General features: G+C 60.9%; 45 protein-coding genes. 26 read left to right on the forward strand and 19 right to left on the reverse strand.

Annotation, left to right across the window (positions count from 1 at the left end):
* The first annotated feature begins 242 nt into the window (after nucleotides 1–242).
* Nucleotides 243–2,417, forward strand: a complete 2,175-nt coding sequence (locus VGY55_15985; protein HEV2971476.1) for an alpha-amylase/4-alpha-glucanotransferase domain-containing protein — start codon at nucleotides 243–245, stop codon at nucleotides 2,415–2,417.
* Between the two features lie 662 nt (nucleotides 2,418–3,079).
* On the opposite strand, the gene VGY55_15990 is transcribed toward VGY55_15985, so the two are convergent.
* The 10 genes from VGY55_15990 to tssB all read right to left on the reverse strand — a co-directional run bounded on the left by VGY55_15990 (nucleotide 3,080) and on the right by tssB (nucleotide 12,148).
* On the reverse strand, nucleotides 3,080–3,334 hold the full coding sequence (locus VGY55_15990) for a hypothetical protein (protein HEV2971477.1): 255 nt from the start codon (nucleotides 3,332–3,334) through the stop codon (nucleotides 3,080–3,082).
* A gap of 30 nt (nucleotides 3,335–3,364) precedes the next feature.
* Nucleotides 3,365–4,630 carry a type VI secretion system baseplate subunit TssG gene (tssG, locus tag VGY55_15995; GenBank protein HEV2971478.1) on the reverse strand — a complete coding sequence of 422 codons (1,266 nt, stop codon included), beginning with the start codon at nucleotides 4,628–4,630 and terminating at the stop codon, nucleotides 3,365–3,367.
* Entirely contained in the window at nucleotides 4,594–6,453 is a 1,860-nt protein-coding gene (tssF, locus tag VGY55_16000; GenBank protein HEV2971479.1) for a type VI secretion system baseplate subunit TssF, read from the reverse strand. Before tssF ends, tssG begins: the two co-directional genes overlap by 37 nt.
* A gap of 28 nt (nucleotides 6,454–6,481) precedes the next feature.
* Nucleotides 6,482–6,967 carry a type VI secretion system baseplate subunit TssE gene (gene tssE / locus VGY55_16005; GenBank protein ID HEV2971480.1) on the reverse strand — a complete coding sequence of 162 codons (486 nt, stop codon included), beginning with the start codon at nucleotides 6,965–6,967 and terminating at the stop codon, nucleotides 6,482–6,484.
* Between the two features lie 203 nt (nucleotides 6,968–7,170).
* Nucleotides 7,171–8,001: a type VI secretion system accessory protein TagJ gene (locus VGY55_16010; GenBank protein HEV2971481.1), complete on the reverse strand. Its 831-nt coding sequence runs from the start codon at nucleotides 7,999–8,001 to the stop codon at nucleotides 7,171–7,173.
* 8 nt (nucleotides 8,002–8,009) lie between these two features.
* Nucleotides 8,010–8,654: a type VI secretion system tube protein Hcp gene (locus tag VGY55_16015; protein HEV2971482.1), complete on the reverse strand. Its 645-nt coding sequence runs from the start codon at nucleotides 8,652–8,654 to the stop codon at nucleotides 8,010–8,012.
* 97 nt (nucleotides 8,655–8,751) lie between these two features.
* On the reverse strand, nucleotides 8,752–9,420 hold the full coding sequence (locus tag VGY55_16020) for a type VI secretion system tube protein Hcp (GenBank protein ID HEV2971483.1): 669 nt from the start codon (nucleotides 9,418–9,420) through the stop codon (nucleotides 8,752–8,754).
* A 7-nt stretch (nucleotides 9,421–9,427) separates the two neighbouring features.
* A complete protein-coding gene (locus VGY55_16025; GenBank protein ID HEV2971484.1) occupies nucleotides 9,428–9,958 on the reverse strand; it encodes a type VI secretion system tube protein Hcp in 531 nt (176 codons plus the stop codon).
* Nucleotides 9,959–10,066: 108 nt separating this feature from the next.
* The gene (gene tssC, locus VGY55_16030) at nucleotides 10,067–11,542 is read right to left on the reverse strand and encodes a type VI secretion system contractile sheath large subunit (GenBank protein HEV2971485.1); all 1,476 of its coding nucleotides are present in this window, start codon (nucleotides 11,540–11,542) and stop codon (nucleotides 10,067–10,069) included.
* A 96-nt stretch (nucleotides 11,543–11,638) separates the two neighbouring features.
* A complete protein-coding gene (gene tssB / locus VGY55_16035; GenBank protein HEV2971486.1) occupies nucleotides 11,639–12,148 on the reverse strand; it encodes a type VI secretion system contractile sheath small subunit in 510 nt (169 codons plus the stop codon).
* A gap of 398 nt (nucleotides 12,149–12,546) precedes the next feature.
* Between tssB and VGY55_16040 the strand changes: the two genes are divergently transcribed.
* The 16 genes from VGY55_16040 to VGY55_16115 all read left to right on the forward strand — a co-directional run bounded on the left by VGY55_16040 (nucleotide 12,547) and on the right by VGY55_16115 (nucleotide 32,055).
* Nucleotides 12,547–13,509: a J domain-containing protein gene (locus tag VGY55_16040; GenBank protein ID HEV2971487.1), complete on the forward strand. Its 963-nt coding sequence runs from the start codon at nucleotides 12,547–12,549 to the stop codon at nucleotides 13,507–13,509.
* Nucleotides 13,503–13,796, forward strand: a complete 294-nt coding sequence (locus tag VGY55_16045) for a hypothetical protein (protein HEV2971488.1) — start codon at nucleotides 13,503–13,505, stop codon at nucleotides 13,794–13,796. The genes VGY55_16040 and VGY55_16045 overlap by 7 nt, the downstream gene beginning before the upstream one ends.
* Before the next feature lie 40 nt (nucleotides 13,797–13,836).
* Nucleotides 13,837–14,199: a ribonuclease P protein component gene (gene rnpA, locus VGY55_16050; protein ID HEV2971489.1), complete on the forward strand. Its 363-nt coding sequence runs from the start codon at nucleotides 13,837–13,839 to the stop codon at nucleotides 14,197–14,199.
* Nucleotides 14,196–14,444, forward strand: a complete 249-nt coding sequence (yidD, locus tag VGY55_16055; protein ID HEV2971490.1) for a membrane protein insertion efficiency factor YidD — start codon at nucleotides 14,196–14,198, stop codon at nucleotides 14,442–14,444. The genes rnpA and yidD overlap by 4 nt, the downstream gene beginning before the upstream one ends.
* A gap of 121 nt (nucleotides 14,445–14,565) precedes the next feature.
* On the forward strand, nucleotides 14,566–17,031 hold the full coding sequence (locus VGY55_16060) for a tetratricopeptide repeat protein (protein ID HEV2971491.1): 2,466 nt from the start codon (nucleotides 14,566–14,568) through the stop codon (nucleotides 17,029–17,031).
* Between the two features lie 149 nt (nucleotides 17,032–17,180).
* On the forward strand, nucleotides 17,181–18,911 hold the full coding sequence (locus VGY55_16065; protein HEV2971492.1) for a flagellar basal body P-ring protein FlgI: 1,731 nt from the start codon (nucleotides 17,181–17,183) through the stop codon (nucleotides 18,909–18,911).
* Nucleotides 18,912–19,092: 181 nt separating this feature from the next.
* On the forward strand, nucleotides 19,093–22,734 hold the full coding sequence (gene smc, locus VGY55_16070) for a chromosome segregation protein SMC (protein HEV2971493.1): 3,642 nt from the start codon (nucleotides 19,093–19,095) through the stop codon (nucleotides 22,732–22,734).
* An 881-nt stretch (nucleotides 22,735–23,615) separates the two neighbouring features.
* Nucleotides 23,616–24,188 (forward strand): helix-turn-helix domain-containing protein, encoded by a 573-nt coding sequence (locus VGY55_16075; GenBank protein HEV2971494.1) that lies wholly within the window; start codon nucleotides 23,616–23,618, stop codon nucleotides 24,186–24,188.
* Nucleotides 24,189–24,393: 205 nt separating this feature from the next.
* On the forward strand, nucleotides 24,394–24,867 hold the full coding sequence (moaC, locus tag VGY55_16080) for a cyclic pyranopterin monophosphate synthase MoaC (GenBank protein HEV2971495.1): 474 nt from the start codon (nucleotides 24,394–24,396) through the stop codon (nucleotides 24,865–24,867).
* A 5-nt stretch (nucleotides 24,868–24,872) separates the two neighbouring features.
* Nucleotides 24,873–25,754, forward strand: a complete 882-nt coding sequence (locus VGY55_16085) for a YihY/virulence factor BrkB family protein (GenBank protein HEV2971496.1) — start codon at nucleotides 24,873–24,875, stop codon at nucleotides 25,752–25,754.
* Nucleotides 25,755–26,077: 323 nt separating this feature from the next.
* Complete coding sequence (locus tag VGY55_16090) at nucleotides 26,078–26,890, forward strand: hypothetical protein (protein ID HEV2971497.1); 813 nt, start codon at nucleotides 26,078–26,080, stop codon at nucleotides 26,888–26,890.
* A gap of 3 nt (nucleotides 26,891–26,893) precedes the next feature.
* Nucleotides 26,894–27,112: a hypothetical protein gene (locus tag VGY55_16095; protein ID HEV2971498.1), complete on the forward strand. Its 219-nt coding sequence runs from the start codon at nucleotides 26,894–26,896 to the stop codon at nucleotides 27,110–27,112.
* Nucleotides 27,113–27,127: 15 nt separating this feature from the next.
* On the forward strand, nucleotides 27,128–27,352 hold the full coding sequence (locus VGY55_16100; GenBank protein ID HEV2971499.1) for a YhjD/YihY/BrkB family envelope integrity protein: 225 nt from the start codon (nucleotides 27,128–27,130) through the stop codon (nucleotides 27,350–27,352).
* A gap of 62 nt (nucleotides 27,353–27,414) precedes the next feature.
* A complete protein-coding gene (locus VGY55_16105) occupies nucleotides 27,415–27,654 on the forward strand; it encodes a hypothetical protein (GenBank protein HEV2971500.1) in 240 nt (79 codons plus the stop codon).
* 534 nt (nucleotides 27,655–28,188) lie between these two features.
* Nucleotides 28,189–29,187 (forward strand): SUMF1/EgtB/PvdO family nonheme iron enzyme, encoded by a 999-nt coding sequence (locus VGY55_16110; GenBank protein ID HEV2971501.1) that lies wholly within the window; start codon nucleotides 28,189–28,191, stop codon nucleotides 29,185–29,187.
* A gap of 462 nt (nucleotides 29,188–29,649) precedes the next feature.
* Entirely contained in the window at nucleotides 29,650–32,055 is a 2,406-nt protein-coding gene (locus tag VGY55_16115) for an ABC transporter permease (protein ID HEV2971502.1), read from the forward strand.
* Nucleotides 32,056–32,145: 90 nt separating this feature from the next.
* Here the strand turns inward: VGY55_16115 and VGY55_16120 are convergent, their stop codons facing one another.
* The 4 genes from VGY55_16120 to VGY55_16135 all read right to left on the reverse strand — a co-directional run bounded on the left by VGY55_16120 (nucleotide 32,146) and on the right by VGY55_16135 (nucleotide 35,832).
* Nucleotides 32,146–32,778, reverse strand: a complete 633-nt coding sequence (locus VGY55_16120; protein ID HEV2971503.1) for a response regulator transcription factor — start codon at nucleotides 32,776–32,778, stop codon at nucleotides 32,146–32,148.
* A 319-nt stretch (nucleotides 32,779–33,097) separates the two neighbouring features.
* Nucleotides 33,098–34,027, reverse strand: coding sequence for a hydroxymethylbilane synthase (gene hemC, locus VGY55_16125; GenBank protein ID HEV2971504.1), 930 nt, complete (start codon nucleotides 34,025–34,027; stop codon nucleotides 33,098–33,100).
* A gap of 24 nt (nucleotides 34,028–34,051) precedes the next feature.
* Entirely contained in the window at nucleotides 34,052–34,966 is a 915-nt protein-coding gene (locus VGY55_16130; GenBank protein HEV2971505.1) for a DUF502 domain-containing protein, read from the reverse strand.
* A gap of 41 nt (nucleotides 34,967–35,007) precedes the next feature.
* Nucleotides 35,008–35,832 carry a ComF family protein gene (locus VGY55_16135; GenBank protein HEV2971506.1) on the reverse strand — a complete coding sequence of 275 codons (825 nt, stop codon included), beginning with the start codon at nucleotides 35,830–35,832 and terminating at the stop codon, nucleotides 35,008–35,010.
* A gap of 212 nt (nucleotides 35,833–36,044) precedes the next feature.
* On the opposite strand from VGY55_16135, the gene VGY55_16140 reads away from it, so the two are divergent.
* The 4 genes from VGY55_16140 to VGY55_16155 all read left to right on the forward strand — a co-directional run bounded on the left by VGY55_16140 (nucleotide 36,045) and on the right by VGY55_16155 (nucleotide 38,151).
* A complete protein-coding gene (locus VGY55_16140; protein HEV2971507.1) occupies nucleotides 36,045–36,719 on the forward strand; it encodes a peptidylprolyl isomerase in 675 nt (224 codons plus the stop codon).
* A 426-nt stretch (nucleotides 36,720–37,145) separates the two neighbouring features.
* Nucleotides 37,146–37,376 (forward strand): hypothetical protein, encoded by a 231-nt coding sequence (locus VGY55_16145; protein HEV2971508.1) that lies wholly within the window; start codon nucleotides 37,146–37,148, stop codon nucleotides 37,374–37,376.
* 7 nt (nucleotides 37,377–37,383) lie between these two features.
* Nucleotides 37,384–37,626 carry a hypothetical protein gene (locus VGY55_16150; protein ID HEV2971509.1) on the forward strand — a complete coding sequence of 81 codons (243 nt, stop codon included), beginning with the start codon at nucleotides 37,384–37,386 and terminating at the stop codon, nucleotides 37,624–37,626.
* Between the two features lie 273 nt (nucleotides 37,627–37,899).
* A complete protein-coding gene (locus VGY55_16155) occupies nucleotides 37,900–38,151 on the forward strand; it encodes a hypothetical protein (protein HEV2971510.1) in 252 nt (83 codons plus the stop codon).
* A gap of 13 nt (nucleotides 38,152–38,164) precedes the next feature.
* On the opposite strand, the gene VGY55_16160 is transcribed toward VGY55_16155, so the two are convergent.
* Nucleotides 38,165–39,265 carry a GNAT family N-acetyltransferase gene (locus VGY55_16160; protein HEV2971511.1) on the reverse strand — a complete coding sequence of 367 codons (1,101 nt, stop codon included), beginning with the start codon at nucleotides 39,263–39,265 and terminating at the stop codon, nucleotides 38,165–38,167.
* Between the two features lie 555 nt (nucleotides 39,266–39,820).
* On the opposite strand from VGY55_16160, the gene VGY55_16165 reads away from it, so the two are divergent.
* Both VGY55_16165 and VGY55_16170 read left to right on the forward strand, forming a co-directional pair.
* Nucleotides 39,821–41,527: a DUF1549 domain-containing protein gene (locus VGY55_16165; GenBank protein HEV2971512.1), complete on the forward strand. Its 1,707-nt coding sequence runs from the start codon at nucleotides 39,821–39,823 to the stop codon at nucleotides 41,525–41,527.
* 74 nt (nucleotides 41,528–41,601) lie between these two features.
* Nucleotides 41,602–42,948: a DUF1501 domain-containing protein gene (locus VGY55_16170; protein HEV2971513.1), complete on the forward strand. Its 1,347-nt coding sequence runs from the start codon at nucleotides 41,602–41,604 to the stop codon at nucleotides 42,946–42,948.
* A gap of 138 nt (nucleotides 42,949–43,086) precedes the next feature.
* Here the strand turns inward: VGY55_16170 and VGY55_16175 are convergent, their stop codons facing one another.
* Entirely contained in the window at nucleotides 43,087–43,284 is a 198-nt protein-coding gene (locus VGY55_16175; GenBank protein ID HEV2971514.1) for a hypothetical protein, read from the reverse strand.
* Complete coding sequence (locus VGY55_16180) at nucleotides 43,281–43,541, reverse strand: hypothetical protein (protein HEV2971515.1); 261 nt, start codon at nucleotides 43,539–43,541, stop codon at nucleotides 43,281–43,283. Before VGY55_16180 ends, VGY55_16175 begins: the two co-directional genes overlap by 4 nt.
* Before the next feature lie 812 nt (nucleotides 43,542–44,353).
* Between VGY55_16180 and VGY55_16185 the strand changes: the two genes are divergently transcribed.
* Nucleotides 44,354–47,320, forward strand: coding sequence for a hypothetical protein (locus VGY55_16185; protein ID HEV2971516.1), 2,967 nt, complete (start codon nucleotides 44,354–44,356; stop codon nucleotides 47,318–47,320).
* A 6-nt stretch (nucleotides 47,321–47,326) separates the two neighbouring features.
* On the opposite strand, the gene VGY55_16190 is transcribed toward VGY55_16185, so the two are convergent.
* Nucleotides 47,327–47,575: a hypothetical protein gene (locus VGY55_16190; GenBank protein HEV2971517.1), complete on the reverse strand. Its 249-nt coding sequence runs from the start codon at nucleotides 47,573–47,575 to the stop codon at nucleotides 47,327–47,329.
* Nucleotides 47,576–47,749: 174 nt separating this feature from the next.
* Entirely contained in the window at nucleotides 47,750–50,800 is a 3,051-nt protein-coding gene (locus tag VGY55_16195) for a tetratricopeptide repeat protein (GenBank protein HEV2971518.1), read from the reverse strand.
* A gap of 447 nt (nucleotides 50,801–51,247) precedes the next feature.
* On the opposite strand from VGY55_16195, the gene VGY55_16200 reads away from it, so the two are divergent.
* Nucleotides 51,248–51,487: a hypothetical protein gene (locus VGY55_16200; GenBank protein HEV2971519.1), complete on the forward strand. Its 240-nt coding sequence runs from the start codon at nucleotides 51,248–51,250 to the stop codon at nucleotides 51,485–51,487.
* A 490-nt stretch (nucleotides 51,488–51,977) separates the two neighbouring features.
* On the forward strand, nucleotides 51,978–52,379 hold the full coding sequence (locus VGY55_16205; protein HEV2971520.1) for a GlsB/YeaQ/YmgE family stress response membrane protein: 402 nt from the start codon (nucleotides 51,978–51,980) through the stop codon (nucleotides 52,377–52,379).
* Nucleotides 52,380–52,405: the final 26 nt, after the last annotated feature.

The following is a 52,405-nucleotide window of genomic DNA, read 5'->3' on the forward strand; positions in this document are numbered from 1 at the left end:
GCCGTCCTCTTTGCGTGGTTTTGGGTGACGGTCTTGGTCATCGGCTGTTCGCGCGGCCGGCGGTTTGTTGAAAAGTTGCAACAGAGTCGGCAGATCCGAGACCAGCGTCAAGAGCAAGAAGCGACACGGGCGCTATTGGAACTGGCTGGCGCCTCGATTGATGATGAGCATTCGGAGCAGCGCCGGCTGAATCCCCAATCTCCAAATCTACAAGTCTCCAAATCTCCAAATCAATTTGCATGATGCAACCGATTCGTTTCATCTTCGCGCTGCACGACCATCAGCCGATCGGCAATTTCGACGGCGTCTTCGAGCAGGCCTATCAAGATAGCTACCGGCTGTTCCTCGATCTATTCGAGCAGTATCCGACGATGCGGATCGCGCTGCACACGAGCGGCCCGCTCATCGAGTGGCTCGATGGGCATCACCCCGAATACGTCGATCGGCTGGCTGGTCATGTCGCCACGGGACGGATCGAAATCATCGGCGGGGCGTTTTACGAGCCGATTCTCTCGATGATCCCGTCGCGCGATCGCGTCGGCCAGATTCGCTCATACACCGAATGGCTACAAAATCGCCTGGGCGCCGACGTTCGCGGCATGTGGATCCCGGAACGGGTCTGGGAGCAGGGTTTTACTAGCGATCTCGTCGCCGCCGGAATCGAATACACGATCCTCGACGATTCGCATTTCAAGAGCGCCGGCTTGAATGCCGATCAGCTCCATGGTTATTACCTTACCGAGGACGACGGCCGCTTGCTCCGCGTTTTTCCCGGCAGCGAGCGGTTGCGGTATGTCATCCCCTTCGCCGGGCAACAGGAAACGATCGACTATCTGGCCCACGTCGAGCAACAGCATCCGAACGCGGTGGCGGTGTTCGCCGACGACGGGGAGAAATTCGGCGTCTGGCCGGAAACGAAGCTGAATGTGTTCGATCGCGGCTGGCTGCGGCAATTGTTCGACATGCTCGCGGCCAATGAGAGTTGGATCAAGATGGTCACTCCCGCGGAAGTGATCGACTCGATCGCGCCGATTGGCAAAGTCTATTTGCCCGAGGGAAGCTACCGCGAGATGACCGAGTGGGTGCTGCCCCCGGACCAACTTGCCGAGTACGAGCAGGCCCGCCGCGAACTGGAGCCGGACCCGCGCTGGCCGCGGATCGCGCGGTTCGTCCGCGGCGGCTTCTGGCGGAATTTCAAGGTCCGTTATCCCGAGACGAACGAGATGTATTCGCGGATGATGATGGTCAGTCGGCGATTGCAGAATCTCGTCGAGGCGGGCATGGACAGCGACATGCTCCGATCGGCCCGCACCGAGCTATACCGCGGGCAGTGCAATTGCGCGTATTGGCACGGAGCATTCGGCGGCACCTATTTGCCACATCTGCGAAACGCCATCTACAATCACCTCATCGCTGCCGACGGTTTGCTCGACCGCGCTGTTGGCCGGCCGACTCCTTGGGTCGAGGCAACCTCCGACGATCTGAATCTCGACGGCCGCCCGGAGGTGCAATTGGCCAACGACAAGCTGATCGCACTGATCGCTCCTGGCCGCGGCGGCCAGATTTACGAACTCGACGTGCGGTCGATCTGCCACAACCTGCTAGCCACGCTCAGCCGCCGCCCCGAGGCCTATCATCGCCGCGTGCTGGCCGGGCCGAACGGCGCCGGCGGGAGCGTGATCGATTCCAGCGCGCCGGCGAAGTTCAAGCAAGACGGGCTGGAACACAGAGTTCAATACGACTCTTATTTGCGCAAGAGCCTACTCGATCATTGGTACGACGACGACGTTTCGCTGGACGCCTTGGCTCGTGGCGAAGCCCTGGAGCGTGGCGATTTTCTCGCGCTCCCCTTCGAGGCTAAGCTCCGCCGCAATCCGAATCGAATTCAAGTGCAATTGATCCGGCAAGGGAATGCTTGGGGAGTGCCGCTCAAGATCACCAAGGGAGTGACGCTGGGCGCCAGCTCCGAAATGTTGGAGGTCGCTTATCTCATCGAGGGCTTGCCGCGCGATCGGTCGATGCACTTTGGCGTCGAATTCAATTTCGCCGGTTTGCCGGCCGGGGCCGAAGACCGGTTCTTCCATTTGGGCGCCAACCGCAACGGCCGCCGCCTCGGCCGCATGGAAACGCGGCTCGACTTGACCGACATCGAGGATTTGGGGCTTACGGACGAATGGCTCGGGATCGACGTCGGCCTGGCGTTCTCACAGCCCACGAGTCTCTGGACCTATCCGATCGAAACGGTGAGCCAGTCCGAAGGAGGCTTCGAGCTAGTGCATCAATCGGTCTGCGTCACGCCCCACTGGCACGTCCGCGGCGACGCCGACGGCCGCTGGAGCGTCAAGATTCTCCTCGGCATCGACACCCGGCTGGCCGAAAGCCGGATGGAAAAACCCGCAATCGCCGTTCACGGCTGAGCGACTTATCTCCCTCTCCCTCTGGGAGAGGGCCGGGGTGAGGGGCGAGAACCTAGTGCTTTGTCACAGATTGATTTTAGAGTTGAGTGTTTTTCGTAGCGGCGGCTTCCAGCCGCCGTTCGCTGGAGCAAGGCGAAAGGTTCTTTCGGCCGCGGCAAGAAATCGGGAGGATGCCGCCGCGCCATCGCTAGCGACGCGCGCCGCGATCTCCAGCGGGTCGGCTCGCGCCCGTGGGCGGCAAAACACATGACGGCGCACGGCGGGTCACCGCCTCTTGCGAAGTGAACCGCGCTTTGGAACTGCACTGCGAATTTCGGCCCAATCCCGAGCGGTCATTTTCTCGGGCGGCCGGCTGGCCAATCCTCGCAGCAGTTCCGACTCCAACGCATCCCGTGCCGATTGGCGTTGATCCAAGCGAATCAGTTCCCGCACATACTCGCTCGCGCTGCTATATCCTCCCGAGTGGACGCGGACTTGGACAAACTCCTTGAGCCCTTCCGGAATGGCAATGTTCATTGTGTCCATTTTGCACATGACTTCTCGGCTTCCATCCTGGCCCGCATGACAAGAATTGGCAATATCTGCCACCCGGACAACTGGCTTGCGCGGAGGCGTGTGACAGCGGTCGAAGGCGACTTCCGCCGCGTCGCGAGGCCATGTGGTCAGGCGCCGAGATTGGCGCTGAGCGTCGCGATGAGTGCGCTTCGTTCGCCGCGCGTATTCACCGGCAAGCGACGCCAATTCGAGCCGTCCTTGAAGTGGGCGTACAATCCGGTCGGGTCTTCGTGGAAATGGATGAACGCGGACGACTTTAGATAGAATACGCCGCGCTTTCTTTCCGTGAGACCGTCCAACTCACGTAGCTTCGCGAGCAGCGGCTCAAGCTGATCCAGCGTTGCTGTGCCTGCATGCTTCATTGATGCACGGCGCGGAGTTGTTGAAAGCCGTCAGTTCCTTCCCGCCGCATCCAGCCGGAAGACTTCTTGCCCGTCGAACACCGCATCTTCAACGCAACCGTCGCGATTGCGGGCGCGGAGCCAGGTGTTCCAGCCTAGGCGGCTGCCGGGGCCGGAGTCGTCGGCTAGGATGCAGTCGGGGACGGCGTTCGCTTCGAGCAAGAGTTGCACGTCGAAGTCGAGCGTCGGGCCGATGAAGAGCCGCGTCAGATGCGAAAGCAGGAAGAAGGCTTTCGATTTTTTCACCGCCGCGCGATAGGGCAAGAACTCGGCGAACTGGTCATAGTCGAGCGGGCCGAGGCGGATGCGGATTCGCCCCTCGACGTCCCAAATCCGCTCGCCGATCACCATGTCGATCCCGAGGGCGCAATGCCCGGTCTCCAAACCCAATTGGGATTGATCCGACGGCTCCAGTTGCAGCCATTGGCCGTGGAATTGCCGCACTTCCACCGTCGCCTGGAAGTAATCGGCCAGGATCGCGGCCAGCCCGGCGGCGGTCCGCGGCCGACGGGCGAAGAGACCGGCGTAGTGCAGGATCGCCGTGTCTTCCACGCGGGCGACGACTTGGTCCTTTGAGTCGATCGGCGGGGCAAGGGGGACAGTCACCTTTTGCTGCCGACCATCTGGTGATTGTGCCCGCTCCGCAAAAGGGGACGGTCCCCAGCCGGAAACGCGGATACGATTCCGCAGGCTCGCCATACCCAGCCCCGAAAGGCTCAGCAGGCAATGCGTGAACGGGTCTGGCGGATGCTCGGCGTGTTGCCCTCGCTCGTACGGAAGATAAAAGCGATATTTCTCCCACGCGCGGAAGAAATGCGAGAGCATGCGGTGCGTGAAGATGTCTAGCCAATCGCGCAAGGCGTGCTTCTCGGAATGCTTTGCATCGCGCTGAATCCGCATCAAGAGATCGGTGTAGTGCCGCGGCAGCACGCCGCTCGGCCCGGTGAGGCCGAAGAATGCCACGCTCATCGCCGGCGGCAGGCGGCCCGTTCGGTCTGGCCGAAGCTCGTAGATTTGGCTCGGCGGGAAATTGTGCGACAGATGGGCCGCGAACCGCGCGACTTCGCGCCCGGCAGGGCCGTCGAAGCCGACCGGATGCCGGTCCGGATTGAGCTTTTCGAGCAGCCGCACGGCCTGAAAGAAATTGAACGTCGGTCCCTGCGCGAAGAGCCGTTGCTCGACGGTCATCTCCGCGAGATCGACGTCCGCCGTGGCAGACGCTACAGCAATTGTTGGTCGCCCGCTCGCAGTGGCCATTTCTTGATGATCCCTCCGGTTTGCGTCGTCTTCGCCACGAGTTGAGTGAACGAATTGATCCCGGCATACAGGCCGAGGAACCGCTCCAAAATGCAGGCGAACAGAAACGCGCCGGTGCCGATGTATTTTTCCTCGTCGAACTCGATCGACACTTCGAGGCCGCGGCAGAAGCCGCTTCCCGAATGACTTCCGGTGCGGCCGATGATCCGTCGCGTGCCGAGTCGGGCGATCCCTTCGATCAACTGCCGCGTGACGTCGGCCAATTGCTGCTGGCCGGCTTGCGGATCGCTGAAATCATAGAGCCGGAGGATTTCGCGCAGGGCGTCGCGCCCCTCGGTCGGATCGTCGAGCGAGAGATAGTTGAGCGTAAGATGCGAGACCAAGGCCCAATAGCGGCCGCGGCGCGGCGGCGCCCGCAGCGGCGCCGTCGGCGTCTTGAGACAGCGAATGCCGGACAGCGGCGCAGCCCCCTCCAACTCGAAATAAAGCCGCTCTCCGGCGTGCTGGAGCTGGTTCGGTAGGTCGCGGTTGGTGCAGATGGTGCGCACGACCATCGTGTCGTCCGCCGGCAGACGCGCGTGGAAATCGAGATCAACGAGATTGAGAAACAGCTCGGTGCCGCGGTCCCCTTCGAGCGTCGAATTGCGGCGCGAGGCATGCCAAAAAGTCTGCCCCTCGTCGCCATCGCGATTGTGATGAAACGAGTAAAACGGCCGATAGGTCGTTGTGACCGAGGTTTCGGGGTCGGTGCTCGTCACCTCGTCGATCGAGTAGATCTCCATCCCGCGCGGCTGGGCCACGTCGGGAACGATCCGATATTCGTAGCGGCTCTGGTCGAGGACGATCGGCTCGGCGACCTGTTCGAAAAGGTTGACCACCGGCGTGCAGCCAAGGCGAAATGTCGATTGATCGACCCATTCCTGCACGCGCGGGATCGTGTGGTTCAAGTACAGGACGACCTCGAGCTTTTGCCCGAATCCGGCGTGCTTCGCGCGCTGCCAGCCGCCGATATCGACGAACAGGAATTTCTCGCGCATCGCGAAGAATTCGCTCAGCAGCCGATAGCCCATGAAGCTCCGCGACGGATAGGGGAGCAGCCCTTCGTCGGAGGTGAAGCCGACTTGCGCGAGGCACTCTTGCGGCGCGAGCACGATCGGCTGCACCTTGGATTCGGGATCGAGCGAGCGGAAGACCACTTGCGTCGTGTGGTTGAAGATCAGCTCGTACAACAATCCGACGACGTGCCCTTCGCCGAAAAGATAGAGTCGCAAGTCTTCGAGCGAAAGCTGCGAGAATCTCAAACCCGATTGGCACTCGAACTGCAACCGCAGCGCCGCGGCCGTCCGCCGCGGCGGCTCATATTCCCGCGGGAACGGCGGCGATTGCAGCGCCGCGCTCGTCAATTCGATCGGCCACAAGGTCACGGGATAGCCCGTGCGGAAGCGGCAGGCGAGATTGCCGATCTTGGCCGTTTGCAAGCGGCTGCCGCGCGCGATCGGGAAGCCGTCGGGAAGCGGCCCGCGGCTGGCGTCCAAGTCGAACTGGACGATCGCCATCGACGGCACGGGCGCGAGATAATGCGGATAGAGCACGCTCAGGAGCGCTTCGGTCAGCTCGGGGAATTCGTCGTCCAGTTTGTGGTGAATTCGCCCGGCCAAGAGCGCGAACGATTCGATGAGCCGCTCGACGTGCGGGTCGCCGCTGCGGTTCGGCTCGAGGAGCAGCCGCCCCGCCGCCGCCGGATAGCGCTCGGCGAACTCCTCGGCAAACTGCCGAATGAAGACCAGCTCGCGTTCGTAATAGGGAAAGAGCGATTCGCTCATCGCAATCTCAATTCTCAATACTCAGATTTCAAACTTTCATCGTGCGGATTTGCGTGCAACCGGTTGTGAGTTCCATCACCGTCTCGAACGAGATGTCGGGATAGGGCTCGATCCGCAGCCGGGCCTCAATCTGAAATCGCACGCTGAGATGATGAGCGCCGCGGCTGTCGTCCTTCACGTGCACCGTCACCTCGCGCAACCGCGGCTCGAAGCGGCTGATGATTTCCTCGACCATTTGACCGATCGAATTGCGCTGCTGCGGTGTCGATGTCGACAAGGAACCGAAATCGGGAATGCCATAGCCCACCGGCGACTGCAGGATCTCCGGATACTCCTCGGGCAAATGGATGATCGATCGATGCGTATTGAGCAGATCTTCCAAATCGCGGCGCACGGCCAGGATCACCTGCTCGATTCCGTAGCCGGCCCGAGCCGCTGTACCCGCGGAATCCGGATCGATCAGCCGATCCAGAATCGACGGAGTAAGAGCTTGATTGAGATCCACGCGAGCCATTGCGACGGCCTTCGCAAACGTAAACGGCGAAACGAACGTGAGTTATATCACAGATTCGCCGATGGCTCGACAGGGATTTATGGCGAATTGCAGCGGAGCATCGGAAACGATGCTCCGCGCGGTCTAACTACATCCCTGATACCGGAAGCGCCCCGGAAACGCGCCGACGCTGGCAGCGTCGGCCACGATCAAACTCAACTTCGCTACGATTGCGGCGGCTCGGTTTCGCCGCCATCGCTCGGCGGTGCGTCGATTTGCAATTGGCGCCATTCGAGCAGGGTCGAAGCGTCTTCGCCGGCCAGAAACATCCGCAAGCCACGACCGAAAACGGGACCGTCGTCGTCCCCGAGCCAATCGGTCATCCGGCCGAGCTTGACCTGCTCGTCGGCGTGGGTGTGCGAATCGGGATAGAGGGCCGGGAGAAAAATCTGTCCCGCTTCGCCGACGTGCGTTTCCAGCCGCGCCCCCGCCCAGAGCAGATCGCGGGGAAATCGGGGCGGATTGATCGCGATCAACTCAATGTCTTCCAGCGGCACCCAGAAATAACTTCCCTGAGCAAAAACCTCGATCACGCCGCCGAACAGATCATCGCAATCGCGCAGTCCGTCGAAGGGCCGATCGTTGAGTTGGCCTTTCACCAGCGGCGCGGCCTCGGCCGCTTGGGCCAAGGACTCGGCGGCCTCGGCGCGACGGTTTTCACGCAGGTGGCCGAGCGCCTCCAGCCGCAGTCGAACATGCTCGGCATGCGAATCGGTCAGAAACTTCGGCTGCGCCCCTTCGTGAAACACGCGGCGGCGGGCCTCCTCGGATTCCAGCAGGCGTCGATACTCCGAAACCGCCGCTTGCAGCTCGAGTTCGTCGTAGTTCAGCGCGTCGATCTGCTTCCGGGCTCGATCGAGTTCGCCGGCGAAGGCGAACAACTCGAACAAGAATAGCCGCTTTCCCTGGTCGGCCGGATTAGCCTTCACCTGGGCAATCTGGAAGTCGATCGCTTCTTGCAACTTGCCGGCTTGAAACAGCTCGTGGCCATCCATCGTATTTCCTATCTGCGCGACATTTCCCTTTGCGCAACGAAGTTCCAGCCCTTGACGTTGGCCGTCCCGAGGGTGCCCTCGGCGCTTTGCGATTTGTACGACATCTCGCAAGTTTGAAAGCAGAAATCGATGGTTTCCTCCGGCGGGTCCGGACCTTGCGTCTGCAAATCGTAACCGACGATGTACACTCCGCGGAATGTGACCGTGAAATAGGCCTTGGGGTGCTTGGCGTGTGCGCCGAGCTTGCGGATGGTGATCTTCGCCTCGTCGAAACTGTTGTATTCGTGCCGCTTCGGCTTGAACGAATTGCTGAAATAGGCCTGAGCCAAAATGGGAGTCGCCTTTTCGATCTGCTTGGTGATCTGGAAGCGGTAGTCCTCCTCGATATTGCCGGTGCGCTTCGCGGTGCCGACGACGGGGAGCGCGGCGTCATCGTCGTCGTCGTCCCCTTCCTGTTTGGCGGCCTTCTTGTCGGCTGCCTTGGCCTTGGCCAGTGATTTCGCATCGCCGAAGCGGAACGACATGATCTCGAGCAGGGCCTTTGCTCGGGCGCTCTCGTTTTGCTTGGAGTCGAGCGCTTCGCCGGCAATCTCGGCCGTCATCTTGCGGCTCGGGGTCAACTCCAAGAATGCGTCGAGTGATTGTTTAGCCATTCGTCGTTCCGTACAAGCGTGCCACCAGCCGCCGTGGCGCGCTCCTCACGCTCCGCCGTGAGACTGCTTCCTCACGGCGGAAGACAAGAAGTACACCCTACCATGCGCCGCGCTCAATCATATCCCATCCCCCTTTGATTGCTGCCGGCTCCAGGCCGCCGGGCTCTTGCTGGGGCTTGTATTCCACGCGGCACTTGGCGAACACAAGATTGATCGTTTCCTTGGGGATCGCATCGCCGCCGATGTCGAGCGTGTACCCGGTCACGACCACGTCGCTGAAGACAAACGTAAGGAAAACCTTGCGGTTGCCTCCCGTCGCCTTTTTTACGTAGAGGGTCGCCGATTCGAACACATCGCGATTGTTCAAATCTTGCGTGCTGCAATAGGCGCGAAACAGGTCGGGCGACGAAAGATCGAGTTCCTTCGTAATCGTGATCTTGCAGGCATCGACCTCCGCCAGATCGGTCCCCTCCAAATCCTTCAGCTCGCCTTCGTCGAATTCCTGCGGAGCGGAGGGCTCATCGCCGAAGAGGGAGGCGATTCCCGCCGCCCCATCGTCGTTGAAACGACCCCGGGCAACGCCGTGCCTGAGATTCGCGTCTTGCGCAGCGTACAACCCTTCCTTGTCCGGGAATCCCTGCGAACTGCCGAACTGGAACGACACGATCTCGATCAAGCCGGGAAACTTGTCGTCGGTCGATTCCCCTTCGATCGGCTCACCGTCTTTGACGAGCTTCAGAAAACCGTCGCACCATTCGGAAGGCATATATCAGCTAGCCGTCGAAGCTCGTGCTGTTGGTCACCTTGTTCCAGGCCCGTTCGACGAGCTTGCCGAGCACGCCGTCCTTGCCCTGCGGCTTATAGCCGATCTTGAGCGCGCCGTATTCGAAGACCACCGTCTCTTCCGGCACGTCGTCGCCCGAGGAGCCGGACCATTCGACGCTCTTGATCGCCACGAGCTTGAAGTCGTACGAGAGGTAAACGTCACCTGACGTCGTGCCCCCTTTGGCGCCCGACTTCCGCAGGCGAAGTTCGACCTTTTCGTAGTGCCCGCCCTTGCCGCAGGTGGAAGCCAGGATCGGCGACGCACAATCGGTCTGCTTCTTGATCGTAAACTCCTTGAAATCGGCCTTACCCGCGCCGGCGCCGCTGGAAGCGGAGGTGATGTTCAGGGTGTTTTCGATGCCGAAGGAAAACTCCTTGATCTCGAACCAACCCTTGAACATGCTATCCGTGCTCTCTCCCTGAATCGGCTCCGAAGCGCCCGCCGCGGGATAGAACTTGACAAATGCGTCGAATGCCATGATCGAACTCCTTGGACTCCTTGAAAATCAATGAACCAACCGTGAGTGAGCCTGTCCGCCGTGAACTAAGACTGCGTGAACAAGGCTGCCAGCCTTGAACGACCGCGTCTAGCCCTTCTTGGGAACTTCCGCCACCAAACGCATCGAAGTCGTCAATGCTTCCAACTGGTAGTGCGGGCGCAAATAGGCCACCGCTTCGTACCAGCCCGGCCGGCCTTCGACTTCGCGAACTTCGACCTTCGCGTCGGCCAGTGGGAATTTCGCTTTCGTTTCGTCGCTGGCCCCGTTTGGATCGCAGACGAAATTCTGAATCCAATCGTTGAGCCACTGGGCGCAATCCTTGACCTCCATGAACGAGCCAATCTTATCGCGCGCCATGACCTTTAGGTAGTGGGCGAACCGCGAGGTGCAAAGGATCAAGTTGAATTTCGCCGACAGCTCGGCATTCGCATTCGCGGCCGGATCGAAATAAGTCTTAGGCTTCTGGCACGATTGCGCGCCCATGAACACGGCATAGTCGGTCCCCTTGGCGTGGATCAAAGGTAGGAAGCCGAGATTCGACAGCTCGAACTCGCGGCGGTCGGTGATCGCGATTTCGGTCGGGCATTTCATCGCGACGTCGCCATCGTCGGTCGGGAAGGTATGCACGGGAAGCCCTTCGACTCGGCCACCCCCTTCGACGCCGCGGGTGCGGGCGAACCAACCCCATTTGGAGAACGAGTCGGTGATTCGCGCGGCATACGTCCAGGCGGCGCTCATCCAGAGATACTTGTCGTGGTCCTTGCCGTCGACGAATTCCTCGAAGTTGAATTCCTCTACGCGCTTGAATTCCGCTCCGTACGGCAAGCGGCCAAGCGTCTTGGGAAGCGTCAGGCCGACGAACCGCGAATCCTCCGATTCCCGGAACGACTTCCAAGAGGCGTATTCCACGCTGTCGAAGATCTTGGCCAGATCGCGCGGGTTGGCTAGTTCCGTGTAACTGTCGAAATTGAACATCTTCGGGCTGGTGGCCGCGATGAACGGGGCGTGCGAGGCAGCGGCCACGTTCGAGATCATCTTCAGCAAGCTGATGTCTTCCGGTCCGCGGCCAAAGTCATAGTCGCCGACCAACATCCCATAGGGCTGGCCGCCGAGCTGGCCGTATTCCTCTTCGTAGATCTTCTTGAATAGGGCGCTCTGATCGAATTCCGCGGCCTTTTCGAGGTCTTTGAAGAGATCGCGCTTGCTCACGTTGAGCACCCGGATCTTGAGGTTCTCGCCCGTCTCCGATTGATGCACTAGATAGTGCAATCCGCGCCAACTCGATTCCAGCTTTTGGAAATCGGGATTGTGCAGGATTTCGTTCAACTGATGCGTCAACACTCCGTCGATCTGGGCGATCCAGTGCTTGACGTTGGTTTCGACATCCTTCGAGATGACCTCTCCGGGCTTGACCACCTGATTGAGAAACTGCCGGAAATAGTCCTTGGCCCGAGCCGCCTCTTGGTCCGTCTGCGGCCGGGTGGCCGTGATGACCTGATCGAGTAGGTCGAGCGTTTCGGCTTCTTGCCCGGCGGCACTGGCGGTTTGTTCGGCACTGCTCATGCGATTAACACCTGAGTAAAGTCGTGAAGTTGATTTCGTTGCGAGCCACGAGAATTCGGCCCGGCGCGCCGCAAACGGCGGAGCGGACCGAAGGGATCATTCCTTGGGAGCTTCGACGCCCAGTTGTTCGGCGAGCTTCTTCGCGGCGTCGGTGTTGTTCAACACCTGACCGAGGAGTTCTTCGAGCTTATCGTTTCCTTCCATCTTGCTCATCAATTGAGTGAGCCGCTTGCGCATTTCGAGCAGCTCGCGGAGCGGGCCGACTTGCTCGGCCACGCGGGCGGGCTCGAAATCGTCGATATGCTTGAAGTTCAGCTCGACGCCCAGCTTGCCGTCGCCAGTGATCTTGTTGTCCACTTTGATCGCAACGCGCGGGGCGGCCTTTTCCAGCACGCTATTGAAATTGTCGCGGTCGATGCTGACCACTTTCCGCTGCTTGAGCGGCGGCAGTTTCTCTTTGGGCTGGCCGGAAAGATCCGCCAGCGCGCCAACCACGAACGGCAATTCGGTCTTGACCATCGCGCCGTTGGTCTCGACGTCGTAAGTGATCTGAACGCGCGGCCGGCGGACGCGGTCCAATTTATGTTGCGTGCTCTCTTTCGACATGACGCTTCTCCGGAACAACAGGGTAGTATCGGTCGTCAGCGAACTCGGCCAAACCGGATTCAAGCCTGAGGCCGCCGATTCGGTATCCGCCCGCCAATCGTTTTACAAGTGTAGCACCGGCTACGCAGAATTCGGCCTTGGCCCGGCAACCGGTAAACCGCATTGCAACTGATTAGCACACGGTAGTTTCGAGCAATCGCCCGAACTTGTCAAGCGGTTCGCAAAGGCTCTTCGCGAAAGCTTGGCGAAACCATTTTTTCGGAATGAGCCCCTCGCTTGCTGTCGTGCGGCCGCCAGCCCTAGAATGCCTTTGTCGGAACCGCTGCTGCAAGACGCTTTGTCCTTCGTCGTTTGGCCTTCGTACTTCGTCCTTCGTACTTTGCACTTACCTGATCCCCGTGGCCGACGACTTTTACAAGACGCTGGGAATCAAGCGCGACGCCTCGCAGGCGGATATTCAAAAGGCGTATCGCGACCTGGCACGCAAATACCATCCGGATCTAAACCCGAACGACAAGACGGCCAAGGAGAAGTTCCAAAAACTACAGGCCGCCTTCGAGGTGCTCAATGATCCGAGCAAGCGCGAGTTGTACGACCGCTACGGCAGTTCGTTCGAATCGTTTGCTCACGGGGGCGGTCCGCGACCACAGGGGCGCGGCGCCTGGCAAGCCGGCCCGGCCGCCGGCGCCCCAGACATCGATTTCAGCGAGTTCTTTGGCGAGCGGTATGCCGGCGATCCGAGCGCCGCGTTTGGCGATATGTTTGGCCAGTTTCGCCGCGCCGGTGGCGGCCGCCGCGCGAAAAAAGGCCGCGCGCCGGCGGGCGCCGATGTCGAAAGCCAGATCGAAATCCCGTTTCAAACGGCGGTCACAGGGGGCAAGGTGGATCTGACGTTGCAACGCCCCTCCGGACAGACCGAAACGATCAGCGTGAAGATCCCGCCGGGTGTCGATGAGGGAAAAAAGATTCGACTCCGCGGGCAAGGGGACTCGATCGGAGGCTCACCGGCTGGAGATTTATTGCTGACGATCCACGTTGCCCCGCACCCGTTCTTCCATCGACGCGGAACAGACCTCGAAGTGCGATTGCCGGTGACGCTCGCCGAAGCGGCGCTGGGAGCGAAAGTCGATGTGCCGACGCCGGGCGGAACCATCTCGCTCCGCATCCCGCCGCGCACCTCGAGCGGAAAAAAACTGCGCGTTAAAGGGCACGGCGTCAAAACAGCCGATGGCCCACCCGGTGATTTGTTCGCGGAGGTATTGATCGTGCTCCCGGAGCGAATCGACGAGGCGGGCCTGGAAGCGATCAAGCGACTTGATGCCGAACAAAAGCAATCCCCAAGAGCCGATCTGCGATGGTGAGTGAACTCGTGGCAATCGCGACGGATGTTGGCCGGCTGCCCTGGTTGTTCGCCGAGAATGAGGGCGTGCCGCTGCTCGAACGGCTCGATCCGACGCAGCGGGCGGCGGTGTTGGCGGCGCTGTTCGGATTGGTGCTCGTCGGACTGGCGCTAGTCGCGTTCATCTGGCTAGGCGGCCGCTTCGTCCGCCGCCAGAATAGCCGCAACCCACCCCACCGCCCACCACTCCAAAGCGATTGGGACCGCAAACAGCCGCTGGAGGAAAAGAAGCCGCCGAGGGACGTGTGACGCGTCGCTTGCTTTCGACTTTTCATACCTGTCCAGCCGCATGACCAGCCAGCGCTTCTTGCCTCAGTTTCGGTTGCGGCGGCCGGGGGATTTTGAGCGGGTGTATGCGCGGCGACGGTCGGCGTCCGACGGTAGAATGACCGTTTGTTGCTGCGAGAATGGGTTGCCGTATTGTCGGATCGGATTGTCGGTCTCGTCGCGCGTCGGCGGCGCGGTCGCGCGGAATCGCTGGAAGCGGCTGTTGCGCGAAGCATTTCGCCTGCGGCGGACGGAATTCTCGGTTGGGGTGGATTTCGTGGCGATACCGCGCGGGAGAGCCAAACCGGATTTCGAATGGCTGAGCGAGGCATTGGTGCGGCTGGCGAAGCAGGCCGCCGCGCGATTGGCGAAGGACGTGCGATGACGTGGCTCGCGAAAAGTCGGTCGTGCCTGAAGGCCGCGCCGGGATGGCTGCTGATCGCAATGGTCCGGGTTTATCAATGGACGCTCAGCCCGCTTGTGGGACGGCAATGCCGCTTCCAGCCGACGTGCAGCAACTACTTCATCGGCGCGGTGCAAAAATACGGGGCGATTCGCGGCACGCTCAAGGGCCTGGCTCGGATTCTCCGCTGCCATCCGTTCCATCGCGGCGGGTATGATCCACCGTGAGGGAGCCGATTTTGGATTTCCGATTTTGGATTTTGGAGTGGGAGTGGAACATCCGGCGGTCGCTGTGGCGACATATTGCAGATCGGTTTTCCCCTCGCCGCGACGGTGCTACGCTTAAGCAATGTCACGTCGCAAGAGAGGCAATTCGACCGAGCTCAGAGCGGCACCAGCTTCGCGGCGGAGTGGCGGCGATGTCGGCGGCGCGGCCTTCATTGCCAGTGCGGACGCTCGGCTGCCTCAAGCCGCGGCTTCATCGAGCCGGTTGTCAACGCTGGTTTGCGTTGTCCTGATCGCGGGGGCGACAGTAGCGGCGTATCACAACAGCCTTCGCGGCCCATTTGTTTTTGACGACAGCTATTGGATCGTCGAGAATCCCTCGATTCGGCATCTTTGGCCGATTTGGGATGTGCTCTTTTCGGAGCGTGCCATTTCGTACGGCGGTCGCCCGGTCGTGGCCCTGAGCCTGGCTGTCAACTACGCTTGCGGCGCCAACGTCTGGGGCTATCATGCGATGAATGTCGCCATTCATTTCTTGGCGGCGTTGACATTGTTCGGCGTGATTCGTCGCACGCTGTCTCTGCCTCGCCTCCGAGATCGCTTTGGCCCCGCGGCAACTCCGCTGGCGCTCATCGCAACGTTGCTTTGGACGGTCCATCCTCTGCAAACTTCAGCGGTCACGTACGTCATTCAGCGTGCTGAAACGCTCGTCAGCCTGTTCTATCTGCTCATTATCTACTGCGTGATCCGTGGGGCGAACGCGAGCGAGAGTAGTTCAAAGCGCAGCAAGGCTAGGTACATTGGCGCCGTGGCGGCAGCGGTGCTCGGCGCGGCGACCAAGGAAGTGGTCGTGACCGCTCCGGCCGTATTGCTGCTCTACGATCGAGCATTCTTGAGCGGATCGTTCCGCAACTCGCTTGCTCAACGCTGGGGCCTGTACTTAGCGCTGGTAGCGAGCTGGGGCGTGACCGTCTGGGGATTAGTTTCAACGCGGCTTCATGCCGGCTCAGTCGGTTTTGCCGTGTCGGAGTTCACTTGGTGGTCGTATTTGCTGACTCAGCCCGGTGTTTTGCTGCATTATCTGCGGATGGCGGTTTGGCCGTCTGGACTCGCATTGGATTACGGCTGGCCACGAGCGCAAACTTTCGGGGAGATCGTGCCGGCAGCGGCGTTGATCGTAGGAATGTTGGGCTTCACTTTCTGGGCGGTCGTGAAACGTCCGGTGCTCGGGTTCTTGCCGGCGGCATTCTTTTTGATCCTGGCGCCGACTTCCAGCTTTGTTCCCATCTTGGATGCGGCCTTCGATCATCGCATGTATTTGGCACTGGCGCCGGTGGTTGTCCTCGCCGTGTCGGTCGGATATGTGTTCTTGGACCGACGCCTATCGCGGCCAACGGCAACCGGCGCGCAATTCGTGGTGCGACGCTGGGCGGCGCCTCTGGCGGCGCTAACAGCGATTTTGATCGCACTCTGCTCAGCGACTATAAAGCGCAACGACGACTTTCGCTCGGACGTGGCGATCTGGCAGGACACAGTCGACAAACGCCCGCAAAACGCGCGCGCCCACAATGGACTTGGCGACGCATTTAAGGACCAGGGAAACACCGAACAGGCGCTTGCTCAATATGAGCAAGCGCTCGAGATCAAGCCGGAACTCAGCGAGTCTTTCTTGAGCCTCCTCCACATTCTTTCGGCACAAGACCGTCTCGATCGGGGAATCGAACATGCTCGCCAGGTTTTGAAGTCTCAGCCCCGGAATCCGCAAGCCCATAACAATCTGGCCGGGTTTCTCGCGGCGGCAGACCGGCCGGACGAGGCTCTGGTTCAATTCAAACAGGCCCTGGCCATTGACTCCGACAACCTCGACACTCATATCAGACTCGCCGACTTTTTCTTTCATCAAGGAAAGTTGGACGACGCCATTGCTCAATACCAGCTCATTTTGCGAGCGCAGCCCGACGCCGCGGACACACGAAACAATTGGGCTCGCGCGCTGGCCGCTCAAGGTCACGACGCTGCCGCTCTCGCCGAAGCCCGGCGGGCATTGGAAATCAAGCCCGATCTTGCCCCCGCCCATCTGACCCTTGCCGATGTTTTCGCGCACCAAGGCAAAGCTGACGAGGCAACCGTCGAATTGAAAAAGGCACTGGAAATCAACCCGGATTTCGCTGAGGCGCACCACAATTTGGGCTTCCTGCTAGCGAATCGAGGCAAAACGGATGAGGCGATCGCGCATTTCCAGAGGGCCTTGGAAATCAAGCCCGATCTTGCCGAAGCTCACAACAATCTGGCCGTCACTTTGGAGAGATCGGGCAAGGACGACGCGGCCATCGAGCATTTCCGCAAGGCGATCGAGATCTACCCGCGATACCCCGAGGCTCATAACAACCTAGGAGCGCTCTTGAGCAATCGCGGCAACTTCGACGACGCGATTACCCATTTGCGCAAGGCCATTGAATTGCGACCGGATTACGACGAAGCCCGCAAAAATCTCGACCTCGCTCTCCAGCGGCGGGATGCTAGCGTTCTCCGTTCCAGCAAATTGCTTCCTGGGCTGCCCACTTCCGCGGGAAAATCGAAGTCGCCTTGACCCTCGGCGGCCAACTTACTATCCTCCCGCGGTTCGATTGCCCGTCTTTCCACGCATTCGCGATCAATTCGTCCGGCACCATTCCAGTCGGCGCATGGATGCGCCTCAAGCGGAGCGGTGCGCAGGCAGTTTCAACGGAGCGCAGAGGCATGAAGCCTTTTGACGCGGACTTATTATCTCACCTCGGCCGCCGCGAATTCCTCGTCTGCGGGAGCTTGTTATTTCTGGCGGGCTGCGTGGCTCCTGCGGTCCGATCGCAGAGCCCGGAAGACGCGGAAATGGCGTCGATCGAAAAGCAAGTCCGCTTGATTGAGGCGGTTGCCGTGCCGTTCGGGATGAATTACGTGAGCGCGGAAGGTCCGGCGTTGATTGTCGGCCTGAAGAACACCGGCAGCGATCCGCCGCCGGATCCGAAACGGGCCGAACTCCTGGCCGACATGAAGGCCCGCGGCGTTGTGAACCCAAATACCGTGCTGGCCTCACCGAGTACGTCTCTGGTTTGGGTCAAGGTGTTCTTGCCGCCAGGCGCCCAGAAGGGAGACCCGCTCGACATCACCGTGCGCGTGCCCCCTCAAAGCGAAACGACGAGTCTCTGGGGTGGCTGGCTGATGGAGGCGCGGCTCAAGGAAAAGGCCTTGTTGATGGACAATCAGGTTCACGATGGTCACGTGCTGGCGATCGGCGAGGGACCGCTGTTGGTCGATCCGCCCGGTTCGGCCGACGACAAGGCCTCGCAACTTCGGGCCCTCGTGCTCGGCGGTGCGCGAGTGCTCAGGGACCGCAATCTCGGGCTATCGATCAAGGATGCGGACAAGTCGGTCTTTCTGAGCAAGCAGATCGGCGATGCGCTCAATCGGCGCTTTCATACATTCGCACATGGAACTCAACAGGGCGTCGCCACGCCGAAGACCGACACGTTCATCGAGCTGCAAATGCACCCGCGGTACAAGCACAACTTGCCGCGCTACATTCGCGTGGTCCGATCGGTCGCGATTCACGAAACTCCTACGGAACAAATCGGCCGGCTGAAGTTGCTCGAGAAGCAATTGCTCGACGCCGTCACATGCGAAACCGCCGCGCTGCGGCTGGAAGCGCTCGGCAAAGATGGCATGCCGGTGCTCAAAATCGGCATGAAATCGAGCGACCCCGAGGTGCGGTTTTACTCGGCCGAAGCGCTGGCGTATCTCGACGACGCCTCGTCGGCCAAGCCGTTGGCCGACGCGGCCCGCAACATCCCAGCCTTTCGGGCGTATGCGCTCACTGCCCTCAGCTCGCTCAACGACGTTGAATCGAGCGACGAACTCAGGGCCTTGCTCGACGTGCCGAGCGCCGAAACTCGCTATGGGGCCTTCCGCGCGCTGTGGGGCATGAACGAGCGCGATCCGCTGGTGAGGGGAGAGAACCTCGGCGGCAAGTTCAACTACTGCGTGCTCAACACGGCCGGGCCGCCGATGATCCACGTCACTCGCAGCTTCCGGGCAGAGGTCGTGATGTTCGGGCCGGGGCAGGTGCTGGCGCTGCCCGTGTCGCTCGAGGCGGGCAAGTCGATCGTGATCAACGGCCGCGATGCCGATCAGGTCACCGTGAGTCGATTCGCCGTCGGCGAGGCCGACCAAAAACGGGTCGTCTCGAACCAAGTGGACGACGTGATCCGGGCGATTGTCGAACTGGGAGGCGACTATCCCGACGTGGTGCAATTCCTCCAACAAGCGAAGGCCAACCGCGCCCTGTCCTGTCGACTGGAAGTCGACGCGCTGCCCAACCCCGATCGCCATTTCGATCGGGAACGCGGCGAGGCGGCGACCGCCGGCAGCGACGATCCGAACTATCAAGTGACCACGCCACTCCCGAACCTGTTCTCGAATTCCGCTCCGAAATAGGGGGCCGCCGACTTCGATTCGCAAGCGAACCGGCTAACGAATGCCCTGCGGCTCCCGGCCCATTGTTGGAGTTCAGGCTTTAGCCTGCTGTTGGCGGCCTGAAGGCTGGACTCCAACAATCTGACCTCCGACCTCCGACTTCCGACTTCCGATCTCTGACCTCCGGCCCGCCGTCTCGCCCATGCTGAAGGCCCTGGAACTTGTCGGATTCAAGAGCTTCGCCGACAAAACTCGGTTTGAGTTTCCCCAGGGGATCACGGTCGTAGTCGGTCCCAACGGCTCGGGGAAATCAAACGTCGTCGACGCCATCAAGTGGGTGCTCGGCGAACAAAGCGTCAAGAGCCTGCGCGGCAAGGAGATGGCCGACGTCATCTTCAACGGCTCCGCCACGCGCAAGCCGCTGAATACCGCCGAGACGACGCTCGTCTTCGACAATTCGGACGGCCGGCTGCCGATCGATGCCCCTGAAGTCCATATTTCGCGGCGAGTTTATCGCAGCGGCGAAGGGGAGTATCTCATCAATCGCCAGCCGAGCCGGCTTCGCGACATTCGCGATCTGTTCGCGGGCACCGGCGCGGCGACCGAGGCCTATAGCGTCATCGAGCAGGGAAAGGTCGACGTGCTGCTGCAAGCCTCGCCGCGCGATCGGCGCGTGATCTTCGAGGAGGCGGCCGGCATCAGCCGTTTCAAGGCGAAGAAAATCGAAGCCCTGCGACGGTTGGACCGTGTCGAGCAGAATTTGCTCCGGTTGTCTGACATCGTCGACGAAGTGGAAGGCCGGTTGCGCACAGTTCGCCAACAAGCCAGCAAAGCGCGGCGGTACAAGGAGCTTGCCGATCGCCTTCAAGAGCTGCGGATCCAAGTCGGTTGGGCCGACTGGCGACAGTTGACCGAGAGACTTACCGCTGCGGAGGCCGAAATCGCCTCGCTTCGCGACGAGGCGCAATCCGCGAACTCACAGGCCGAAACGATTGAAGCCCGGGCGCTCGAGCTGGAAACGGAGATGGCCGAACTCGATCGGCTGATCCGCACGAGCGAGGCGCGAATTACCGAGAATCGCGAGCGGTTGGCCGCGCTCGAATCGACCATCGAGCATGAGCGGTCGTATACCCGTGATCTGGACGAGCAGTCCGCGCGGCATCGACAGCATTTGGCCTCGCTCAACGTCCGCGTCGGCGACGTGGAAGGTCAGATGCAGGCCGCCGTGGAAGCCGCCGCGGACGCCCAAGAGCGGCAGCGGCAGGCTAGTAGTCGACTGGCCGACCACGAACGAGCGCTCACCGCGCTCACCGCCCAACTCGACCAAGTCCGCAATGAGAACGAGCAGCGCCGCGTCTCCTTTCTCGCCGAGACCCGAGCGGCCGCGACGCTGACGACGGAGATCGGCTCGCTCGAATCGCAACTGGCTCGCGCGGAATCGGCGCGTGAGACCTGCCGAGCCCAACAGGCCGGACTCGAGAATCGACGGCGTCTCCTCCAGACCGAATTGGCCGATCTCGAGGCGCGCCAGCGTCAATTGGCGGACCAATTTGGCTCACGAGCCGCGGCACTAACGGCGGCGCAAAACCAGCTCATCGAAGGCCGCCGCCGCCAGACGCAGCGGCAGAAGGAATTGGCGAAATGGCGCGAGCGCCGCGCCGCGGCCGCCGAGCGGTCCCGAGTGCTTACCGAGCTGGAAAATCGCCTCGAAGGCGTCGGCGCCGGAGTTAGGGAAGTGCTGGCGCTGGCCAAGACCGACGCGACGGGGCCGTTTGCACGGGTTCGCGGAATGTTGGCCGATCTGCTCAATGTCGATGTTCAATTCGCGCGGTTCATTGAACTCGCGCTTGGCGAAAAGGCCCAGCATCTCGTGGTCTCACCGGCCGAGCCCTTGCTGGCGTTCCTGGCCGCCGAGACGCGAAGCTTTCAGGGCCGCGTTGGTTTCTTGATGCTCGGCAAGGGGCAACACGAACCCGGGGATTCCGCATTCGAAGGACGCGAAGGTGTGATCGGGCGGGCCGAACGCTTTGTCCAAGTCGCGCCAGAATATCGGCCGCTGATCGGCCGGCTTCTCGATCGGACTTGGATCGTCGCCAGCCTGGCACAGGCCTTGCGGCTCGCTCCCTTGGCACAATCGGGAACGCAATTTGTATCGCTCGGGGGCGAAATGCTCCTGGCCGACGGCACACTCACGGTCGGCCCCTTGCAAGCCGCCAGCGGCCTCATCTCGCGGCGAAGCGAACTGCGGGCACTCGCGCAGCAGATCGCTGAATTCGACAAATGCATTCGAGAAGTCGAAGGCGTTCTCGCCAGCCTGGAAAACCAATTGGCCCGGCAAGATGTCGCCGTCGTCGACCTGACGAGCGAACACCAGCGGGCTGCTGAAGCGTTCGCCGAGGGCCGGATGCAGCTCAGCGCCGCCGCACAGCAGCACACGCAATTGGAACAGCAGATCGCGGCTCTCGTCACGTCTCGCGCCGCGGCCGAGCGCGAATGGGAAACGATCTCGGCATCGCTCGCCGCGGCCCGTGCCCGGCTTGACGAACGGCAGGCGTCGTTGGCTCAAGCGGAATCGCGGATCAGCGATAATGTCCGGCGAATCGCCGAACTCGACGAGGGACGCGAGATTCGTAATCGAGAGACGATGGCAGCCAAAGTGGAATTGGCCCGCAGCGAGCAACAACTCGAGCATCTCCGCGCCCAATTGCGGCAGTTCGAACAGGATCGCCGCGAGCGGCATGGAGCCATAGCCGACGGCCAGGAGCAACTGGCGCATTGCGTCGGCCGTATTCGCGAATCGGAAGAGCGGATTCTCACTGCGGAATGCCAATTGGCCGAGCTATATCTCCGCAAAGAAGCGATGAGCGGCGAGACCGTCGCCCTGAACAATCGCCGCGAGTCCTTGCGGCAGGAGCGGACGACCGCCGCGGATGAAGCCCAGCGGCACCGCGCGCGAGTTCGAAAACTTGACGAAAAACTGCACAAGAGAGAATTGATCGCCGGCGAATTGAACCATGAGCGGGGCGTCCTCGTCGATCGCCTTCGCGAGGATTACGGCATCGAACTCAATAATCTGAGTGAGCCGACGGCGGAAGAATCGCGCGAGCGAGCGGTCGTCGAAGAGGAAATTGCCGATCTGCGCCGGAAACTGGCCAATATCGGCAACGTGAATCTCGATTCGCTGCACGAGGCCGACGAGCTGGAAGCCCGCTTCGCCTCGCTTTCGACGCAGTTTCAAGACCTGACCAAGGCCAAATCGTCTTTGCAGCAGATCGTCGGCAAGATCAACGCCGACAGCCGCCGCCTCTTCGCCGAGACGCTCGAGACTGTGAAAGGCCATTTTCAAGAGTTGTTCCGCAAGCTGTTCGGGGGGGGCCAGGCCGATATCGTGCTTGAAGAAGGGACTGACATCCTGGACACCGGGATCGAGATCGTCGCCCGACCGCCCGGCAAGGAGCCGCGGAACATTTCGCTCTTAAGTGGCGGCGAAAAGACGCTTACCTGCGTGGCGCTGCTGTTGGCGATCTTCCGCAGCCGGCCCAGCCCGTTCTGCGTGCTCGATGAAGTCGACGCGGCGCTCGACGAAGCGAATACCGAGCGGTTCGTTGGCGTGCTGACGGAATTCCTCGCCTGGACACGTTTCATCGTGGTGACGCACTCGAAGAAGACGATGACCGCGGCCAATACGCTCTACGGCATCACGATGCAGGAATCAGGCGTCTCGAAGCGCGTCTCGGTGCGGTTCGAGGACGTCCGTGAAAACGGCGAGATTCGCGAGGACGTCGTCGCCGCGCCGGATCGCCCCGCTGCGAATGACGATTCTGACCAGCGGCGCGCGGCTTAGCCCATCCGGACGACTGGTAACGCGACCAGTGTAGTCATCACGCTCCGCGTGATGTCAGTTCCTCAGGCGGAGCGTGAGGACTACACTCGTCACTTGCCGCTCGCCCCTAGCCACCGGCGATGCAGGCGCTACGATCCATATAGATGACAAATAAAGAAAAAGGTGGCGGGATCGCGACCACTGCGCGAGTCCGCGAGGAATCGTATCGTCGGGTGCAAGTCAAAGGCGGCAGACCAGTTGGTCGCCGTACAACCCGTAGTAACCGGTGGTCGTGCTAGGGGCGGTAGGGCTTCTCTGACCGGTTCGAGCGTTACGATTGGCGAAACTTTCTAAAGTCAGCCCTCGACGCGACTCGAAACTAATCATCGGAAGGCTTGCTCTTGCAGGCGATTGTATGACCGGCCCCGCCCGGCCGTTACAGTCGCGAGCGCAAACCATCCGCAGGGGGGACCTGCAACAAGAGGCTATGCCTTAAATGGATCGACGGCCGGATACCGGCCTGTCGCTCCATCTCGTTGCTTCTCTCCCGAAGCGTCCATTGGCCGCGTGTTTGGCTATGTCGGCGCGACTCCGTATCGGGATGGTTGAACGGCAAGTTCTCCATTTTACGGATTTTCGCCCACCTCCAAGCCCACGGCTTGCCGATGTCACTATTGAGGCACTGGACAGAGGGAACTGAGCCACCGCCAAAAAAAGAAGCAAATACGTAGACGCCCCGATCCAGATGTCGATGGATGGCCGGTAACCCCACAGCCGGCTCAGAAGGAACTGACCCCGCGTCAGTCCATTGACATGGGGCAAAGAAGCTGGCGTCGGAACGTAATGACGTTCAGGCAGCCCAGCCGACTTCCCAAACCAAGCGAGAGTATGGAGAGCCTGAGATGAAGGTCTTCACAACCGGACAGGTCGCAAAGATCTGTAAAGTGGCCCCGCGCACCGTCAGCAAATGGTTCGATTCCGGTCGGCTCCGCGGCTATCGAATCCCCGGCTCGCAAGACCGGCGGATTCCCCGCGAGTATCTGATCAAGTTCCTCAAAGAACACGGAATGCCGTTAGGCGATCTCGAAGATGAAGCGATGGCCAAAGTGCTGGTCGTCGGCCAGGACCAGGTCCTGATCGAGAACCTCAAGCGGCAGCTCCCCGTGGAACGCTCGTTCAAGATCGCAGTTGCCGCCAGCGGTTTTGAGGCCGGCATCCAAGCCGAGAGCTTCCATCCGGACTGCATCATTGTCGATTTCTCTATCGGTCGCGTCGAAGCGTTGCAGATTTGCCAAAATCTGCGCCGCAATCCCGAGTATGCCGAGACGATCCTGATCGCCCTGCTGCCGGACGACGGCAGCTCGACGAGCTTCGATCGTTCGAGTATCAACGAAACGTTCAAAAAGCCGTTCGACGTGGCCCTGTTGGCCGAGCGTCTGCGGACCTTGATCGGCGCCCGCAAGGAACTGGTCTAAGCGGGCTGGGTGGCACTGACCAGCGGGGCGCCCCCTGGGCCCGTTCAGTGTTGCGGACCCGCCAGCTAGACCCTCGTCGCCGCTCCAAATCAACCCGTCGCGGATGGACCCCCGCGACGGTTTTTTATTGCGCGGAACTAAGGCTCGGATGGTACAATTAGGAGGCATCCACCGTCAGTTCGTTCTTACCGCGCGATTGATCGCCATGTCCGACCTGAGCCACTTCGACGAGCGCGGGCAGAGCCGAATGGTCGATGTCGGCGGCAAACCGGTCACTCAGAGAACGGCTTGCGCCAGCGGCTTGGTTCGCATGGCCCCGGCGACCCTCAGCTTGATCCAAAATCGCCGGCTGGCGAAGGGCGACGTGCTGGAGGTTGCCCGCCTGGCCGGAATCATGGCGGCCAAGCGCACGGCCGATCTCATTCCGCTCTGCCATCCGCTCCCTTTGGACTCGGTGACCATCGAGTTCACGTTTCCCGATGTGTCGACCTTGGCTATTTGCGCCGAGGCCCGGGTAACGGCGCGCACGGGTGTCGAGATGGAAGCGCTCACGGCGGTCAGCGTCGCCGCGCTCACGGTCTACGACATGTGCAAGGGCGTCGATCGCGGGATCACAATCGCCGCCGTGCAACTTGAGGAAAAATCCGGCGGCCGCAGCGGGCACTGGCAGCGCGGGTGAGACGCATGATTCGATGGATCGCCAAGCGTTTCTGGCCGCGGCTTTACCGTGCGATGATGAAATGGCAGCAAGACGACGGGCTCACCTGGGCCGCCTCGCTCGCCTATTACGCGGCATTCTCGTTCTTTCCGCTGGTGCTCGTCATCATCGCCGGGGCGGGCTTCGTGCTGAGGTTTTCGCAAAGCGCCCAATTGCACCAGCAACAACTGGTCAAGTTGATCGGCGAGCAGACCTCTCCAAAACTGGCCGACGAGGTCGCCAAGGTTCTTTCCGGCGTTCAAACCAGCGCAGCGGTGAGCGGCCCGGTCGGCTTGGCGACTCTCGTGCTAGGCGCCATTGGCATCTTCATGCAGCTCGAAGCGGCCTTCGACCGGATCTGGAAAATCAATGCCAATGGCGATGGCCCGAAGCGGACCCTCTTGCGGATTCTGCGCACTGTGCTCTTCACGCGGCTACGGGCCTTCCTGATGCTCATCGGGGCCGGAGTCGTCGTGCTCGCCGCGTTTATCTCGAATATGGTTGTCGCTGGAATCAGCCGCTATGCGGAACAATTGCCGATGGGCACTCTGCTCTTCCACGGATTGCAGCTCGCTGCGAGTGCCTTCTTGAACGCTCTGATGTTCACGCTGCTCTATCGCGTGCTGCCAAAGAGGCATGTTCCTTGGCTGCAAGCGATCGGCGGCGGTCTGGTGGCAGGGGTGGCCTGGGAAATCGGCCGGCAATTGCTCGCGCTCGTAATCGTCGGCAAGAGCTACACAGCCTACGGCGTCATCGGCTCATTCATCGTGCTGATGTTGTGGTTCTATTACGCGAGCATGGTCCTGCTCTTCGGTGCCGAGTTCGTGCAGGTGGGCGGCGACGCCGATCGCCGCTCCCCCGAATCCTGAAGCCGGAAGTGTCGGCATATTGGCAGTTGGACAAATCGTGTGCCGGAGACGGGAGGCTTACAAGACCTCACCCCGCTGATCGGGCCCGCGGTCTTCCCCGGTTTCGGACCGGCCGCTGTCCAGGTGCGCTCGGACGTCTCCGTGCCCGAACCCTCCAGTCTCGTCATTCTGCTCGGCTTCGTCGGCACGCGTCTCATCGGACACATCCGGTCTCGCCGGCTGCCGGCTTGATGGTGTTCAACCGAATTGACAGCGGACGCTCGCCCGAGTCATTATTGGCGTGGGCATGTTTTTTGGAGTACCGCCTAACGTCGGCGATCGCTATGGGATTAACGGTCTATTACGAGTGGAAAACCAAGAGCGACTTGCCGTCGGCACGTCGCCTGATCGCGAAATTCCGTTCCCTGGCGCTCAAGTTACCGTTCGATGAAGTCTCGGAGATCTTCGAGCAGGATCCTCCGGACGGCAAAATGGAGTTTCTCCCGTATGAGCACTCGTTTCGCCGCGGTGGTTTGTATCTCTCTCGCGAGCGCGCGGATGGAGAGCATGAACTCGTTGACGTGCCGGCGCTCCACGCGTTGTTTTTCAATGTGTACGTCAAGGGGGCGGAAACGGCTGCGATCGGCCTGGCGAGTCATCCGCCGGTCGTCGTGCATCGGGAAGACATCATCGAACGGGACGACAGCGGCAAAGATCGCCGGCGCCTTATCGGGCAAGGCGATCCGATCGAATTCCCCACGCGGCGCCGCGGTTATTATTCGTGGCATTCGTTCTGCAAGACGCAATACGCCGGCAATCCCAAGCTCGGCGGCGAGGCGAATTTCCTCAAGGCCCATTTGGCGCTGATCGAACTGCTCGACCAGATCGATGCGACCGGCGTGAAAGTGCGGATTCGGGACGACTCGCGCTACGCGAAGCATCGCAACGTCGATCGGCTGCTGCGGTCCTTGCGAGACTGGGATGCCATCATCGCCAGAGTTGCCGGAGCCTTTGGCGATGCGCTCGGATCAGAGCCGGGCGCGGTGATGGCCCCCATCAAGGCCCGACCAGACTTCGAACATCTCGAGGCCAAGGGAATCGCAGTGTTAAAAAAACTCGCGGCCCGGCAGCGCCGGCGGAAGAGAGGCTCTTCATGAGGGGTGATAGATCATCCGGGGTTGGAAAAGGCCGGAGTCATCGTGCTGGTAGCGTTTATCTTCAACATGGTCGTTGCCGGAATCAGCCGTTACGCCGAACAATTGCCGATGGGCACTCTGCTGTTCCACTTCTTGCAGATCGCGGCAAGCGCCTTCTTGAACGCCCTGATGTTCACGCTGCTCTGTCGCGTGCTGCCGAAAAAACATGTCCCCTGGCTCTAAGCCATCGGCGGCGGGCTGGTGGCAGGGGTCGCCTGGGAAATCGGCCGGCAATTGCTCGCACTCTTGATCGTCGGCAAGAGCTACACGGCCTACGGCGTCATCGGCTCATTCATCGTGCTGATGCTCTGGTTCTATTACGCGAGCGTGGTCCTGCTCTTCGGTGCCGAGTTCGTGCAGGTCGGCGGGAATTCCGGTGATGACCCCGCGCCCTCGACGGCCCAAATTCGTGTTTCGCCTTGAAGGTCCGTGGAGTAAAATAGGGTTAGTGTTTCTCAATCAGGGAGTTCTCCAGGTCTATACTCATGACGCGAGTCATTGTCAGCGCCGCGATCCAGGCACAGTTGCATAACCTCGACGACGTGCTCGAAGTGTGCGACGAATCGGGCCGCACGCTGGGCTTTTTCCACCCTGCGATGCAAGCGGATCGGTCGACGGGCGAAAAGATCGCTTCCCCCTATTCCGACCGGGAGATTGAAGAGTTTCGCAAGCAACGGACTGGCCGCCCGCTATCGGAGATACTCAAGGATCTTCGAGTGTCATGAAGTACACGGTCGTATGGACACCCTTCGCCGAGCGTCGCCTGACCGTGATCTGGTTGGCCGCGGAGGATCGAAATGCCGTCACTGCGGCCGCCGACTTTCTCGACACCGCCCTTAGTTCCGACGCGCATCTGCGCGGTGAATCGCGTTCTGAAAACGTCCGCGTCCTTTTTGCGCCTCCGTTGGGAATCGACTTTGAAGTTTCCGAAAGCGACCGGGTGGTTTACGTCTTGACGGTTTGGCGAACCGATCGACGTGGGCAACCATAGCGTTTGGTTGCTGCCGGATTCTCGTGGGGATTAGTGGTTCCGCGGAGTTCGGCTATTCCATGCGAATTGGTTGCATTCGACTAGGATTTGGACTAGCATCGGAGGCATGGCGACGTGGCGCTTCTCCCGCGACGTGCCGGTCTAATTCTGCGCTACAATCCCGCTGCCGAGGAGCACTCTATTGAGCCGACGCACCACTGTTAAATCTCTCTCGTTTTGCATTCTTTTCGCTGCCGGCACGATTGCGGGCGGGTCGTCCCAGGCCGGCATGATTAACATCGCGATGGTTCCCGTCGGCGATCCGGGCAACGCGGCCGATTCGACCGGTTACGGCTCGGTCAGCTACCCGTACTCGATCGGCAAGTACGACATCACAGCCAGCCAATATGCCGCATTTCTCAACGCAGTGGCGGCAGCCGACCCCTATGGGCTCTACAATTCGTTCATGGCTAGCAATTCCCCCAATATAACCGGTGCCGGAATCATCCAGAGCGGGAATTCCGGAAGCTATACGTATTCCGTCGTTGCCGGCCATGAAACCTTTCCTGTGAACTTTGTCAATTGGGGCAATTCGGCTCGATTCGCCAATTGGCTGCAAAATGGGCAGCCAACCGGAGTGGAAGGACCGGGCACCACCGAGACCGGCGCCTACACACTGAATGGCGCGACCTCGACTGCCGCGTTGATGGCCGTCACGCGCAATCCAGGCGCTACCTGGGTCATTCCCACTGAGGATGAATGGTACAAGACTGCATATTACAAGGGAGGTGGCACAAACGCCGGCTACTGGCTCTACCCGGAGCGGAGCAACAGCGCGCCGAGCAACATGCTTTCCGCGACCGGCACAAACAACGCGAACTTCTACCAGGGTGGATACACCGATCCGACGAACTATCTAACCCCGGTGGGCGCGTTCGCCGGTTCGCCGGGATCCTACGGTACATTCGATGAAGGGGGCGACGTCTCTCAATGGAACGAAGCGGTGGTGACGGGTTCGTCGCGTGGTGTGCGTGGCGGGTCGTTCTTCTATTTGCCGTCCGACATCTTGGACAACGCGCCTTCCTATGATCGCTACTTTCTCGGCTTCGATCCGACGACTGAGACCGGTCTCGTCGGATTCCGCGTCGCAAGCCGCGCTGCGAGTGTCCCTGAGCCAGGTAGCGTTGTCTTGTTGCTCATGGGCGCTTTAGGATTCTTGCTCTGTCGGGTAAGCCGAACGAATATCCTGTCTCCATGCGCGGCATGGCCGGCAAGTGGTTACGATTGACTTATGCGCTGCCAGCACGCTTTAGCGTGTTTTGGAATGAGTTCGTCTTGACGCGCTACCCGAGCGGCGCTCTGACAAGACGGAATCCGATTGTATTCATCGCGATTTATGGTAAAATGGCGTCGGTTCAAACGCACGCCACGCTGATCCCACCCCAGCCCATACCCGCCCGACCTTCCTCTCGTCGCTCTCCGTAATAATCTCGGACGAGCGGCTTTCGACCGGTTCCAAATTGCGACCGGGCCCGAGTTGGATTTCGCCGCGGCCGACAGCCTTGCCAAATGCCAATCCGAAAACCGCCCGGGCAAAGGGGACAGTCCCTGTTTTGCTCCGCCGACCATCGCGGCGATGGTGCCTGCGCAAAAGGGGGACAGTCCCCGGCGGTTTTCGGAGAGGCACTAAATGCCGATTGCTTCGCGCTCTCACTTTCTCGCGGAAAGAAATGGACCGACGGAGTCGAACATGGAACTGATTCGCCTCGAAGAGATTACCAAGACGTATCAATTGGGCGAAATCGACGTTCGCGTCCTCAAGGGAGTTTCCCTCTCTATAGCTCGCGGCGAGATGGTCGCACTGATGGGCGCTTCCGGCTCGGGCAAGACCACGCTGATGAACATTCTCGGCTGCCTCGACCGGCCGAGTTCCGGGCGGTATTGGCTCGACGGCCAGGAAATGAGCCGGCTGGGACCGAACGACCGGGCCCTGGTGCGGACCGCGAAACTGGGCTTCGTTTTCCAGAGCTTCAACTTGCTTCCGCGAACGACGGCCGCGCAAAACGTCGTGATGCCCTTGGACTACTCTCCAAAGCGTCCCCACCGCGCCGAAGCGCGGCGACTGGCCCACCTGCTCCTCGACCGAGTTGGCCTGGACAACCGTAGCGACCACGAGCCGTCGCAACTATCCGGCGGGCAGCAGCAGCGCGTGGCCATTGCCCGGTCGTTGATTGGCCGCCCTTCGCTGTTGCTGGCCGACGAGCCGACCGGCAACCTCGATTCCCACACCAGCGTCGAGATTCTGCGGATGTTTCAGCGATTGAACGAGGAAGGGATCACGGTGATCCTCGTCACGCACGATCCGAAGGTGGCGGCGTTCGCCCATCGGACGATCCGTATCGTCGATGGGCTGATTGCCGGGGACGAATCGCACTCACGCGCTGCCCATGATGCACACGGCGTGGCCGAGTTTCTTTCGGACGGACCGACCATTCCACCACCGCATATTCACAACGGCAACGGGGCCGGCTCGGCTGCCACCGTTCTCCCGCTCTCCCTCGGAGACGTTCGGGGCGAGGGCGAGTTGACGCTGATCCGGCACCCTCACCCTAGCCCTCTCCCAAAGGGCGAGGGAATGATCGAACCACTGCCTCGCACCGTCGGAACTGCCATTGCCGAACATTCCCGCCCACGAACGCAAACGCGACCGACGGCGGCCGCCCATTCCACCAGCTCCTGGTATGGCGACGTCGAACCGCGTGCCCATCGTTCTCTGGCGCCGACTCTGCTTCCAAACACGCTTCGGACGGCGCTCGGTGCGTTGCGGGCCAATAAAATGCGATCGGCCTTGACGGCGCTCGGCGTGATCATCGGAGTGGCGGCCGTAATCGCCATGACCGAAATTGGCGAAGGTTCAAGGATCGCAATTCAAAAGACCATCGCCAGCATGGGAGCGAACAATTTGATCGTCTTGCCCGGGGCCATCATGAGTGGCAGCGTCAATTTCGGCAGCGGCAGCTCCCAGACGCTCAAGCCGGCGGACATGGAAGAGATCCTTCATCAATGTCCGGCGGTGGTTGACGTCGCCCCGATGGTTTGGACCCACGGCCAGGTCGTATACGGCAATCACAATTGGGTGCCCAAGAACATGAGCGGAACGTCGCCCTCCTATCTCAGCGTGCGCGATTGGAACGAGATGGAGGAGGGCGACATGTTCACCGACCGCGACGTGCATGACGCCAGCAAAGTCTGCGTGATCGGCACGACGCTGGCGCGGGAGTTGTTTCTCGACGAATCGCCTGTCGGCAAGGAACTTCGCATTCAGAACGTCCCGTTTCGAGTGGTTGGCGTGCTGAGCAGTAAAGGGGCCAACATGATGGGCTCCGATCAGGACGATGTTTTGCTGGCCCCGTGGACGACTGTGAAATTCCGGCTCAACGGCAACGGCGCGGGAAGCACCGCCGCGCAAGCGACCGCTCAACAAAATTCGCTGACGGCCATCAATAGCCTGAATAGCCTCTATCCCGGCGGCGTGACGCTCTACGATGTCCCATCGCCGATCCAAACGGACGACGCGCCGCAATCCGCCCGCCAGATCAACCTCGATATGATGATCGCCAAGGCGGTCGGTCCCGAGGAGATTCAGGAAGCGATCGATCAAATCTCGGGCTTGTTGCGTGAGCGGCATCATCTCCCGTTCGATCGCGGAAACGATTTCGACATCCGCGACATGACGGAAGTGAGCAAGACAATGTCGCGCTCCTCCGAACTGATGGGCGTCTTACTGCTCGTCGTTGCGGCGATTTCACTGGTCGTAGGCGGGGTGGGAATCATGAACATCATGCTCGTCTCGGTGACCGAGCGGACCCGCGAGATCGGCCTGCGGATGGCGGTCGGCGCCCGCAGCCACCACATCCTGCGTCAATTCCTCGTCGAGGCGGTGCTGCTGTGCCTGCTCGGCGGCGCGATCGGCATCCTGTTCGGCCGCGGCGCGTCGATCCTCGTCCGCTCGATCGAGCACTGGCCCACGGCCGCGTCGATCCCTGTGATCGTCGTGGCAGCGCTCGTTTCCGCCGGAGTCGGCATCCTGTTCGGATTCTATCCTGCCTGGAAGGCGTCGCGCCTGGATCCGATTGAAGCCCTGCGCTACGAATGAAAAAGACCGGCCATGCGGCATTAGCTGCCACATGGCCGGTTTAACTTCGTTCGTGCGAATCCTTGCGGACCGAGCTGTTCCTGCCCAACTCTAGACCATTCCTTTCCGAACCGCCCATACGGCAGCTTGGGTGCGATCGCTGACGGCGATCTTTCGCAAGATATTCTGCACGTGCTCCTTCACCGTCTCGATGCTAATGGAGAGCGAACGGCCGATCTCCTTGTTGCTCAAGCCAAGCGCCATGTGACGCAGGACCTGCGTCTCGCGATTGGTGAGCGGCACATCCGAATCGCCCGTTTGCTGCCGGGTGGCCATCGCGGTCGAGACGCGGCGCATCTCGCCGACTCGCGAAGGAGACTCGCCCTTCGCGGCCGCAGTGATGGCCGTGATCAAATCCGCGCGGCTCGAACCCTTCAGCACATAGTCGCTGGCTCCCAATGCGACCGCGCGAGCCACGTAGGTCGGATTGTCGTACGTCGAAAGTACGACCACCTTGGCCTCGGGCAGTTCGGTCCGCAATTGTTCCAAAGCTTCTAATCCATCGGTTTGCGGCATCCGGATATCCAGCAGAACCACGTGGGGCCGATGTTTGCGGGCCATCTGGACCGCTTCTTTGCCGTCCTTTGCTTCGGCCACGATCTTAATATCGGAACCGCTCAAAAGGCTCGCCAATCCGTGGCGGACCACCTCATGGTCGTCGGCGACCAAAACCTTGATGCTCATGAAAAGCTCCTCTCAAAAAAACCAGAACGACGGACAAGAACCGCCTCGGCGCCCCCGAGCCGTGACCTCTAAAATGAACAACACCACGACGAACACGCCGCACGCACGTTCCGAATGCGGGCGGAGACAAGCGACCCCAACTTGAGGGGCCCGTGCCGATGCGCCATTTAACGCGTCGTTGTCAGGCACATAGATTTACCGTTCCGTGTGAGGGAGCGCGCCCCTCACACCCCCATCATAAGATGAAGAGGGGGACCTTGAATAGGCCCCGAAAGATCCGAATTATCATTTCGCGGATTCGCGGCGGACTTTGGCCCGGTCATGGCGTGCCACGTGCTTGATTCACGAGATTGCTCGCTCCCTGGACCAGCAATTCGCCAGCCAACCGAACACCCAGCAATGCTGCCTGGTCAGTGCTCCCGCTTACGCTGCCGATCAAACGCACACTGCCGTCCGGGCTTAGGACGACGCCGTCGAGTTTCAGTCGTCCACCCAAGTCGATCCGTCCCCAGGCACCGATTGGCGCAAGACAGCCCCCGTCAAGCTCCGCTAAAAACGCACGCTCGGCCACGACCGCCGCGCGCGACAACGGATCATCGAGCACTGCGACGGCTGGTCGGCGCCGCGAGTCCACGCGAACCTCTAATCCGAGCGCTCCCTGACCGACGGCGGGCAGGAAGAGAGGCGGCTCGAGGAACTGAGTGATTCTCGAATCAAATCCGAGCCGCTTAAGCCCGGCTTCGGCCAAGACGATCGCGTCGCACTCTCCCGCGGCGAGTTTCCGCAGCCGTGTTTCGACATTCCCGCGGATTGGATCCATTTGCAGATCGGAGCGTAAATAACGCAACTGGGCTTGCCGGCGCAGGCTGCCGGTTCCGATCCTGGCGCCAGCCAGAAGAGCGTCGAGTGGTTTTCCTTCGCGACAAATGAGCGCATCCCGCGGCGATTCGCGCGGCGGCACCGCGGCAAGCGCCAGACCGGCGACATCGTCTGTTGGCAAATCCTTGAGGCTGTGGACTGCGACGTCGATCCGTCCGTCATTTAGGGCCCGTTGCAGCTCTTTGGTAAAGACTCCGGAAGTGCCGATATCGCCGATCGGGCTCTGTTGCTCGACGTCGCCGCGCGTGGTGATCGGCACCAGCTCGACGGCGTGGCCTCGCTCGACTAATTGATCGGCCACCCATTGCGCCTGCCACCGCGCTAGCGGGCTGGCCCGAGTGCCGATGCGAATTGGAGCAGCGAAGGACATGGGTTTGGAATCTGCTCGTCGCGATTAGGTAGCGCTCTTCGGCCCCGGCTCGCGTCGAGAGGTTTTTTCGCGCAATTCCCGCGCCGGCACGACGACGCCGCAGGAAATGAAGAATTGCAGCGCTTCATCAATGGTCAGATTCAAGTCGTGCGCCGCGGTCTTGGGCACGGTGACGACGTTCCCTGTAAACGGAACCGGTGAACCGGGCACCGCGACCGTGAGGCACGGCTCGCGGGCCGCACCGGCAATGTCGCGCATCCCTTCGCCCGTAACCAATCCCACAGTCCAAATGCCGGCCCGCGGATATTCAATTGCCACCACCCGTTTGAACTCGACTTCACTTTCGACGAATGCAAAATCCGTCACCTTCTTGACCGACGCATAGACGCTGCGAACCACGGGAAGTCTGCGGGCGATCGATCCGATGAATCCGCCGACGCCCGCGGCGAACAGCCGGCCGAGGACATACAGCACCAACACGAACAGCAGCAGGAACACTGGCACCACGACCACCGGCCGGAGATACCGCAGATTCACGTAGTCCTCGAACGCAGATCGAGCGTTGGGAAGCGACCTGCCAGCCAGGCCGGCCCGCAAATCATCCGCGATCGCGGCCGGAATGTACTGGCCGCTTTCGAGGCGAACGTAGGCTCGGCCGTCGAATAGGAGCGTCGGTTTCGCTTCCCGGTCTCCCGGTTGTTCGCGGACATCCCAAGCCCACCAGACTAGGGCCTCGCGGGCGGCATCGGTCACGGGCTTCAATACATAAAGCTGCACCGTGCCAAATACCCACAGGAAGATCACAATCGTGAGAATCGGCGGCAAGATGAGGGCTAAGCCGCGAAAAACGGCCCCGCGGAACGATCGCGACCGCGCTGGAACCACCGGCACGGGTTGTAATGGGGCGCTGGCCATATCCCTGTAGTCTTTCCGATTCACCGATCGCTGACAAGCGCCGCGGTTGCGACGTGGATGCAGCTTCAACTAAAGTCTCGCGCCTCCGCTCGGGCAACGACGACGATCGCCACGTCGTCGGCGCCGCCGCGACGCAAAATGCCGGCGGCCTCGTTCGCGGTCGCGCCCGTCGTCATCACGTCGTCGACGAGCAGGACCCGCGCGCCGCTGAAATCCCAGCTCGACTTGATCCGAAACGCGCCGCGAATGTTCTCCCTTCGATCTTCCGGCGGCAATTCATTCTGGGGTCGGGTAAGCCGCCGACGCGCCAACGCTCCCGCGGCGGGGACGCCAAGGCGTTTGGCGATCGCGGCAGCCAGCAAATCCGGACTGTTCGCCCCGCGACTTAGCCGGCGCCGCCAGTGCATCGGAATGGGGATCGCCACCTCCGGACGCCATGCGGCAAGTTCGTCGTGGCGCGACTCCGCCAGCAACTTTCCGATGGCCGCGGCCAACGGCTCGCCGTTCGGCCGCTTCATTCGCAGGATCGCCTCGCGGAGTTCATCGCGATACGGACCCAAGCGAACTGCCGCGCCGAACTTCCAATCCGCCTCTCGGCAGCGGGGGCACGTGCTTGCCGTAAACATGGCCTTTCCTTCGATCGAGGTTGCGCATCGCGGGCAGGCGGCATGCGCGCTGGCCGACAATGACCTGCGGCAGGTTGAACAGAGCAAAATGCCGTCCGCCGGCCCCAATGTTTCCTCTTGGCAAAATGCGCATCGTGGCGGGTAAACCAGTTCCGCTCCGGTTTGCGCGGCGCGCCGCAACCATCGCGCCGCGCTTATGCGGATTCGGCGCACGCGCCGCGCGAAGGATGCTATTGACGGACCGGAATTGCCTTGGTTGCGCATCTTCGGAATTTCACTTGGTGATCGACCTTACGAGAAACCGCCAGAATATGGTATTCGATTTCAGCCCGGAGTGCCCTAAATCGCTGTTTCGCCAAACTTCACAAACCGCCATTGCACAAAACCGGCAATCAGGGGATCATGCGCACCGCAAACTGCCATCTCCGTTGGCTCGCCATGAGCCGGCTCCCGCAAGCATGGAGGCTTGTTGAGACATGCGCCGCTCCCAATTCGCCATTTTTTCCGTGGCCCTACTAACGTCGATCGGCGGCGCCGGCTGTGGTTCGCATGACGGCGCATCGCCCGCAACCGCCAGCATCGCCGCCGCCGGGCAACTAGCCGCGCCGAACGCGGCGGCCGACAAGACCGAGCAAGATAAGCTCCACCCGGTCGCCGTCGTCCACACTTCGCTGGGCGATATTACGCTCCGCCTCGACGCCGAGCATGCGCCGATCAGCGTCGACAATTTCTTGACGTACGTCGAGCAAGGACACTACGACAACACGATCTTCCATCAAGTGCTGGCCAAGCCGGCAGTGATTCTCGGCGGTGGATACGACACCTTCCGAAAGGAAAAGCCCGCTGGGTTGCCGATCCGAAATGAGGCCCAAAATGGGCTGAAAAACGTCCGCGGCACGGTCGGCATGGTCCGCCGCCCGGATTCGATCGATAGCTCGACGAGCCAGTTCTATTTCAATGCAGGCGACAATCCGCAACTCGATCACAAGAGCGACGCCGCCGACGGCTACGGCTATTGTGTGTTCGGCGAAGTGACCGCGGGCTTGGAAATCGTCGAGCAGATCGCCAAGTCGGCGGTCCACGACACACCGCAAGTCTCGAGTACGCCCGTCGAGCAGGTGGCCGTCAAGTGGATTCACGTCGTCCGCTGACTGCCGCGCGCAGTGCCGCATTCGACATCTTCTGAAAGTCGACCAACGCTGCCGTGCCGGGCGGTTCGCGCGGTACCACACTCGAGCCGATGATCGCCAAATCTCGATCGTCGTGTCAGTCTAGAATGTGCTCTCGCTGCGAACCTGCCGCACCACGATTTGTCATAATCGGCGCCGGGGGAACTTAAGAACCATCAGCCTTTGGATGGCTCGCTCCGTTTCCAGTGGTTAATCGAAAACTATTGCCTCGCATTAAGTTGCGCGCTCGACGAGAGAATTACAACCCATTTGATGCAAAATCCCCATTTTGATAATCGCGAAGATTTCAGGCATTCGGGCGGAATTTGTTTGGCAACTTGCGATCAAGCTGATAGGATCACGCGCTGGAGATATCAGGCAGGGATTCGGTGGCAGGAGGTAACCGACATGTCTAATCCCTTGTTTTTTGTTCAGGAATGCCCGACCTGCGGTAGGAGTCTGTACATACGCGTGGCCTATCTGGGCCGGCGCGTTGTCTGTCAGCACTGCAATGGGCATCTCGAAGCCTGCGATCCGGCTAGCGCCGCTTATCCTCCTTGCGATTCGAGCGCCGCGATTCTCAAGCGCGCGGACGAACTGCTAGAGACGATCGACCGACGCACATCGAAGGCTTCGTAGCGCAGGCATGCTTCAGTACAAGGCCGGCTACAAATTCGTTAGCGGCGGTGTGCATGCCCAGGTTCTGGATTTTCGCGCAGCGATCACGTGCGCGGACACGCTGGAAAATGCGCGTCACCTTTTGGCAATTGCCTTGAGGGACGTCGCCGAGGCCGCGTTGGAGTTAGGGCAGCCTTTGCCATTTCCCAATCCGTTGTCGTCCGATCCAGATATGGATATACAAGAGCCGATCGAACTGCAGTTGACGTAATCTTGAAATACGTAACGCACTCGGCCGATGGACAACCTCGCGCGCAGCTTTGACGCGGATCCGGCTTCCGTAGAGCATCGTCTACTTGCCGAGACGGCGTGGATGGGCGGTGAATCGGTTTCGGTTCGTTACTAACTGGGCCGACTGCTAAGCCGTAACCTATTCCGCGGGTCCGACGCTGACGTTGAGCGCCGTCTCGTAGCTTATCTTGCAAAAACGACATCCAAGAAAGGAGCGGCGCTTATCCTGGACGAGGGAAGTTGGCGGATCGCCGTGCCACTCCTTTGTTACCGGTTTGAGACTGAATTTGGCCGCAGCTCCAAGCGGAAACCAAACGACGTTTCAGCGATTGAGGCCGTCCTCAAGAATCCCTCGGTCACGCTCGCCGACCTCGCGCGCGACATCGGCACGACTGAAAAGCAGCTTCGTCGCATGTCGCTCGTCACCTTCGCGATGGCACTCCCGATTCGATCCCGCGGCCGGCGCAGCCGCAACAACAGACGGGCGAGGAAGAATCTGCCGTAACCGAACGATGAAACTAGCCCCGACTCCCGACAAGCCATCGCTTGGCTCGCAGCATCTGTGCCTTGGGTCGTAGCGGGGCGTAATACGGGTAGTGATAGCTCGTTTGGATACGGGTTGCCCAGTGGCGTTTCGCGTCGAGCGAGCCGGGGCCGAGGTCGATCAAGTGATCGCCGCGGCGGAAGCTGTCTTCGATCATGTGGCGCAGGAGGACGCTCCCGCTCCCTTCGGTGGTCACGGCCGGATCGAAGCCCATGCGCAGCCCGTAAACCGAGCCGCGGTAATGGTAGTTGTAAGCGAAGGCGGCGGGGCGGCCCGCGAGCAGGAGCAGATTGAGATCGAGTCCGCCCGCGGCGGCGGCCGTTGCGTGAGCGTCACGAAGATAATCGCGGACCGATTCGTGCGAGAGAGTCGTGCCGTCGGCGGCGGCACTTTGCCAACTTTGCCCGGCGATCGCTTCGCAGGAGTCGTAGAGGTCCCATCGCGGATCGCCGTCGCCGTAACGAGTTCCCTGGGGGCGATAGCGGATGTAAGTCACTTCGCCGCAGTCCGACAGCCGCCGTTCGGCGCGAGTGACATTCTGTCGCCAGCGACCTTTGCGACAGGCCCAATATTTCTCCCAATCCCCTTCGAGTTGAATCTGTGCCGCGTGCACCAGCGGTTCGCCGCGTGTCGTCATGCCGGCGGCGCGCATCGCTTTGCCCGTGCGGCCGGCGTCGATCCCGTCGGCATCGACCCAGCGGAGATCGACGAGATCCCAATCGCGCGGCGTGGCGTGAATGTGCCGCAGCCCTGCCCAAAGCGTGGCGGTCGGATTCGGTCCGATCGGGCCGAAAAAGGTGCCCCAGCCGTCGAGCGGATACGTCAGCACTCGAACCGTTCCCAGCCGCGTTCGCTCCGGCAATACGGTCAGCGGAAGAATTCCGATCGGTCGATCGTCGCCCGAAACGATTAGCACTCTTAAGCGCTGCCGGTCTCCGTGATGCCGCCAATAGGTTTCCAGCCACTCAAACGACTGGAAGAATGTTGCTCCGCGGGATTGCGGAAGCAGCGAATTCCAGAGCAACCGATGTTGGATCAGGTCGTCCAGGCTATTGATCTCAGTCACTCGAGTCATCGGCGGTCGCATTCTTCTAGTGTAGCTGGCGTGCTCCGCTCGCCGTCGAGTTGCCTGCGGACATAGCGATGATGGAAGGCCGGCGCGGGCCGGCAAGACCACGGTCGCAATCCGGATGCCCTGAGTGGAGGGTTTTTATTGACGTGGCTGCCGGAAGATCGCTTTACTATTAGATGGCTTCGATTTGCGCCGAAGAGGCAGGCTTTGCCGAATGGTAAACGGTGAATCGAGAAGGGGAGAAAATGCAACGTCGTCGAGTTCTGGCAACGCGACGATCGGGTCATGCGGCAGAATTTCTCGCGCGCGATATGACGCCGAAATGTAGCGGAATTCGCCAGAATTCCGAGAGCGTCGCGAAAGAGCACGATGGAATGGTAAGTTTACTGACGAGGGCAAGTATCGAGCCCTCCGCGAAACTTCGGGCGGTTGGCTGGGTTGAATAAACTGGCGATCATTGGAAACGGTTCCGGTCGCCAGCGGGCTTGCCGACGCTGGCAGCGTCGGCCACGCGTCAATCGCAGTAAGTGAACTGCATCCCCAAGCGAAGGGCATTTTATGTTGCGAACGACTCAGTTGGGATTCGTGATCATATTGGCCGCCGGCGTTTCGTTCATCGGCGCCGCTGTGGAGTCGAATGCCTCGGTCGCGCCCAAGCAGGCGGCGGTTCAAACCGATCAATTGCTCCGCGCCGATCTGGCGGCCGCGCAATCGAGCGCGTCAAAGTCTGCCGGCGACCAGAATTCAAAATCGGCCGACACCGCCTCGACCAAGCCGGCCAAGTTGGCCGATGACGAGACGTTCCTCCATCGCGCGTCGATGGACCTCATCGGCCAGCCGCCGACGCCGGCCGAAATCACCAGCTTCGTGCTCGATCCCTCTCCCGACAAGCGGTCCAAGATGGTCGATAAGCTGCTGGCGAAATCGGAGTTCGGCGAGAATTGGGCGCGATATTGGCGCGATGTGATCATGTACCGCCGCAGCGAAGATCGGTCGCTCCTCGCCTCGCCGGCGCTGACGCAGTATCTCACCGAACAGTTCAACAAGAACACTCCCTGGGACCAGATCGCCCGCTCGTTTATCACGGCCACGGGCGACGTGCGTGAGAACGGGGCCACTGGGATCATCGCGGCCCAATTCGGACAGGCCCCCGAGGTGACGGCCGAGGTCTCGCGCATCTTCATGGGAATCGAAATCCAGTGCGCCAATTGCCACAACCATCCGACCGACCGCTGGAAGCGCACTCAGTTTCACGAGCTGGCGGCGTTCTTTCCGCGATTGGCCATGCGCCCGGTGAATCTTGCCACGCCAGGGCAGCGATCGTTCGCAGTCGTCGGAGTCGATCGGCCGCAAAAGCTTCAACGACCGAACCCAAATCTGCCGCAGGGAGAGCCCGAGCACTACATGCCCGATCTGAAGAACCCATCTTCCAAAGGCACTTTGATGCAGCCGGTGTTTTTCCTCACCGGCCAAAAGCTCCCCGAGGGAACACCCGACGCCGAGCGCCGCGCGACGATTGCCAAGTGGATCACGGCGAAGCAGGATCCGTGGTTTGCCAAGGCATTCGTGAATCGGATTTGGTCGGAGTTGGTCGGCGAGGGATTCTACGAGCCGGTTGACGACATGGGTCCGGACCGCGAGTGTACGGCTCCGAAGACGCTCGATTATCTGGCTAATCAGTTCGTGCTGCACGACTACGACGTGAAGTGGCTCTACCGCACGATCATGGACACGGCCGCCTATCAGCGCGACAGCCGCTCGCGGCATTTGCCGGGCGAAACCCCTTTCGTGGCCAATTGTCCGCAACGGCTGCGAGCCGACGAACTGTTCACCGCCTTGATGTCGGCGATCGGCGTGCAGGACGATCCGGTGGCCAAGCAAGGAGGACAGGGGGGCGCGAAACGCTATCAGCCGCGCGACATGCGGGGGCTGTTCAACGCCATGTTCGGCTATGATCCGAGCGTGCGACGCGATGAAGTGGTCGGCTCGATCCCGCAGGCGCTGGTGCTGATGAATTCGCCGCAGCTTGCCCGAGCGATCGACGGCAAGCGCACCGACACGGCCCTGGGCGAGCTGTTGTCGAACACCAAGGACGACGAAGCGGTAACAACCGAACTCTATCTCCGCTGCCTCGCCCGCGAGCCGAAGCCGAGCGAAATGAAAATCTGCCTGGATCACGTCAAGCAAACCTCCAGCCGCCCGGAAGCCTTCGAAAACATCCTCTGGGCATTGGTCAACTCGACAGAGTTCTTGCACCGCAAATAGTCGGGCAGACTCGTAGGGCACGCCGTGCAGCGATTCCAAAATCGAAAATCCAATATCCTCGACGAGATCAAACCATGAACCCCTCACAAATCCTTCCCTCCCTGGCCCCGCACCCCTCGCCCCTCGCCCCTTCCTACCACCACTGCGTCCGCGTGGCCGTGAATCGCGCGCAGGTGGTCGGCCGCCGCGATTTTCTTCGAGGCATTTCAGTCGCCGGGCTGGCTGCCGGCACGCTGGGCTGGACCGACCTGATGACGGCCAACGCCGAAGATCTGCGAAAGAAGGGAATGGCCTGCATCTTACTGTGGATGTCCGGCGGGCCCAGCCAGTTCGAAACATTCAGCCCCAAGCCCGATCATCCCAACGGCGGCTCGACAAAAGCCATTTCGACCGCCGCCTCTGGCGTTCAGATTTCCGAGAACTTCCCGCTCCTGGCCAAATCGATGAAGGACATCGCCGTCATCCGCTCGATGACGAGCAAGGAAGGGAGCCATCCGCGCGGCACGTTCCTCATGCACACTGGCTATATCCCGAGCGCCAGCGTCAAGTATCCGAGCATCGGCGCCGTGGTGGCCCATGAGATTGGCGATCCGAAAAGCGATCTGCCCTCGTTCGTCCGCGTCGGCGGCCGCGCTCAGACCGGCTCGAACGGCGGATTCCTCGGCGTGCAATATGATCCATTCGATATCGCCAACCCGGCCGCCATGCCTACCAACACGATTCCGACGACGAGCGTCGAGCGCTATCGCCGTCGGCTCGACTTGCTCGGCCAACTCGAACAGGATTTCGCAACGACCGCGCCGCAAGAAGTAGTCGATCACCAACAGCAATACGAGCGGACCGCCAAGATGATCCTCAGCCCGAGCATGAAGGCCTTCGACTTGAGCAAAGAGCCGGATTCGATGCGCGAGGCCTACGGCAAGACGCAGTTTGGCAACGGCTGCTTGCTCGCGCGGCGGTTGATCGAATCGGGCGTGACGTTCATCGAGATCGACCTCGGCGGTTGGGACACTCACGCCGACAATTTCACCAAGACCAAGGAACTCGCCGGACAAGTCGATCAGCCGTTCGCCCAATTGATCGCCGATCTCAAGCAACGGGGCATGTTGGATTCGACGGTGATCATGTGGATGGGTGAATTCGGCCGCACGCCGACCATAAATCCCCGCTCCGGCCGCGACCACTACCCGCGGGCCTTTAATGCCGTGGTGGCCGGCGGCGGAATCCGTGGCGGGCAGGTGATCGGCGAGACAGACAAGGCCGGCACCGAAGTCACCTCGAACCCGGTGACGATTCAGGATCTCTTCCAAACCGTCTGCAAGAGCCTCAAGATCGACGCGACCAAAGAAAACATGAGCCCCATCGGCCGCCCGATCAAAGTCGTCGACGGCGGCAAGCCGGTGAAGGAATTGGTGGGCTAGAGTCGAGTATCATCATCGGACTTGAGCGCGGCGCAATGGCGGCTGGCCTGGGCCGCGGACGCGCAGAATTCGCACTACATTCCCGGAAACCATGAACAGAATCCGGTAATTGTTTCCACGACGAGTCTTGAATATTCGCTACCGCACCTGAGCACGAGCCAGCGAGGCTTCTTCCGCGAATCCAAAGCCAAATGGGTTTTGGATCAAGTCTTTGATCGCGGCAACGTAGGTTTCGCGCCACCGAGCGGCGCCGGCCGGCGAGTGTTTTGCGAGCCAACGATAGATGCCCTCCACGTCGTTCTCCGCGCGGCGCAGGATCAAGAGTTCGAAATTCATGGCTTGGAGTCAAGCCCATGCCGCTCGCGAAATTCTCGATCGAACTCTTCCCACGGCCTGCCGAGGTCGCCGGCCTCCATGCCAGCGAGAGCCTCCTTCACGGCGGCGATTGCATCGTCGTCTTCATCCATCAGCGGATGCTCAGCGCGCCAAAGGTCCAACACATCTTCGGGGGATAGATCAGCATCGTTCTCGGAGAGCTTGAGAGCGACAAAATGATGGAAGCTTGCAAGCTCGCTTTCGACGTTGGACGACATGAAATTGCTCCTAGTGAACGTCTGACGCTCGTGGTTAGTTCTATCACCAAGCTAGCGGCGCGAGTTATCTTTCCCACCAGCTCTTACGCGCTCGGATCAACCGCCTCATTCCGTCGCGCCCATAATCCCTCAAGAAGTCGTGCGGAACTGAAATCCAGTCGTCGCATTTGGTGAAGATTCTGACCCGTGAAGCCATCGGGAAGCTCGCCTACCGTGCCATCGAACTCAAGTTGAAACGCCCAGCGCGATATGTTCAGATTGGCTTTCTCCTCTGGACTATCGCAAAGCGCGTGGTGCTCTGCCTCTCAGAGATTCGACTCTTGTAGCCGCCGCTCGGCCTCCATTTGCCCGACGATTCGGTCAACTTTTTGACGACCAACTAACAAGAGGTCGTTCGGACCTTTGCTAGTCACGATCCATAGAACGTCTCCGCCGGTCAGCTTTCCGTATTGATTGCTTGCCGAATGTGGGATGGTTGGCTGGGACTCATCATCCGCGACCGTCGACGGTTTCCAGTACACCAAATAGTCCGACATCGCGTTCTAATTCGACGAGCTTTTGGAAATAGGACGGAATGATGGCACCGACTACGAATTCATTATCCGTTGATACTTGGCTTCCCGACAAGAGGTGGTCGTGAAAAAGTGATCTCGATCCGTGGTGACGATGTAGTGATCGGGATAGGGATCCTCGGCGTCCCGTCGCCTCCCGTCTGCGCCTCGACTCCGGTGGTGGTGGTCGGTATCGTAGGGTAATTATCGAATCCGTTCGCGCCAGTGACTGATTTGCCCCAAGCAACTGAGATTCTCCGCATGACGTTTGACGAACTGATCGTCCTGTTCCCTTGCCAGAGGTTGGAGGATTTCCCTACCGATCTGAAGGACGAGGATGCCGAGGGTTTGCTTGCCGGATGGTCGGCGCTGTGGCATCCGGCGCTGCTGGCGGCGGTGGGCAAGGTGCCGACTTGGCGGACGGCGGAGTTCGCGCCCGAGAGTCTCTCGGGCAAGTTGATTGTCGTCCCGCCGGTTGTCGAAAACTCGATTGCCGGTGATCTCATTGCCCGCGTGGAGAGCGAGGGGCGCCGCGTGGTCCGCGGCCTGCACCGCCGCGACGAAATCGTGGCGGCGCTACTCTCCGCGCTCGCGCCGGCCGGCGGAGTGTCTTCTCCGACGCCCATCCCGTCGCAAGCGACGGGGCTAACGACTGCTGATCTCCGACCTCCGACCTCCGACCTCCGGCCTCTGGTCTCCGATTTTCTCGCCCTCGGCACCTGCGTCCTAATCAGCGAATTGCTCGTGCGGCGGATGCGATATACGAGCAACTTGGACGAAGGGGCGTTTGCAGGGCACTTGATGACTGCCGCGTCGGCGGCAATGGCCGGCAAGGACGAGGACGCCCGCCGAAACTTGACCCTATGTTGCAACACGCTCGTCGAGTCGCGCGGGCGGTACTACCCGGTCGATATGTCGCTCATTGATCTCACTCTCGTCGCGCCGACGACGATCGGCGAATCACTGCGCAAGGAGCTGGCCGCCAATCAGCCGATCAATCTGCTAATGCCCGCGGCCGTCTTGGCCGAAATGGCTCAGCGCGAGCCGGCGAGCCTCGCGGCAATGCGCGGAGCGATCGAGCGCGGCACGGCGGCAGTGATCGGCGGCGAATGGGATGAATCCGACTTGCCGCTCATGCCGCTGGAAGCGATGCTCGCCGAATTCCAAGCCGGCTTGGCGGAATGCGAAAAGCATCTCGGATCACGACCGACAGTGTTCGCGCGAAGGCGATATGGACTCACGCCCGCCTTGCCGCAGGTGTTGCACAATCTGGGTTTCCGCGGAGCCGTGCATGTCACGCTCGACGACGGCCGGTTCCCGCAGCCCGACAACAGCAAAGCCCGCTGGGAAGGGTTGGACAACTCGGCAATCGACATCCTGGGGCGGATTCCGCTGGACGCGGGCCAGCACAGCAGCTTCACCAGTCTCGCGGAGAAGGTCAGTCACGCGATGGACCATGACCAGGTGGCAACCGTCTGCTTCGCGCATTGGCCTGGGAAAACCAGCCCGTTCTACGACGATCTGCGGTGCGTGATGTCGATGGCGCCGGTGATCGGCAAGTTTGTAACGCTCGATCACTACTTCGCCAACACCGATTCGTCCGGGATGTTTTCCAAATTCACGCCGGACGAATATCGCACGCCGTATTTGCAGCAGGAGGTGGCGTCGGGAAGGAGTGATCCGCTTTCGCGCTGGGTGAGATATGCGAAGCGGTTGGCGACGACAGACGCCGCAGCGGCGCTGACGACCTTGTCGGCATTGCTGCGAGGAAAAGTGACGAGCGAGACGCTGAAGCAGTGTTTACCCCTCACCCCCGGCCGCTCTCCCGCAAGGGGAGAGCGGAGTGCGGAAGCTGACGCCTCCGAAGTGGTGGCAGGCAGCGCTGACAACGGTCGAGCTGATTCGGGCGAGCGGCTGTCGGCGGCGCTTGCCAGTTTTGCCGCTGCGTTGCCGCGCGAAAAGCGCGAGACCATGCGAAGCTACCTGGCGGTGAATCCCGCGAGTTACGGCAGGCGGGTCCTCGTCGATGTTTCGGAGTTGCCTATGTTGCCTCCGGTCAAGGCGCCGATCAAGGCGGCCGAGGAAGCGGCTGGCAAAAAACACGTCATCGTCGATCTGCCGCCGATGGGCTTTGCCTGGATCGGTCCCGCGGGGGGCGAGTCGGGGAAGAATTGGTCGGGCGAGCCGCTGGCGGCGGGGCATACGCTGCGCAACGAATTCTGCGAGGTGGCGATTCATCCAACGACCGGCGGCATTCAATCAATTCACGATTTTCGCATCCGCGGAAACCGGCTCTCGCAGCAGCTTGTATACCGCTCGGCCGATTCGGCCGGCGTTTCCCCGTCATCGGACGATTTTGAATCGACGGCCTCGCGGATGGTCGCGGAATCGATTGAAGTCACCTCCGCCGGGCTGCTCTTCGGCGAGATTACCAGCCGCGGGCAATTGCTCGATGCCGCCGGGAAACGTCTGGCCGGGTTTGTGCAGCGAGCGCAGGTGACACTCGGCAGCCGCGTGGTCGGGCTTGAAATCGAGCTTGACACCGCCGAGCCGCTCGCCACTGATCCTTGGAACTCCTACTTCGCCTGCCGCTATGCCTGGGCCGATCGCTCGGCCGAGCTGCGCCGCAGCGTTCATTTGGAAAGCCATCTCACTCGCGCGAAGCGGATCGAGGCGCCGCACTTCATTGAAGTGGATGCGGCCGAGGTGCGCACCGCGTTGCTTTCGGGCGGCCTGCCATATCATCAGCGCGTTGGCCCACGGATGCTCGACACGCTCCTCACCGTTCGCGGCGAATCGGCGAAGAAGGTCCATCTGGGAATCGGCGTCGACGTGCCTCACGCCTGGATGGCCGCGCTTGACTTGCTTGCGCCAATCGCCGTCCAATCGGAAGTTGCCTCGCCGCCGACGCCGGTCAGCTATGGCTGGCTATTTCATTTGGACGCCAAGAACGCCGTGGTGACGCACTGGGCGCCGTTGCTAGAGGAGCAGAGCGAAGGGGCGAGCGACGTCGCCGAATCCGCTGGCAAAGTAATCGGTTTCCGCTTTCGAGTGCTCGAGACAGAAGGGCGCGGTGGCCGCGTTCAACTCCGCTCGTTTCGCGCGCCCGCTTCAGCCGAGCGGACCGACTTCGAGAGCAAGCCGAGCGGAAGCCTTTCAATCGAGGGAGACCGCATCCTCTTCGATCTCGGGGCCTACGAATGGATGCAAGCGGACGTGCGATGGTGAAATAAGCTATTGATTCGCAGGCGCCATCCGAGGGCCCGTCGCCAGATGCGGCTGATGACTAGCCCGATCTGCCGGCACGCCAGTGGCGGAGTAATCGTCGTCGGTCGGCGCGGGCATAGCTCCCTCGGGTATTGCGTCCGAAGGGGCGTGGTTATTCTCGATGACCGGATAGCAGTCGTCGTACGGGCATGCGCACATCCGGCAGCCGGCAAGGCTAGCCAATCCCAAGAGCGCGGCAATGAAATACTTGGCCATAGTGATCCTCTGCCGGTCAAATCCGGTCGTAAGATGGGCAAGCCGCGAACGATGCGCGAGAAAACGCATCGCATCGACGAGCCCAATGGCCCGCGCGGCCGTCACTTACTCTCGGCAACTGGGGCGAGTCAACCTGAGCAAATCTTGCCGGTTGTAGCGGCAAGTGCGAGCGGCTTACTCTTTCGTCGCTGGCGCCGCTGCCGGCGGAGGAACGGCTTTAGCATTCAGATTGATCACGGGTGGGGCGGCGCGAGGCTCTTCGCTCTTGGGAGGCGTCCAGCCCGTATCGACCAACATGTAGCCCGACCAGAAAAACGGATGACGGGCGGTGATAGCGTCCCCATCCGCCGATTTTTTGATCCGCGATTCGCGATCGAAATCCACCGGAGTGAGCATCATCATTTGCACGCTCCGTTGCCAGGCATCGGCCGCGCTGGCGAACGGCAATTCTTGGATGAACTGCCGCACGAGTTCATAACTGGATTGCCCGCCCGTTCGCCAGCGGCTGAGCAATATCGTCCGCGTGCCGGTCGACATGAGTCCGCAGACGGAGAGAAACAACTCGCTGCCGGCCGTTCCGCTGCTCACCGATCTTAGCGATGATTCCGCTGGCGTGTGGAAACCGGGGAGAACGATCTGGATGGGACTCTTCCAAGGCAAAGTAAACCACTGCGATAGCGACCCGGCTGCCTCCACTCGGTCGAGCTGCAGCGGCGACCAGTCGTACGCGGCTTTCTTCCCCACCGAAATGTCATCGAATACGACGAGCGAATCGAACAATGAGCCATACAGCGGCGATGCCGCCGGCAGCACCCCCTTGATTGCCGAAGCATGCGGAAGGACCTTGTGCAATTCGTCGAACGCGGTCTGCGACATGTCCGGATCGTCGCGCACGTGCAGCTTTCCGAGCACGACGCCGATCTCTTCGGTCGACTTGCGGTTCAACCGCTCGGGCATCGCCAGCCCCATCGTCGGCAGATAACGGACGCGGCTGCGGCTGATGAGCGGCACAAGGTCTTTGCCGTCGCGGGATCTGTTCTTCGGGTTCGCCCCGGCAGTGGAAACTTGCAAGCTTTCAAACGGCAGATACCAGAGCACTCCATCGGGGACGACGATCAGCTCGTCGATATTGTCGGAAAGATTCACTTTGGTGCCGCTCGCCTTCGAATTGGAAAACAGCATCTCGGTCACGTCGCGGGCCGCCTGCCGCCAACCATCTTCGCCGAGCTGACTTTGCTGAAGTTCCCGGTTGGAATCGTAATTCCCCATGGCCGTCAACAACTTTGCCAACCGCCGTTCCAAGACCTGCGGCGAATCGATCTTCCAACCCGCATAGCGCTCCTTTGAAATGAGCCAGGCGTGGGTGGTGTTGGCCGTGGCAAAAAAAATGAGCATCAGGTGCCGCGGGGGCAACGCCGCCTGCACGTCCTTCGTGTTGTACATCGGCGGGAAGACCAAATCGGCGGCCTCGCGGCGCAGCGCGATCTCGCGCAAGATTAGCTCTTGCTGCAAGCTGAGTTTGCCGATCTCAGCCAGGGCGTCGGCCTGCTTACGCTGCGCAGCGTTATTCTCCGCCACCAACGGCGCGGCACCCAGTTCGGCCCGCAATTTGCGCACTTGTTTGGCCAAATCGTCGTACTTCGGATAGCGGGCCAAAAGATTCTGCCGTTGCAATTGAGACTGTTTGTCGAGTGTGTCGACCGGGGCTTCGAGCACCCACCGCAAGGCCAGCAGCCGCCCACCCAGTGGCAACGTGCTGTAGAAACGATGCCGCCGCGTGCGGTCAGCCACCTCCAAGCTCAATTCCATGCCTGAATCCAGCGTGTTCTCAAACCAATGCTCGTACACGGCCGAATGCGGCGTGCTCATCACGGCGAGCGAGTCGAGCGGGCGCGTGGCCCAATCGGTTGGCGTCGGATCGCCGAGCAACCGCGCATAGAGATCGAGGGCCCGGTGCGAATTAAGATGGGGTCCGCCCTGTCCTTCGACATAGTAATCGGCGAGCTTGATTTGGAACAACCATTTTGAGGCCTCGTGCTGGAGGTTGATGGCCTGATCAATCTCTTGATCGCCGTCGCGAACCTTGCCCAATCGGAAGTTCACAAGCGAGGCCAGGTAATGGAGCCGCGAGGCGATGTCGCCGCCTTTGCCCATTGTGCGATTGCCAATCTCGTGCTTCGCGTCTGAGAGTGCAGTGGCGGCGGCTTGTGTCTGATCCAGGAGCGCATTGTTTTCCGCCGTCAAGAGCAGCAGCGACACCCATAACTCGCGATATTTGAGTCGCGCCCAGCCAATGGCCGCATTCAATGGCGGGAAGATTCCCTTCTTGTCGGGCGACATCAAATGGGCCTGTTGGCCATAGCGAAATGCTTCCTCGAGCGTGCCAATGTCGTTGTATTCAACGGCTGAGTAACTCGCCTCTTCGAAAAAGTTGTTAGCTGCCTCCAAATCCCCGGCGCCCAGCGCGATTTGGCCAAGTTCGAGCAGGCCCATCGCCGTCAGTGGATGCTCGTATTCGCCGGAGATCACCAGCGACTGTTTCAAATATGGGACGGCTTGGGCCGTTTGTCCGGCCGCAGCGTAAGCCATCCCCAATTCCAGATCGACCCACGCCTCGGACCAATGGTTGGCGGGTCCGGGGTGGCGACCAAGGACGACGAGGATATCTCCGGTGAGCGTGTCGTTGGGGCAAACCGGTCCCATGATTTCGCCGCGGTGCTTGATCGCCAGGGCCGTGCAACGCAGCAACTCTTGCACGTTGATCGGAGTGAGCTGCGGCGCGCCGATGACGCCCCCCTGCTGCAACTGCTGATCGATGTAGAGCTGCCCCTGGGCCATCAGCATCGTGCCGGGAAAATTGCCGAGCTTGATGCCGGGCATGGCGTGACCCCAGGGAACGTTGCGGCCATTCGGCCGAGGCTGAATTGCCACGGGAAATTGGATCTGTTGCATCCAATTGGGAAACGCGAGATAGAGAGTCAGCGCGGCGTTGTAGTTCTTGAGAGCTTCGTCGAGCTTACCCATTCGGTAATAGCACTCGCCGATCATCGTGTAGTAGCAGATGGAGTCGATCCATCGGCTTTGCGATGTTTTGATCGCGCCGCTCAAGTCGGATTTGAATCCCTCGAACGCGGCCTGGTAGTCGCCATCGTAGAGCGCTGCGAAATGGTTGAAATAGGCCTGAGATGGGATGGCCCGCGACGACGCGCCGCCAATTGGCGGCATGGATGCGCCACCCGGGCTAGCCGGAGCGGCCCCCAGCGATGCGCCCAGGGCGAAGGCCAATAAAACGCCTTGAGTTGCCCGCAGATTGGGCCAATTTCGCTGAAAAGGGCTGATAGGGGCCGCAGGGAGCGTTCGATGCGCGGTGTTCATCTTTCCGTGCCTCTTTCCGGTTGCAGATTCCGGCAGCTTCGAACTCCTTTCATCGTAGTGGTGCCGTCAGATGAACGCAAATCGAAGCCGCCTCCATCATACCCATTTTGCCCCAATCGAGCGAATTATCTCGAAAGCAGTTGCGCCCGCAAAGTTTTCCGAAAACGGCCAAAGTCCCCCGCCGGCGGCGGACGATAACGATGCTGACAATTTTAACGGTTACGCGGGTAGTGCCATGTGGTCCCGCTGCACCGAGCCGATGGCTGTTTCGCCGAGCGTCACTTTAGGAGGTGGTCGATGCAAGCGTCCCCACGGAAGCTTCCCCTGCTGCGAGGTTTGCTCTGCGGCATAGGTCTCTCGATCGTGGCTGCGTCCACGGGCTGCCAGGTCGATCCGAGCGGTCAGACGCTTCCGAGCGCGTATTACCTCAAGGACGATGTCCAATATTTCCCGCCGGGGCCTGAATTCAAGCTATCGCGCGAAGCGGCTGCGCAGAAGCTCTACACCGAGGAGCAAGCTCAGCGCGCGCCGCAGTAAACATTCATCACCCACTGCCGCAGAGTGGACTATGCGATTTAACCGACCACATAGCTCGTTGCTGGGAAGTTGGCTCATAGCTTGCGGGCTGTTGATCTCGGCCGGCAGCGGGTGCCAGCTCGACTTCCAGGGTCGCCCCGCCCCGACGCCGTACTATCCGAAAGAAATGCTTCAAATATTCCCTTCGAAGCAGCCGACCGAATTCGCGCTATCGGACGACGCGGCTGCCCTAAAGACGATGAAAGAACAGTCCGCGGCTCAAACGAAGTAGGTTCCCCATGATTCAAGGTGGACTGGCCGTCGCCGGGCCGTGGAAACGAGCGGCGGCGTCCACCACCAAGTTTTGTCGAATGCTTGCCGGCGCTTGGATTCAAATCGCCGATGATTTAGTGCGGGACCGGCGGTAAATCCTGTCGGCAAGCGTTGGGGGGACGACACCCTTCGCACATAGATTTGTGCGAAGGGAATTTTTTTATCCGAGGTCGGCGCCATGCCCAATGCAGATTTAGTCCAAGCCGCTAACGACTGGGCGCACACGGTGCTCGTGTGGATCGGCTTCGGCACGCTGGCGGGAATCATCGCCAAGATGATCATGCCGGGGCGCGATCCGGGCGGCCCGATCGCCACGTTGATGATGGGGATCGTCGGCACCTGCTTGGGCCTTGGAGTGCTGAGCTATTTCACCGGCGGTCAGCGGATCACGCCGATCAGCCCGCTCGGTTTTGTCGTCGCCGTCCTGGGCGCGGCGCTGCTGCTTTTCTTCCACCGCTTGCTGGGCGGCTACTTCTTCACAGAGCAGGGTGAAGGCTACGGCGTTGGCGGCCGTTACGGCGCGCGTTATGGCGGATATCGCCGCTCCTATCGCCGCCGCGTGCCAATGGTTTACGACTAGGATTCGGCACGGGATAATGCCGCCAA

The sequence above is a fragment of the Pirellulales bacterium genome, assembly GCA_035939775.1.
Classification (GTDB): Bacteria; Planctomycetota; Planctomycetia; order Pirellulales; family DATAWG01; genus DASZFO01.

Excerpts from the sequence above, each read along its gene's own strand:
- VGY55_15985 (HEV2971476.1), top strand. The coding sequence starts at position 243 with ATGCAACCGATTCGTTTCATCTTCGCGCTGCACGACCATCAGCCGATC.
- VGY55_15990 (HEV2971477.1), bottom strand. The coding sequence starts at position 3,334 with ATGAAGCATGCAGGCACAGCAACGCTGGATCAGCTTGAGCCGCTGCTC.
- tssG (HEV2971478.1), bottom strand. The coding sequence starts at position 4,630 with ATGGCCACTGCGAGCGGGCGACCAACAATTGCTGTAGCGTCTGCCACG.
- tssF (HEV2971479.1), bottom strand. The coding sequence starts at position 6,453 with ATGAGCGAATCGCTCTTTCCCTATTACGAACGCGAGCTGGTCTTCATT.
- tssE (HEV2971480.1), bottom strand. The coding sequence starts at position 6,967 with ATGGCTCGCGTGGATCTCAATCAAGCTCTTACTCCGTCGATTCTGGAT.
- VGY55_16010 (HEV2971481.1), bottom strand. The coding sequence starts at position 8,001 with ATGGATGGCCACGAGCTGTTTCAAGCCGGCAAGTTGCAAGAAGCGATC.
- VGY55_16015 (HEV2971482.1), bottom strand. The coding sequence starts at position 8,654 with ATGGCTAAACAATCACTCGACGCATTCTTGGAGTTGACCCCGAGCCGC.
- VGY55_16020 (HEV2971483.1), bottom strand. The coding sequence starts at position 9,420 with ATGCCTTCCGAATGGTGCGACGGTTTTCTGAAGCTCGTCAAAGACGGT.
- VGY55_16025 (HEV2971484.1), bottom strand. The coding sequence starts at position 9,958 with ATGGCATTCGACGCATTTGTCAAGTTCTATCCCGCGGCGGGCGCTTCG.
- tssC (HEV2971485.1), bottom strand. The coding sequence starts at position 11,542 with ATGAGCAGTGCCGAACAAACCGCCAGTGCCGCCGGGCAAGAAGCCGAA.
- tssB (HEV2971486.1), bottom strand. The coding sequence starts at position 12,148 with ATGTCGAAAGAGAGCACGCAACATAAATTGGACCGCGTCCGCCGGCCG.
- VGY55_16045 (HEV2971488.1), top strand. The coding sequence starts at position 13,503 with ATGGTGAGTGAACTCGTGGCAATCGCGACGGATGTTGGCCGGCTGCCC.
- rnpA (HEV2971489.1), top strand. The coding sequence starts at position 13,837 with ATGACCAGCCAGCGCTTCTTGCCTCAGTTTCGGTTGCGGCGGCCGGGG.
- yidD (HEV2971490.1), top strand. The coding sequence starts at position 14,196 with ATGACGTGGCTCGCGAAAAGTCGGTCGTGCCTGAAGGCCGCGCCGGGA.
- VGY55_16060 (HEV2971491.1), top strand. The coding sequence starts at position 14,566 with ATGTCACGTCGCAAGAGAGGCAATTCGACCGAGCTCAGAGCGGCACCA.
- VGY55_16065 (HEV2971492.1), top strand. The coding sequence starts at position 17,181 with ATGAAGCCTTTTGACGCGGACTTATTATCTCACCTCGGCCGCCGCGAA.
- smc (HEV2971493.1), top strand. The coding sequence starts at position 19,093 with ATGCTGAAGGCCCTGGAACTTGTCGGATTCAAGAGCTTCGCCGACAAA.
- VGY55_16075 (HEV2971494.1), top strand. The coding sequence starts at position 23,616 with ATGAAGGTCTTCACAACCGGACAGGTCGCAAAGATCTGTAAAGTGGCC.
- moaC (HEV2971495.1), top strand. The coding sequence starts at position 24,394 with ATGTCCGACCTGAGCCACTTCGACGAGCGCGGGCAGAGCCGAATGGTC.
- VGY55_16085 (HEV2971496.1), top strand. The coding sequence starts at position 24,873 with ATGATTCGATGGATCGCCAAGCGTTTCTGGCCGCGGCTTTACCGTGCG.
- VGY55_16090 (HEV2971497.1), top strand. The coding sequence starts at position 26,078 with ATGGGATTAACGGTCTATTACGAGTGGAAAACCAAGAGCGACTTGCCG.
- VGY55_16105 (HEV2971500.1), top strand. The coding sequence starts at position 27,415 with ATGACGCGAGTCATTGTCAGCGCCGCGATCCAGGCACAGTTGCATAAC.
- VGY55_16110 (HEV2971501.1), top strand. The coding sequence starts at position 28,189 with ATGATTAACATCGCGATGGTTCCCGTCGGCGATCCGGGCAACGCGGCC.
- VGY55_16115 (HEV2971502.1), top strand. The coding sequence starts at position 29,650 with ATGGAACTGATTCGCCTCGAAGAGATTACCAAGACGTATCAATTGGGC.
- VGY55_16120 (HEV2971503.1), bottom strand. The coding sequence starts at position 32,778 with ATGAGCATCAAGGTTTTGGTCGCCGACGACCATGAGGTGGTCCGCCAC.
- hemC (HEV2971504.1), bottom strand. The coding sequence starts at position 34,027 with ATGTCCTTCGCTGCTCCAATTCGCATCGGCACTCGGGCCAGCCCGCTA.
- VGY55_16135 (HEV2971506.1), bottom strand. The coding sequence starts at position 35,832 with ATGCGCAACCAAGGCAATTCCGGTCCGTCAATAGCATCCTTCGCGCGG.
- VGY55_16140 (HEV2971507.1), top strand. The coding sequence starts at position 36,045 with ATGCGCCGCTCCCAATTCGCCATTTTTTCCGTGGCCCTACTAACGTCG.
- VGY55_16145 (HEV2971508.1), top strand. The coding sequence starts at position 37,146 with ATGTCTAATCCCTTGTTTTTTGTTCAGGAATGCCCGACCTGCGGTAGG.
- VGY55_16150 (HEV2971509.1), top strand. The coding sequence starts at position 37,384 with ATGCTTCAGTACAAGGCCGGCTACAAATTCGTTAGCGGCGGTGTGCAT.
- VGY55_16160 (HEV2971511.1), bottom strand. The coding sequence starts at position 39,265 with ATGACTCGAGTGACTGAGATCAATAGCCTGGACGACCTGATCCAACAT.
- VGY55_16165 (HEV2971512.1), top strand. The coding sequence starts at position 39,821 with ATGTTGCGAACGACTCAGTTGGGATTCGTGATCATATTGGCCGCCGGC.
- VGY55_16170 (HEV2971513.1), top strand. The coding sequence starts at position 41,602 with ATGAACCCCTCACAAATCCTTCCCTCCCTGGCCCCGCACCCCTCGCCC.
- VGY55_16175 (HEV2971514.1), bottom strand. The coding sequence starts at position 43,284 with ATGAATTTCGAACTCTTGATCCTGCGCCGCGCGGAGAACGACGTGGAG.
- VGY55_16180 (HEV2971515.1), bottom strand. The coding sequence starts at position 43,541 with ATGTCGTCCAACGTCGAAAGCGAGCTTGCAAGCTTCCATCATTTTGTC.
- VGY55_16185 (HEV2971516.1), top strand. The coding sequence starts at position 44,354 with ATGACGTTTGACGAACTGATCGTCCTGTTCCCTTGCCAGAGGTTGGAG.
- VGY55_16190 (HEV2971517.1), bottom strand. The coding sequence starts at position 47,575 with ATGGCCAAGTATTTCATTGCCGCGCTCTTGGGATTGGCTAGCCTTGCC.
- VGY55_16195 (HEV2971518.1), bottom strand. The coding sequence starts at position 50,800 with ATGCCGCCAATTGGCGGCGCGTCGTCGCGGGCCATCCCATCTCAGGCC.
- VGY55_16200 (HEV2971519.1), top strand. The coding sequence starts at position 51,248 with ATGCAAGCGTCCCCACGGAAGCTTCCCCTGCTGCGAGGTTTGCTCTGC.
- VGY55_16205 (HEV2971520.1), top strand. The coding sequence starts at position 51,978 with ATGCCCAATGCAGATTTAGTCCAAGCCGCTAACGACTGGGCGCACACG.